Origin of the sequence: Streptococcus infantis (assembly GCF_047464155.1) — a bacterium.
GTDB lineage: Bacteria > Bacillota > Bacilli > Lactobacillales > Streptococcaceae > Streptococcus > Streptococcus infantis_U.
The window spans coordinates 173015-230685 of sequence record NZ_JASHCL010000001.1 but is presented as its reverse complement, the minus strand read 5'-3'; the positions used below and the strand labels follow the sequence as shown (position 1 = coordinate 230685).

56 protein-coding genes and 1 other annotated feature (2 of these 57 running past the window's edge) are annotated in these 57671 nt (G+C 39.3%); of the genes, 14 read left to right on the top strand and 42 right to left on the bottom strand.

What is annotated here, in order from left to right; genetic code table 11:
* On the bottom strand, nt 1–657 hold the beginning of the coding sequence (gene nox, locus QM810_RS01060; RefSeq protein ID WP_036754694.1) for a H2O-forming NADH oxidase. It extends 723 nt beyond the left edge of the window; only the first 657 of its 1380 coding nucleotides appear in the window; it begins with the start codon at nt 655–657; the stop codon falls past the left edge of the window.
* Nucleotides 658–975: 318 nt separating this feature from the next.
* On the opposite strand from nox, the gene QM810_RS01055 reads away from it, so the two are divergent.
* From QM810_RS01055 to QM810_RS01045, 3 genes are read left to right on the top strand one after another with little or no spacing between them, the layout of a single operon-like run.
* Nucleotides 976–1896, top strand: a complete 921-nt coding sequence (locus QM810_RS01055; RefSeq protein WP_414253536.1) for an FAD:protein FMN transferase — start codon at nt 976–978, stop codon at nt 1894–1896.
* 34 nt (nt 1897–1930) lie between these two features.
* Nucleotides 1931–2536 carry an NADPH-dependent FMN reductase gene (locus tag QM810_RS01050; RefSeq protein ID WP_004252640.1) on the top strand — a complete coding sequence of 202 codons (606 nt, stop codon included), beginning with the start codon at nt 1931–1933 and terminating at the stop codon, nt 2534–2536.
* A gap of 17 nt (nt 2537–2553) precedes the next feature.
* Entirely contained in the window at nt 2554–3792 is a 1239-nt protein-coding gene (locus tag QM810_RS01045) for an NAD(P)H-dependent oxidoreductase (protein ID WP_414253535.1), read from the top strand.
* 91 nt (nt 3793–3883) lie between these two features.
* Here QM810_RS01045 and QM810_RS01040 read toward each other — a convergent pair whose 3' ends face one another.
* The 5 genes from QM810_RS01040 to rplJ all read right to left on the bottom strand — a co-directional run bounded on the left by QM810_RS01040 (nt 3884) and on the right by rplJ (nt 8677).
* Nucleotides 3884–4141, bottom strand: coding sequence for a DUF896 family protein (locus QM810_RS01040; protein ID WP_235084062.1), 258 nt, complete (start codon nt 4139–4141; stop codon nt 3884–3886).
* Between the two features lie 21 nt (nt 4142–4162).
* Complete coding sequence (glyS, locus tag QM810_RS01035) at nt 4163–6199, bottom strand: glycine--tRNA ligase subunit beta (protein WP_414253534.1); 2037 nt, start codon at nt 6197–6199, stop codon at nt 4163–4165.
* Between the two features lie 206 nt (nt 6200–6405).
* A complete protein-coding gene (glyQ, locus tag QM810_RS01030) occupies nt 6406–7323 on the bottom strand; it encodes a glycine--tRNA ligase subunit alpha (RefSeq protein ID WP_000038760.1) in 918 nt (305 codons plus the stop codon).
* A gap of 410 nt (nt 7324–7733) precedes the next feature.
* A complete protein-coding gene (gene rplL / locus QM810_RS01025; protein ID WP_001196964.1) occupies nt 7734–8102 on the bottom strand; it encodes a 50S ribosomal protein L7/L12 in 369 nt (122 codons plus the stop codon).
* A gap of 74 nt (nt 8103–8176) precedes the next feature.
* Nucleotides 8177–8677, bottom strand: a complete 501-nt coding sequence (gene rplJ, locus QM810_RS01020) for a 50S ribosomal protein L10 (protein WP_049530475.1) — start codon at nt 8675–8677, stop codon at nt 8177–8179.
* A gap of 38 nt (nt 8678–8715) precedes the next feature.
* Nucleotides 8716–8851: a sequence feature (ribosomal protein L10 leader region), on the bottom strand.
* Between the two features lie 637 nt (nt 8852–9488).
* Between rplJ and QM810_RS01015 the strand changes: the two genes are divergently transcribed.
* Nucleotides 9489–10016, top strand: coding sequence for a hypothetical protein (locus QM810_RS01015; protein ID WP_263393711.1), 528 nt, complete (start codon nt 9489–9491; stop codon nt 10014–10016).
* A gap of 10 nt (nt 10017–10026) precedes the next feature.
* Nucleotides 10027–10542, top strand: a complete 516-nt coding sequence (locus QM810_RS01010) for a transcription repressor NadR (RefSeq protein ID WP_414253533.1) — start codon at nt 10027–10029, stop codon at nt 10540–10542.
* Here the strand turns inward: QM810_RS01010 and QM810_RS01005 are convergent.
* The 5 genes from QM810_RS01005 to uvrB all read right to left on the bottom strand — a co-directional run bounded on the left by QM810_RS01005 (nt 10539) and on the right by uvrB (nt 15137).
* Nucleotides 10539–11006: an 8-oxo-dGTP diphosphatase gene (locus tag QM810_RS01005; protein ID WP_414253532.1), complete on the bottom strand. Its 468-nt coding sequence runs from the start codon at nt 11004–11006 to the stop codon at nt 10539–10541. The genes QM810_RS01010 and QM810_RS01005 overlap by 4 nt on opposite strands.
* A gap of 19 nt (nt 11007–11025) precedes the next feature.
* Entirely contained in the window at nt 11026–11460 is a 435-nt protein-coding gene (locus tag QM810_RS01000) for a hypothetical protein (RefSeq protein WP_414253531.1), read from the bottom strand.
* Between the two features lie 2 nt (nt 11461–11462).
* Nucleotides 11463–11963, bottom strand: coding sequence for a hypothetical protein (locus QM810_RS00995; protein ID WP_414253530.1), 501 nt, complete (start codon nt 11961–11963; stop codon nt 11463–11465).
* A 544-nt stretch (nt 11964–12507) separates the two neighbouring features.
* Nucleotides 12508–13134 carry an NAD(P)H-dependent oxidoreductase gene (locus tag QM810_RS00990; protein ID WP_414253529.1) on the bottom strand — a complete coding sequence of 209 codons (627 nt, stop codon included), beginning with the start codon at nt 13132–13134 and terminating at the stop codon, nt 12508–12510.
* A 14-nt stretch (nt 13135–13148) separates the two neighbouring features.
* On the bottom strand, nt 13149–15137 hold the full coding sequence (gene uvrB / locus QM810_RS00985; protein WP_414253528.1) for an excinuclease ABC subunit UvrB: 1989 nt from the start codon (nt 15135–15137) through the stop codon (nt 13149–13151).
* A gap of 179 nt (nt 15138–15316) precedes the next feature.
* Between uvrB and QM810_RS00980 the strand changes: the two genes are divergently transcribed.
* The 3 genes from QM810_RS00980 (at nt 15317) to zwf (ending at nt 19139) form a co-directional block, all read left to right on the top strand.
* Nucleotides 15317–16762, top strand: coding sequence for an amino acid ABC transporter substrate-binding protein/permease (locus QM810_RS00980; protein WP_414253527.1), 1446 nt, complete (start codon nt 15317–15319; stop codon nt 16760–16762).
* Nucleotides 16762–17502: an amino acid ABC transporter ATP-binding protein gene (locus QM810_RS00975; protein WP_006150592.1), complete on the top strand. Its 741-nt coding sequence runs from the start codon at nt 16762–16764 to the stop codon at nt 17500–17502. Before QM810_RS00980 ends, QM810_RS00975 begins: the two co-directional genes overlap by 1 nt.
* 149 nt (nt 17503–17651) lie before the next feature.
* Entirely contained in the window at nt 17652–19139 is a 1488-nt protein-coding gene (zwf, locus tag QM810_RS00970; RefSeq protein ID WP_414253526.1) for a glucose-6-phosphate dehydrogenase, read from the top strand.
* A gap of 39 nt (nt 19140–19178) precedes the next feature.
* Here the strand turns inward: zwf and ftsY are convergent, their stop codons facing one another.
* From ftsY to QM810_RS00955, 3 genes are read right to left on the bottom strand one after another with little or no spacing between them, the layout of a single operon-like run.
* Entirely contained in the window at nt 19179–20537 is a 1359-nt protein-coding gene (gene ftsY, locus QM810_RS00965; RefSeq protein WP_414253525.1) for a signal recognition particle-docking protein FtsY, read from the bottom strand.
* Nucleotides 20538–20540: 3 nt separating this feature from the next.
* Nucleotides 20541–21359, bottom strand: a complete 819-nt coding sequence (locus QM810_RS00960) for a Cof-type HAD-IIB family hydrolase (protein ID WP_414253524.1) — start codon at nt 21357–21359, stop codon at nt 20541–20543.
* Entirely contained in the window at nt 21359–22150 is a 792-nt protein-coding gene (locus QM810_RS00955) for a Cof-type HAD-IIB family hydrolase (RefSeq protein WP_414253523.1), read from the bottom strand. The genes QM810_RS00960 and QM810_RS00955 overlap by 1 nt, the downstream gene beginning before the upstream one ends.
* Before the next feature lie 332 nt (nt 22151–22482).
* Between QM810_RS00955 and QM810_RS00950 the strand changes: the two genes are divergently transcribed.
* On the top strand, nt 22483–22950 hold the full coding sequence (locus tag QM810_RS00950; RefSeq protein ID WP_414253522.1) for an 8-oxo-dGTP diphosphatase: 468 nt from the start codon (nt 22483–22485) through the stop codon (nt 22948–22950).
* A gap of 249 nt (nt 22951–23199) precedes the next feature.
* On the opposite strand, the gene QM810_RS00945 is transcribed toward QM810_RS00950, so the two are convergent.
* The 4 genes from QM810_RS00945 to rnc form a co-directional block, all read right to left on the bottom strand.
* A complete protein-coding gene (locus QM810_RS00945) occupies nt 23200–23778 on the bottom strand; it encodes an HD domain-containing protein (protein WP_414253976.1) in 579 nt (192 codons plus the stop codon).
* 183 nt (nt 23779–23961) lie between these two features.
* Nucleotides 23962–24621 carry a trimeric intracellular cation channel family protein gene (locus tag QM810_RS00940; protein WP_414253521.1) on the bottom strand — a complete coding sequence of 220 codons (660 nt, stop codon included), beginning with the start codon at nt 24619–24621 and terminating at the stop codon, nt 23962–23964.
* Between the two features lie 88 nt (nt 24622–24709).
* The gene (smc, locus tag QM810_RS00935; RefSeq protein WP_414253520.1) at nt 24710–28249 is read right to left on the bottom strand and encodes a chromosome segregation protein SMC; all 3540 of its coding nucleotides are present in this window, start codon (nt 28247–28249) and stop codon (nt 24710–24712) included.
* Nucleotides 28240–28938 carry a ribonuclease III gene (rnc, locus tag QM810_RS00930; RefSeq protein ID WP_414253519.1) on the bottom strand — a complete coding sequence of 233 codons (699 nt, stop codon included), beginning with the start codon at nt 28936–28938 and terminating at the stop codon, nt 28240–28242. Before rnc ends, smc begins: the two co-directional genes overlap by 10 nt.
* A gap of 153 nt (nt 28939–29091) precedes the next feature.
* On the opposite strand from rnc, the gene QM810_RS00925 reads away from it, so the two are divergent.
* Genes QM810_RS00925 through ffh form a run of 3 tightly spaced genes read left to right on the top strand, consistent with a single transcriptional unit; the run spans nt 29092 to nt 31225 of the window.
* Complete coding sequence (locus QM810_RS00925) at nt 29092–29424, top strand: putative DNA-binding protein (protein ID WP_414253518.1); 333 nt, start codon at nt 29092–29094, stop codon at nt 29422–29424.
* Between the two features lie 2 nt (nt 29425–29426).
* On the top strand, nt 29427–29642 hold the full coding sequence (locus QM810_RS00920) for a 2-oxoglutarate:acceptor oxidoreductase (RefSeq protein WP_414253517.1): 216 nt from the start codon (nt 29427–29429) through the stop codon (nt 29640–29642).
* 17 nt (nt 29643–29659) lie between these two features.
* Nucleotides 29660–31225, top strand: a complete 1566-nt coding sequence (ffh, locus tag QM810_RS00915) for a signal recognition particle protein (protein ID WP_414253516.1) — start codon at nt 29660–29662, stop codon at nt 31223–31225.
* Between the two features lie 27 nt (nt 31226–31252).
* Here the strand turns inward: ffh and QM810_RS00910 are convergent, their stop codons facing one another.
* The 6 genes from QM810_RS00910 to QM810_RS00885 all read right to left on the bottom strand — a co-directional run bounded on the left by QM810_RS00910 (nt 31253) and on the right by QM810_RS00885 (nt 36330).
* On the bottom strand, nt 31253–32143 hold the full coding sequence (locus tag QM810_RS00910; protein WP_414253515.1) for an RluA family pseudouridine synthase: 891 nt from the start codon (nt 32141–32143) through the stop codon (nt 31253–31255).
* A complete protein-coding gene (gene lspA / locus QM810_RS00905; RefSeq protein ID WP_414253514.1) occupies nt 32133–32594 on the bottom strand; it encodes a signal peptidase II in 462 nt (153 codons plus the stop codon). Before lspA ends, QM810_RS00910 begins: the two co-directional genes overlap by 11 nt.
* Entirely contained in the window at nt 32591–33499 is a 909-nt protein-coding gene (locus tag QM810_RS00900; protein ID WP_414253513.1) for a LysR family transcriptional regulator, read from the bottom strand. The genes lspA and QM810_RS00900 overlap by 4 nt, the downstream gene beginning before the upstream one ends.
* A 150-nt stretch (nt 33500–33649) precedes the next feature.
* Complete coding sequence (gene sodA, locus QM810_RS00895) at nt 33650–34255, bottom strand: superoxide dismutase SodA (RefSeq protein WP_414253512.1); 606 nt, start codon at nt 34253–34255, stop codon at nt 33650–33652.
* Nucleotides 34256–34324: 69 nt separating this feature from the next.
* Nucleotides 34325–35362, bottom strand: coding sequence for a DNA polymerase III subunit delta (gene holA, locus QM810_RS00890; protein ID WP_414253511.1), 1038 nt, complete (start codon nt 35360–35362; stop codon nt 34325–34327).
* A gap of 32 nt (nt 35363–35394) precedes the next feature.
* Entirely contained in the window at nt 35395–36330 is a 936-nt protein-coding gene (locus tag QM810_RS00885; protein WP_414253510.1) for a dihydroorotate oxidase, read from the bottom strand.
* Between the two features lie 228 nt (nt 36331–36558).
* Here QM810_RS00885 and gdhA point away from each other — a divergent pair, with 228 nt between their 5' ends.
* Nucleotides 36559–37905, top strand: coding sequence for an NADP-specific glutamate dehydrogenase (gene gdhA, locus QM810_RS00880; RefSeq protein WP_414253509.1), 1347 nt, complete (start codon nt 36559–36561; stop codon nt 37903–37905).
* Between the two features lie 83 nt (nt 37906–37988).
* On the opposite strand, the gene alaS is transcribed toward gdhA, so the two are convergent.
* The 10 genes from alaS to budA form a co-directional block, all read right to left on the bottom strand.
* On the bottom strand, nt 37989–40607 hold the full coding sequence (alaS, locus tag QM810_RS00875; protein WP_414253508.1) for an alanine--tRNA ligase: 2619 nt from the start codon (nt 40605–40607) through the stop codon (nt 37989–37991).
* Between the two features lie 16 nt (nt 40608–40623).
* Complete coding sequence (locus tag QM810_RS00870; protein WP_075226931.1) at nt 40624–41109, bottom strand: LURP-one-related/scramblase family protein; 486 nt, start codon at nt 41107–41109, stop codon at nt 40624–40626.
* 274 nt (nt 41110–41383) lie between these two features.
* Complete coding sequence (locus QM810_RS00865) at nt 41384–42133, bottom strand: MBL fold metallo-hydrolase (protein ID WP_414253507.1); 750 nt, start codon at nt 42131–42133, stop codon at nt 41384–41386.
* A gap of 204 nt (nt 42134–42337) precedes the next feature.
* The gene (locus QM810_RS00860) at nt 42338–43408 is read right to left on the bottom strand and encodes an ABC transporter substrate-binding protein (RefSeq protein WP_006153433.1); all 1071 of its coding nucleotides are present in this window, start codon (nt 43406–43408) and stop codon (nt 42338–42340) included.
* Complete coding sequence (locus QM810_RS00855) at nt 43405–44178, bottom strand: ABC transporter permease (RefSeq protein ID WP_006150756.1); 774 nt, start codon at nt 44176–44178, stop codon at nt 43405–43407. Before QM810_RS00855 ends, QM810_RS00860 begins: the two co-directional genes overlap by 4 nt.
* Nucleotides 44175–44981, bottom strand: coding sequence for an ABC transporter permease (locus QM810_RS00850; RefSeq protein WP_000754116.1), 807 nt, complete (start codon nt 44979–44981; stop codon nt 44175–44177). The genes QM810_RS00855 and QM810_RS00850 overlap by 4 nt, the downstream gene beginning before the upstream one ends.
* Entirely contained in the window at nt 44962–46119 is a 1158-nt protein-coding gene (locus QM810_RS00845; RefSeq protein WP_178895150.1) for an ABC transporter ATP-binding protein, read from the bottom strand. The genes QM810_RS00850 and QM810_RS00845 overlap by 20 nt, the downstream gene beginning before the upstream one ends.
* A gap of 134 nt (nt 46120–46253) precedes the next feature.
* Complete coding sequence (murB, locus tag QM810_RS00840) at nt 46254–47159, bottom strand: UDP-N-acetylmuramate dehydrogenase (RefSeq protein ID WP_414253506.1); 906 nt, start codon at nt 47157–47159, stop codon at nt 46254–46256.
* Between the two features lie 118 nt (nt 47160–47277).
* Nucleotides 47278–48027: a YhfC family intramembrane metalloprotease gene (locus QM810_RS00835; protein WP_414253505.1), complete on the bottom strand. Its 750-nt coding sequence runs from the start codon at nt 48025–48027 to the stop codon at nt 47278–47280.
* Between the two features lie 12 nt (nt 48028–48039).
* Nucleotides 48040–48768, bottom strand: a complete 729-nt coding sequence (gene budA, locus QM810_RS00830; protein ID WP_006155660.1) for an acetolactate decarboxylase — start codon at nt 48766–48768, stop codon at nt 48040–48042.
* A 329-nt stretch (nt 48769–49097) separates the two neighbouring features.
* Between budA and QM810_RS00825 the strand changes: the two genes are divergently transcribed.
* Nucleotides 49098–50372 (top strand): PLP-dependent aminotransferase family protein, encoded by a 1275-nt coding sequence (locus tag QM810_RS00825; RefSeq protein ID WP_414253504.1) that lies wholly within the window; start codon nt 49098–49100, stop codon nt 50370–50372.
* Nucleotides 50373–50391: 19 nt separating this feature from the next.
* Here the strand turns inward: QM810_RS00825 and QM810_RS00820 are convergent, their stop codons facing one another.
* The 8 genes from QM810_RS00820 to QM810_RS00785 all read right to left on the bottom strand — a co-directional run.
* On the bottom strand, nt 50392–51207 hold the full coding sequence (locus tag QM810_RS00820) for an ABC transporter substrate-binding protein (RefSeq protein WP_414253503.1): 816 nt from the start codon (nt 51205–51207) through the stop codon (nt 50392–50394).
* A 156-nt stretch (nt 51208–51363) separates the two neighbouring features.
* Entirely contained in the window at nt 51364–52017 is a 654-nt protein-coding gene (gene phoU / locus QM810_RS00815; protein WP_303405063.1) for a phosphate signaling complex protein PhoU, read from the bottom strand.
* An 11-nt stretch (nt 52018–52028) separates the two neighbouring features.
* The gene (gene pstB / locus QM810_RS00810; protein ID WP_263393743.1) at nt 52029–52787 is read right to left on the bottom strand and encodes a phosphate ABC transporter ATP-binding protein PstB; all 759 of its coding nucleotides are present in this window, start codon (nt 52785–52787) and stop codon (nt 52029–52031) included.
* 12 nt (nt 52788–52799) lie between these two features.
* Complete coding sequence (gene pstB / locus QM810_RS00805) at nt 52800–53603, bottom strand: phosphate ABC transporter ATP-binding protein PstB (protein ID WP_045763361.1); 804 nt, start codon at nt 53601–53603, stop codon at nt 52800–52802.
* Nucleotides 53604–53613: 10 nt separating this feature from the next.
* A complete protein-coding gene (gene pstA, locus QM810_RS00800; RefSeq protein WP_045763362.1) occupies nt 53614–54498 on the bottom strand; it encodes a phosphate ABC transporter permease PstA in 885 nt (294 codons plus the stop codon).
* Entirely contained in the window at nt 54488–55405 is a 918-nt protein-coding gene (gene pstC, locus QM810_RS00795; RefSeq protein WP_414253502.1) for a phosphate ABC transporter permease subunit PstC, read from the bottom strand. The genes pstA and pstC overlap by 11 nt, the downstream gene beginning before the upstream one ends.
* Nucleotides 55405–56283 carry a phosphate ABC transporter substrate-binding protein PstS gene (locus QM810_RS00790; RefSeq protein WP_414253501.1) on the bottom strand — a complete coding sequence of 293 codons (879 nt, stop codon included), beginning with the start codon at nt 56281–56283 and terminating at the stop codon, nt 55405–55407. Before QM810_RS00790 ends, pstC begins: the two co-directional genes overlap by 1 nt.
* Before the next feature lie 110 nt (nt 56284–56393).
* A protein-coding gene (locus QM810_RS00785; RefSeq protein WP_414253500.1) for an RsmF rRNA methyltransferase first C-terminal domain-containing protein crosses the window boundary here: on the bottom strand, nt 56394–57671 show its 3' portion. It continues 36 nt past the right edge of the window; 1278 of the gene's 1314 nt are visible here — the last part of the coding sequence; its start codon lies off the right edge, out of view — the gene reads right to left on this strand; the stop codon is at nt 56394–56396.

Genomic DNA, 57671 nt, shown 5'->3' with positions numbered 1-57671 from the left:
GATGTTGTGGTCTTCCAAGTTTTTAGCCATCATTTGCGTGAAGTCTTTGTCATAGTATCCGTTCAATACAGTGTCAACGATATCAACAAGTACAACTTCTTTTCCAAGACGTTCGAAAGCTTCAGCAAGCTCAACACCGATGTAACCACCACCTACAACAGCGATACGCTCAAGGTGTTTGCTCTTGTCAGCAAGTTTGTTGATAACTTCTTCTGCGTTTTGGTACAACTTAACAAATTGAACATTTTCAAGAGTTGCTTTGAACTCACGGTTACCTTTAACGATTTCAACGCCTTCGATTGGTGGCAAGATTGGAGTTGAACCAGTAGCAAAAATCAATTTATCATAAGATTCTTTGTGTTCTTTACCTTCTACTTCTGCAGTTACAACTTTGTTGTCGTAGTCAATTGAAAGAACTGGTGAGTTCATGTAAACTTTAGCACCTTTCGCTTCCAATTTTTCTTTGTCAGAGTAGAACAAACCTTCAGGTCCGTCAATTTGTTCACCAATCCAAAGTGCCATTCCGCATCCAAGGAATGAAATGTTTGAGTTTTGGTCAAATACAACGATTTCGTTTTCGTTTCCAAAGTTGTCCAACATAGTGTTGATACATGCAGTTCCAGCGTGGTTAGCACCCACGACTACGATTTTACTCATAAGATAAATCCTACCTTTATTTTTTTATTTACCTCTCAAGTATACCATTATCTGTTAACGTTTTCAAGACTTTTGACTAGTTTGATGTTATTTAAGAAAGTTTTTGAAAGATATATCAACTTGTTTTCAAAGAGTTCTTATTGATTTGGAGCTGTTTTTATTTTTTTAAGCATATTTCTTGACTTTTTGTAAAAAATAATTTGTGAAAACGCTGACTTTATGATATTCTATTTATATGGAAATAAATTATAAATTTTAAATTTCTTATTCATTCAAGATTTGTAGCTATTTCCGAGTGATTTGAAGGGAGTTGATTCTTTGCCTCTTAGTTCATCATCTGAGCGATTAATGGGAACTACGATTACTATTTCCTTAGTACATGAACAAGCCGATAATCTTCTCCGTCAAGCTTTTGATTTGCTCAAGGAACTTGAATTCCGCTTCAATGCTAACAGTACTGAATCTGAATTAATGGAAATTAACTATCAGGCAGGTATTGCCCCAGTCAAAGTCCACCCTGATTTATTTGAACTGATTTCATTAGGTCTAAAACACAGTCTAGCACCTAATAGTCATCTCAATATTAGTATAGGACCTTTGGTTCAAACCTGGCGTATCGGTTTTTCCGATGCAAAGATTGCAAGCCCTGAAGAAATTGCTTCAGCCTTACCACTAATAGACCCTCATTTTATTAAACTCGATTCAGTCAATTCTACAGTTTTCCTAGAAAAAAAGGGAATGAAAATTGACTTAGGGTGTTTAGCAAAGGGGTACAGTGCAGATAAGGTTGCAGCTTTCTTAAAAGAAAACGGCGTCACTTCTGCTCTTATCAATCTTGGAGGAAACATCCTCACAATTGGGAACAACCAATCAAAAGATGGACGTCCGTGGCAAATCGGCATTCAAGATCCAAATAATCCACGCGGTAATCACCTGATGACCTTATCTATTACTGGAAAATCAGTGGTTACATCTGGGATTTATGAACGGCATCTTGAAATCAATGGCAAGGATTATCATCACATTTTCGATAGTGAAACAGGCTATCCTATTGAAACGGATCTAGCTAGTTTAACCATTATATCTGACCGCTCTGTTAACGGCGAGATATGGACCACACGATTATTTGGCGAACGTAGCGCCTCTATTATGTGGCAAGTCGAAAATATTGATGGTATCGAAGCCATCCTCATTGACAAAGATGGACATGTCGCCTGTTCATCTGGTATCCAACGATAAATAATTAATAATGCAAAAAGAGAAAGGAAAGCCCATGCTTAAACTTATTGCTATTGTAGGAACAAACTCAAAACGTTCCACAAACCGCCAACTGCTTCAATATATGCAGAAACACTTTGCTGACAAAGCAGAAATCGAATTGGTAGAAATTAAAGATCTGCCTGTATTTAACAAACCAGCTGACAAACAAATCCCAGCTGAAGCTACGGAAATCGCTGCTAAAATCGAAGCTGCTGATGGAGTTATTATCGGTACACCTGAATACGATCACTCAATCCCAGCTGTTCTTATGAGCGCTCTTGCTTGGATTTCATATGGTGTATTCCCGCTTTTGAACAAACCTGTCATGATTACAGGTGCTTCATATGGTACACTCGGTTCTTCACGTGCTCAATTGCAACTTCGTCAAATTCTTAATGCTCCTGAAATCAAAGCAAATGTTCTTCCAGATGAATTCTTGCTTTCACATTCTCTTCAAGCATTTGATCAAAATGGTGACTTGGTAGATCTTGATGTCATCAAGAAATTGGATGCCATCTTTGATGACTTCCGTATCTTTGTTAAAGTTACTGAGAAATTGCGTAACGCACAAGAGCTTCTTCGCAAAGATGCTGAAGATTTTGATTGGGAAAATTTGTAAGATAGGAGATCGAAAGAATGAAATTTGTTGGACTTGTTGGATCAAACTATGATCAATCATATAACCGCAAACTCTTGGAGTTCATCCGCCGTCAGTTTAAATTTAAATTTGAACTAGAAGTTTTGGAAATCGATGAAGTTCCAATGTTTAACCAAGACGAAAAATGGGACGACAGCTTCCAGTTGCGCCTTCTTTACAACAAAATTACTCGAGCTGATGGTGTGATTATTGCTACTCCAGAGCACAACCACACTATTTCTGCTTCACTTAAGTCAGTCCTTGAATGGCTTTCATACGAAGTTCATCCATTTGAAAACAAACCAGTTATGATTGTGGGTGCTTCATATTATGACCAAGGTACTTCACGTGCTCAAGTTCACCTTCGTAAAATTCTTGATGCACCAGGAGTAAATGCCTACACATTACCAGGTAATGAATTCCTTCTTGGAAAAGCTAAAGAAGCTTTTGATGCAAACGGAAATATTATTAACGAAGGAACTGTTAAATTCCTTGAAACTTGCTTAGATAACTTTGTCAAATACGTAGGAGTCGTATCTAATTTGAAAAAACCAAAACCAATTGAACCAGAAGACTTGGATTGTGGAAAACCAATTGCCACAACTATTACTGAAGTTGACCCTGATGATCCAGAATGGGTAGAAAAAGTTGCAGAAATTACAGGTGCTGTTTCAGGTGATACATACGTTAAACTTGACCATGGTATCCTTACAGTTAATCAAATCGATATGTTCTTGAAAGCTATGCCTTTTGAATTGACATATGCTGATGATAATAACCAATTCCTATACTACAACAACGCTCATCAAGATCCAGAAACAATGTTTGCGAAACGTGTACCACCTCAATCTGGCAGCCGTATGTCAACAGTTCACGGATCACTTCCACCTGCACGTATGAAGAACGTTGAGTGGGTTATTGGTACGCTTCGCAATGGAAACCAAGAATACGTACGTACAATTGTTCCTGGTTCTCCAGCAGGTGTTATCAATACTCACAACTACCAAGCTATGTACTATCCTGATGGATCATATGCTGGTATTAATGAAATTGTCTTTAACTTCCAACCATGGCTTGACTGGTACTTGAAAGAAACTGGTCAACGTTTGGTAGGCGGTAGCGGACCTTTCGCTCCTGCTGCAGGTCATGGTGATGCAGATGCTACTTCTGGCGCTTCTGACTCAGCCGATGGCGGCCACGGTGGTAGCGCAGATGCTACTTCTGGTGCTAGTAACTAATAACTAACAAAAAGGAACCATTTTGGGTTCCTTTTTTAAGAGACAACAAAACTCGGTTAGTGTATGCTAGCCGAGTTTTGTTTTATTTAACTTAGGAATTTGGATCGTCAAGACTTCTACCATGCAAGCCTTTTTCACGTTGTACCTGACGAAGCTTTTCCGGTGTCACGTCGTTTCCTTCCTCATCCACGATTTTAATTCCTTCAACATGGTGACGAACTGCTCGACGATATCCCTCAATGTATTCTTCACGAAGTTGGGCTTGTTCTACTTTTTCTTCCGCAGTCAAACCTTCTGTTTTTTTCTTTTTAGCAAGCTCATTAATACGAGCGATTTTTTCTGGTGTCATATTTGGACCTCCAATTTATTTTTATTTTGTATTGAGAAGATTGAAAGCAGCTACTGTTTTTGCTTTATTAACAAGTTCAGCAAGGATAGCTAAACGGTTGTTCTTCACATCAACATCTTCTGCCATAACCATGGTATTGTCAAAGAATGCATCAATTACTGGACTAAGAGCAAATAGTTGCGTTAATTTATCACTAGCTGAACCTTGCAATTCTAATCTTTCTACAGCTTGAGCTAGTTCTCTTTCTTGTTCATTTTCAAAGAGACTTGAATCAACTTTGACTGAACCATCTGCCTTTTCTGCTAAGTTAAAGGCACGAGAGAGAGATTCAACTGATGATTTGTAATCTTCAGTATTTGCAGCTTTGGTTAAAGCTTCTGCAGCTTCAATCATATCAGAAACAACAAAATTCGAACTTGCGAGAACAGCTTCTTTGATATCTTTTGCAGTAGAACCCATCATCTTATCAACACGAGCTTTAATGAAGTTAAGCACTTCTTCTTGATTATCATAAGTTATACTTTCAAATGATAAGGCATAAAGGCTCGCAATCAATTCGTCCATTGGAATCTTCCAACCAAAGTCTTCCAAGATTCGAACAATTCCTTGTGTTGCACGTCGAAGAGCATACGGGTCGTTTGAACCTGATGGAATCAAGCCAACCGAGAAGAAAGATAAGAGAGTATCTAATTTATCAGCTAGTGCAAGGATAGCACCAACTTTAGACTCAGGAAGGGCTCCATCAGCTGAGTCCGGTAGATAGTGTTCACGGATAGCTTTTGCCACTGCAGCATTTTCACCTGCGAGAAGAGCATATTTCTCACCCATGATCCCTTGAAGCTCATCAAATTCACCAACCATACCGGTTAAGAGGTCAAATTTATAAATGGCTGCAGCACGAGCAAGATCAATAGATTCATCAACTGATAGACCAGCTTTTTCAGCTAGCTGGATAGCAATTTGCCCTGTACGAATCATGTGTTCACGAAGAGAACCAATCTTTTCATGGAAGGTAACGTGTGAAAGTTTAGCAACTAAATCTTCAATCTTGAGTTTTTGGTCTTCACGCCAGAAGAATTCTCCATCTTCCAAACGAGCAACCAAAACTTTCTCATTTCCTCGAATGACATTTTCCAAGTGTTCAGCATTTCCGTTACGAACTGAAATGAAGTTTGGTTTTAGATTTCCTTCAAGATCACGGACTACAAAGTAGCGTTGATGAGTTTCCATTGAAGTAACCAAAACTTCTTCTGGAACCTCTAGGTATTTAGGGTCAAAATTACCAATAAAAGCAGTTGGATATTCAACCAGATTCAAAACTTCATTCAAAAGTCCCTCATCAACCTGAACTTGAACACCTTCTGATGCTTCAATAGCCTTGATTTGTTCACGAATCATATTTTCGCGTTCAATACTGTCAGCAATGACATAGACTTTTCGTAAATCCTCTTCGTAACTATCAGCATGACGAATTTCCACTTCATGTCCAAGGAAACGATGTCCACGGCTCACTCTGCCTGAATGAATATCTAAGAAGTCCATATCAAGAGCTTCATCATCCAAAAGGACTATCAAAGTATGGACAGGACGAATGTATTCAAAGGTATTATTTGCCCAGTGCATACTTACTGGGAAGCTAAGGCTAGCCAATACTTCTGGAATCCCTGTCAACACCTCCTCAGCAGGTTTTCCAGCTTCATGCTTGGTTACATAGACATATTCTTCACCTTTAATTTCACGGAATTCAATATCATCAACTGTCAAGCCTTTTCCACGGACGAATCCTTGAGCTGCTTTAGAAAAGTTCCCTTCTGCATCCAAGGCGATTTTCTTAGAAGGTCCTTTAAAATCTTCAGTCAAATCCGTTTGTTGGTCTGCTAAACCAAGTACACGAACAGCCAAACGACGTGGAGTTGAGAAAGTTTGAATGCCTTCATATGAAAGGCGGTTTTCATTCAAGAACGTTGCCATTTTTTCACCTAGTTGTTTTTCACTTGGTGTGACAACGTAGGCTGGTAACTCTTCGAGCCCTAATTCTACTAATAAGTTTTTTGTCATGTTTTTTCTCCGAAAAATATCTTTTTTTCCAGTTTGCCTTATGTGATTGGCACGCAAGCAACCGACTTCGTCGTTTCATTGCTAAAATTGGAGCCTAAGGTCTCCAATTTTGCCTGGTATCGTTAGTTTCTCTAACGATACCTTTATCACTGCGGCAACTGGTTCTGTAGGATTGCTCTATCAACCAATCCTATCTAATACACTCTTTATTCTTCCTCTTCTGCTAGGAGTTTTGCGCGTGTGGCTTCATCTAGAAGTGGGTAACCGAGTTTCTTGCGTTCTGCGACGAAGGTTTTGGCTACGACACGAGCCAAGTTACGGATACGGGCAATGTAGCCGGCACGTTCTGTAACAGATACGGCTCCACGCGCATCTAGCAAGTTGAAGGTATGTGAACATTTCAAAACGTAATCATAGGCTGGGTGAACAAGACCCAATTCCAGAGCACGTCCTGCTTCTTTTTCAAATTTCTCAAAGTTTTCAAGCAACATATCTTGGTCTGAAACTTCAAAGCTGTATTTTGAGTGCTCATATTCTGGTTGAAGGAAGATTTCTCCGTATTTAACACCTGGAGCCCACTCAATATCATAAACAGAATCTACTTCTTGGATGTAAGAAGCTAAACGCTCTAAACCATAAGTAACCTCAGCTGTAACAGGACCAGTTGCCAAGCCGCCGACTTGTTGGAAATAAGTGAACTGAGTGATTTCCATACCGTCCAACCATACTTCCCAACCAAGACCAGCTGATCCAGTTGATGGATTTTCCCAGTTATCTTCAACGAAGCGGATATCGTGTTCCAATGGATTAATTCCCAATTTTTCCAATGACTCGAGGTAGAGTTCCTGAATATTTGATGGTGATGGTTTCATAACCACTTGGAATTGATGGTGTTGGTAAAGACGATTTGGATTTTCCCCGTAACGACCATCTGCTGGACGACGAGATGGCTCTACATAAGCTGCGTTCCATGGTTCAGGACCAATAGCACGGAGGAAGGTATAAGGACTCATTGTTCCCGCACCTTTTTCGTTATCATAAGCCTGCATGAGCATACAACCCTGGTCATTCCAGTATTGCTGCAAGGTCAAAATAATTTCTTGGAAGGTTAATTTTTTGGACATGTTTTACTCCTTTTTTTAATTCTTGTGACTTTGGATACAAAAAAACCGTGTCTTTGCTCCTAAGTCAAGTGACCTAGGGGCGTCAAAAACGCGGTTCCACCCTAATTTATTACTTCATTATCTTTATTAAAATACCAAAAGCGCCACACTTATCTCTTAACCACCTGACTCCCACTGCCACAGGCTCGCTTAGGATCTCCTGATAAGATATTCTTTCTTGCCATCTATTATAACAAAAAGGATTTAAAAAGTAAATTTTTTTCATAAGGAATCTCTACCAATTCGTCTAAAATAGAAATACCAATTTAACGTCGTTCCCTTTCTTGCCCCTTTTTGAACAAAAAGAAAAACCGCTACTCCTAAGAATAGCGGTTTAATCATGTTTTTAAGCTACAAATGTAGTCGCTCTATTATTTAAGAGTAACTGAAGCTCCAGCTTCTTCCAATTTAGCTTTGATTTCTTCAGCTTCTGCAGTTGGAACGCCTTCTTTGATGACACCTGGTGCACCATCAACAAGTTCTTTAGCTTCTTTAAGTCCAAGACCAGTGATTTCACGTACAACTTTGATAACGCCAACTTTTTTGTCACCAGCAGCTGTCAATTCAACGTCAAATGAGTCTTTAGCAGCACCAGCGTCAGCAGCACCAGCTGCAGCAACAGCTACAGGAGCAGCTGCAGTTACACCAAATTCTTCTTCGATAGCTTTTACAAGGTCGTTCAATTCAAGGATTGAAGCTTCTTTAATTTCAGCAATAATGTTTTCAATGTTCAATGCCATTGTTATTTCCTCCAAATATGTTTAAATTTAATTTTGTTATCTTTTGTAGCTAGGCTACGCTGCGTAGCTTAAGATTAAGCTGCGTCTTCTTTGTTGTCTGCAACCGCTTTGACTGCAAGAGCAACGTTGCGCACTGGCGCTTGAAGTACAGAAAGGAGCATAGAAAGAAGTCCTTCGCGGTTTGGAAGAGTTGCAAGAGCAACGATTTCTTCTTTAGATGCGACAGCGCCTTCGATTGCACCACCTTTGATTTCAAGTGCGTCAGCGTTTTTAGCAAAGTCGTTCAAGATTTTCGCTGGTGCGATAACATCTTCGTTAGAAAATGCTACTGCAGATGGTCCAACAAAAACAGATGCAAGATCTTCAAGACCAGCTTTTTCAGCTGCACGACGTAAGATTGAGTTTTTAATAACTTTATACTCAACTTCGCTTCCACGAAGCTCACGACGAAGAACTGTATCTTGTTCAACTGTCAAACCACGAGCGTCAACAACGACGATTGATGCAGCAGCTTTCATTTTCTCAGCTACTACGTCAACTAGTTCCGCTTTCTTAGCAATAATTGCTTCACTCATTAGTGTGTTCACCTCCGTAATTATTTTGCTTGGGGAATTTTTCCAAAAGAAAAACGCGCCCAAACCTAGACACGAAAGTACAATACGCTTCTTTTTACATGATACGTTTTGTCCTCGGTAGGATATTTATGAGTCTTGCTCCCCTACTGTCTTAGGCAGTTTTTTCAAACCTTTTATAAGTATATCACAAGAATTCTATCAAAGCAAGTATTTTTTAAAAAAAATTGAGTTTTTTTCTCAATCTTACTGCCACTTAGAGAAGAATATTTAAATATTTTCTCAGTAAATGGAAAAGATTGGTACCAAGGTATTATAGATTAAGAGCGCATGAAAGATCAACATTAACACATGAAATATGAATGGAGTATTTTCCGTGATTTGAATGTCCTGATTAGATTTTTGACTGTCTAAGAAAAAAGTTAATGACAAGAAAAGTAGGATTATGCCATAAATAATGCTAATATGATAAAGAATGAGCCCTATGATACTGAAATAGAGGAAACCGAATATGGGTATCGAGAAAACAATCAGAGCTAAGGAACCAAATGCGATTCTTATTATCGAAATCATTAAGAAACTATAGGCTGTAAATGTAGTAAATTTAGATACTTGGAATCCTAATTTTTTCTGCTTAGATATGTAATGAATGATAAAAATTGGATAAAGAATATCTACCATCTTGACTCTCTATTCTTACTAAGATACTTTACTTTATTTTAACTATTTTTCCTTCAAAATTCAATTTCTATCTTGACGAATAATATTATTTAGTGTACTATACAACTGTATATACACATAAAAAGGAGTTATTATGAATACACAAAAGAAAACCCAATTCATGACCGTAACCGCATTATTGACAGCTATCGCTATCCTCATCCCCATAATCATGCCCTTTAAACTAGTTATCCCCCCGGCTTCTTACACACTAGGAAGTCACGTAGCCATTTTTATTGCTATGTTTCTCTCGCCATGGATGGCTATCTTTGTAATCGTAGCTTCAAGTATTGGCTTCCTTTTAGCGGGTTACCCAATTGTCATCGTCCTTCGAGCTCTCTCTCATATCTTCTTTGGTACTCTTGGAGCTTTCTATCTTCAAAAACATCCTCAAACCTTAGATAATCCTAAATCTTCTTTGATTTTTAACTTTGTACTCGGTTTAGTTCACGCTGTTGCTGAAGTGTTGGCTTGTATCATCTTTTACGCTAGTACAGGAACAGACCTAAAAAATATGTTCTATGTCTTGTTTGTATTAGTTGGCTTTGGTACAATTATTCATAGTATGATAGACTATTACCTAGCATTAGCTGTTTATAAAGCACTAAAAAAACGCCATTAAGAAAGAGACTATGACAAACAATAGGAAAGAAACCCTTTTACATCTTTTAAAAGAATCACAAAAACCTCTAAACGGCCAAAGTTTAGCAGAACATTTTCATGTCACTCGCCAGATTATTGTTCAGGACATTGCTGTTCTTCGTGCAGATGGTGCTCCTATCTTATCAACCAATCGTGGATATATCTATAAGGAAAGTAAATCAAATCCTTATGTACATAAACTTTTTAAAGTTAAACACAAAGAAGAAGATATGGAACAAGAACTCCTTGCCATTGTTGATAATGGTGGACGAGTTCAAAATATCCAGATAGATCATCCTGTTTACGGAGAAATCGAAACCCTCCTCAAACTAAGTTGCCGTAGGGATGTCGAGCATTTTTTAAACCAAGTCAAGACTTCAGATTTTCGACCTTTATCTGAATTAACAGATGGCGTCCATTATCATTTGATTGAAGCAGAAAATAAACAAGACCTCCTCTATATTGAGAAGGCCTTGGACCAGCTTGGTTATTTAGTAAAAGATTAGAATATTTTCTTTTCCCATCCATCTTCTGTACGATGACGATAGAAAAATTCTGACTTATCTGGAGCTTCCATCATCTCCATCAAAGATAACATATCATAGGCCAGATCCAAATTTGGAATCTGGTCTTTTTGTACCCAGGACACTTCTCCTTCTTCAGAAGATTGGAGAGTGCCCGTAAATTCAGTCGCCTTGTAACAAAAGACAATGTAGCGCTCACCTGTATCTAGCGGCCAATTTTTTATGCCGACAAGTTGAGGATTTTGAATTGTCAGACCTGTTTCCTCGTATATCTCACGAATAACAGATTCAGCAAAAGCCTCTCCGTCTTCGACATGTCCTCCTGGAAAGGCATAGCCAGACCAGTAGTTGGTTTCAGGTGATCGATACTGCATAACCACGCGCTGATTTTCAAGGTCTTCAACCAGGCAAATATTAGTTAAAATGGTTAATTGTGCTCTAGACATAGGACTCACTTTCTAATGTTTAATTTTTTTCTACATACTTAACTTTAGATTTCATAATCAAAGGATTAATCCAGTCATGATATTCATGAATTTCATTGAGTAAGAATCCTCTGTTGATTCTGATTTCATTTTTTTCCTTAATCACATAGTAGTCTAAATTGATAGGCATAGATGAATCTGGAACCGTGGAGAAAAATAAAAATATCATAAACCAGATTATGAGAGCAACGAATCCACTGAGAGCTTGAAAAATCAGATGATGCCATTGAAAGATTCTAGATTTATAAAAGATAGTCCACGGATGGATAAATAAGGTCAAGCAAAGACCAAAGAACCAGAGATTCCACAAGACTGGTGTAAAGGCTAAACCAAAGAGGCCTAAGATAAAATGAATCAGTACAAATACCAGGCACAAAAGATAAATAAACCTAAATACAGTTAGATGTTTCGTCATGATTAACTCCTTTTCTTTTCAATATATTTCATTACTAGAGTTATAATAAATGCCAAACTGAAAAAGATCAGATAGGTTGCTATAGGAAACCAAATATAGCGGCGATCTAGGGATAAGAGAGATGGTAAAATTCCTTTACTATTTTTCCCACCAATCCCAATAAAGAGATGAACTATTAAACCGATACTATTAAGATAAATAAATAAATCTACAAATCTTTTTATTGTCATCCTTGCCCCAGATAAGTCTAGGAACCAATAGTCAAATAACTGATATACCAGACAAAAAAGATTTATATATAGTGGAAAACTATAGTTGATATCTCTGTATGGCGAAGGAATAGGAAGACTTTCAAAAATTAGATTCAAACTTAGTCCTATTGCTAGGATAAGACCGAGGATCAAGAAGAATCCTAAAAATTTATGAGAATCTAGCCAAAGATGAAAACTTTCTCTCCTCGAGAGATTCTTTTTTGTATTTGAATTTCTTTTATTCTTTTTCATTTGAGTGAATTTTCCTTATTTTCTTTTTTCCCTTTTTTCTTTTCAATATACTTGGAAATTAAAATAATCAACATAGCTACAAAAAAGAAGATTACATAGGTAAGAATAGGAAACCAGATGTAGCGGGGATCTAACGTTAGCAGAGGAGAAATACTCTTTCTATTTCGACCCATTATTCCAAAAATAAGTGAAACAACAAACCTACTCCATTTAGGTACAAGAATGGATTTGCAAAATCTTGAACTCTAGTCATTCCATCGAAATTATCTCTAAAAATACCCTGATAAAGTATATTCACTAAGAATACTAGATTCATAATAAGTGGAAAGACATAATTGAGGTTTTGATATGGTTTTGGAACAAAAGTTGTCCCAAGCAACAAATAAAGTAACCCGATAGCTGAGAACCAAAATACACTACTATCTAATAGAAAAGCTATTTTTGAATGCTGTAACAACCACAATTTTACTTTATCCAGCCAGCTTATTTTTTGATTCGGCTTATAGTGTTTTTTTGATTTTTTTCTCTTTTTTACTATCTTGTTTCATGATAGTTTTTTAACTTCTCCTGCTACTTTTTGGAGATACTCTTCACGCATACTTGCTGTATTCACATCCCGTCCAACTTCACCTAGTACGCACACGCGCTTAGTTTTAATTCCACAATGATTCAAGACCGCATTTTTCAAAACAGAGATGCCATAGCTATCTGGAATGTTGATAGGACCTGAAAAGATTTTATACCACCAAGTAGGCGCCATGGAGGTAGCATAGATACTTGCTGTTTTCCCTTTTAATAACTTTTTAAACTGCCTGCCTCTGAGGTAATTCCAGATAAAACTCCCCTGATCATTAGCAGAGTAGGCAATTCCTGGTGTAAAGACACGATCAATCCAACCTTTCATAAGGCTCGGCATACTACTCCACCAGATGGGATAAACAAAGATCAGGTGATCCGCCCACTGGATTAATTCTTGGGAACGAAGGATAAAAGAATCTTCTTCCATACGTTTTCGATAGCCATAACGTAAAACAGGATCAAAGTCCTCTTCATTAAGGTTGATGACTTCAAGCTCATGGCGACCTGAGTCAATATTTTCTACAATGGTTTGAAAAATAGCCTGACAGTAACTTTCCCTATCAGGGTGCCCATTAATGACTAAAATTTTCATGAGTTTTCTCCTATCTAATCCAACGCTTTGACTTCCAACATCATATCACGAATCTGAGCTGCGAGTTCAAAGTCAAGCACTTCGACGGCTTCTTGCATTTGTTTTTCCAGTTTCTTGACTAGTTCTTTGCGCTCCTGCTTGTTGAGGCTATTGATATCAACTTCCTTGTCCTCTTCTTTAGCCACAGTTTTTGTGACAGAGATAAGGTCTCGGATTTCCTTCTTAATAGTTTGTGGGACAATGCCGTGTTCTTCATTATAGGCCATCTGAATTTTACGACGACGAGCTGTTTCATCGATGGCTTTTTGCATAGATTGAGTCATAGTATCAGCATACATAATGACATGACCTTCACTATTACGGGCAGCACGACCAATGGTCTGAATTAATCCGCGTTCGTTTCGGAGGAAGCCTTCCTTGTCGGCATCAAGAATAGCAACTAGACTGACTTCAGGTACGTCAATCCCTTCACGAAGGAGGTTAATCCCGACTAAGACATCAAAGACACCTAATCGTAAATCTCGGATAATCTCTGTCCGCTCTAAAGTCTTAATATCCGAGTGCATGTATTTGACTTTGATCCCCATTTCCTTGAAGTAATCGGTCAAGTCTTCTGCCATTTTCTTGGTCAAGGTTGTAATAAAGGTACGCTCGTTCTTTTCAACACGAGCATTAATTTCACCAAGCAAGTCATCAATCTGTCCCATGGTTGGGCGCACTTCCACTTCTGGATCCAAAAGACCTGTTGGACGGATGATTTGCTCAATCACGGTGTCCGTTTGTTCCATCTCATAATCTCCAGGTGTCGCTGATACATAGACAATCTGGTGAACATGACTTTCAAACTCTTCCCGACGAAGAGGACGGTTGTCTAGAGCAGAAGGTAAACGGAAACCATAATTAACCAACATTTCCTTACGAGAACGGTCTCCATTATACATCCCCTTGATTTGTCCCATGGTCATGTGGCTCTCATCTATCATAATCAAAAAATCATCAGGGAAGAAATCAAGAAGCGTATACGGAGGCTCTCCTTCGCTTCGTCCATCCATGTGACGGGAGTAGTTTTCGACACCATTTGTATAACCCATTTCACGGAGCATCTCAATATCATACTCAGTACGCTGTTTCAAACGCTGGGCTTCAAGGAGCTTACCTTCCTTCTCAAAGAGAGCTAACTGCTCCTCCAACTCAGCCTGGATCTTAGCAATCGCTACTTCCATGTGGTCATCATTGGTCACAAAGTGAGTGGCCGGGAAAATTGCTAAATGGTCCACTTCACCAAGAACTTGCCCTGTCAAAGCTTCGACTTCACGAATACGGTCAATCTCATCCCCGAAAAACTCTACACGAAAGGCATGCTCGTCACGAGAGGCTGGGAAAATCTCCACCACATCCCCACGGACTCGGAATCTCCCCCGTTGAAAGTCGATGTCATTGCGCTCAAACTGGATATCTACTAAGTCGTTCAGCAGTTTATCTCGAGAAATCTCAAGACCCGGACGCAAACTTACCACACTATCAGCATATTCCTTTGGAGAACCCAAACCATAGATACAAGAAACTGATGCCACAATGATAACATCATTACGCTCCAACAAAGCTGATGTTGCTGAGTGGCGTAATTTATCAATCTCGTCATTGACCGAGCTATCTTTTTCGATGTAGGTATCACTCGATGGGACATAGGCTTCTGGTTGGTAATAATCATAATAAGAAACGAAATACTCAACCGCATTCTCTGGGAAAAATTCCTTGAACTCCCCATAGAGCTGGCCTGCTAGTGTCTTATTGTGGGCAATGACCAAGGTTGGCTTATTAACTTGCGCAATCACTTGACTCATGGTATAGGTTTTCCCTGTACCAGTCGCCCCCATTAAAATTTGAGCCTTTTCTCCACCCTCGATATTATCCACCAACTGCTCAATGGCCTGTGGTTGATCCCCTGACGGTTGGTATTTGGATACAAGTTTAAATTTGTTGTCTGTAATTCTATTTATCATAATAGCCTCATACACATTTTCTATCCTTCTATTTTACCATAAAAAGGGAAGAGTTTCTGTTTCTCAACAGACTACCTCATCTTATTATATGTTATATCTTCTGACATAGAAATATAAAATATTTGCCGGATACAATTTTTTCTGCTATAATTTGAAAATACCCTGAAAGGAGACATCACATGAAGAAAAAAATTCTAGCTTGTTTGCTTATTTTATTTCCTATTGTTTCATTAGGACTAGTAAAAGCTGATACTGAGAAAACAAAGTATATCATTGCCAGTGACTCGTCATTTGCACCATTTGTTTTCCAAGACTCAAGCAACCAATACACTGGTATCGATATGGATCTAATCAAGGCAATCGCTGAAGACCAAGGCTTTGAAATTGAAATTACCAACCCTGGTTTTGATGCTGCTATCAATGCGGTTCAATCTGGACAAGCAGACGGTATCATTGCAGGTATGTCAGTGACGGATGCTCGTAAAGAAACATTTGATTTCTCTGACTCTTACTATACAGCAAACACCATTCTCGGTGTGAAAGAATCAAGTACCATTTCTTCTTATGAAGATTTGAACGGTAAAACTGTAGGTGTGAAAAACGGTACTGCTTCACAAACCTTCCTAACAGAGAATCAAAGCAAATATGGTTATAAAATCAAAACTTTTTCCGATGCTGCTTCTATGTATGATAGTTTAAATGCCGGTTCAATAGATGCCGTTATGGACGACGAACCTGTTATTAAATACTCTATCAGTCAAGGACAAAAACTAAAAACACCAATCGCAGGTACACCAATTGGCGAAACTGCCTTTGCTGTTAAAAAAGGAAGTAATCCAGAATTGCTAGAGAAGTTCAATAAAGGACTTGCAAATCTTAAGGCAAATGGAGAATTCCAAAAGATTCTTAATAAATATTTAGCTAGCGATTCTACTACCACAACTTCAACTGCTGATGAAACAACTATTTGGGGCTTGTTGAAAAATAACTACAAACAACTCCTTAGCGGCCTTGGAATTACTCTTGCCTTAGCCCTTGTTTCATTTGCCATCGCTATTTTCATCGGAATTATCTTTGGTATGTTTAGCGTCAGCCCATATAAATCACTTCGTTTGATTTCAGAGATTTTTGTTGACGTGATCCGTGGTATTCCATTGATGATTCTTGCAGCATTTATTTTCTGGGGAATTCCTAACTTTATCGAATCTCTTACAGGTCAACAAAGTCCAATCAACGACTTTGTCGCTGGTACAATTGCCCTCTCCCTAAACTCAGCAGCTTACATCGCTGAAATTGTTCGTGGTGGTATTAAGGCCGTTCCTGTTGGACAAATGGAAGCTAGTCGAAGTCTTGGTATTTCATATGGAAAAACCATGCGTAAGATTGTCTTGCCTCAAGCAACCAAACTCATGCTTCCAAACTTCGTTAACCAATTTGTTATCGCATTGAAAGATACAACGATCGTATCTGCAATCGGTCTTGTAGAACTCTTCCAAACTGGTAAAATTATCATTGCTCGTAATTACCAAAGTTTCAAAATGTATGCAATTCTCGCAGTCTTTTACCTTGTGATTATCACTCTTCTAACTAGACTAGCAAAACGCTTAGAAAAGAGGATTCAATAATGGCAAAATTAAAAATTGATGTCGATAATTTACATAAACAATATGGAAAAAACAAGGTTCTAAAAGGAATCTCTGTAAAATTCTACGAAGGTGATGTTGTTTGTATCATCGGTCCTTCTGGTTCAGGTAAGTCAACTTTCTTGCGTAGCTTGAATCTCCTTGAGGAAGGTACAAAAGGTCATATTACTGTTAATGGTTATGATTTGACGGATAAAGCAACCAATGTAGACCATGTTCGTGAAAATGTAGGAATGGTGTTCCAGCACTTCAATCTCTTTCCACATATGACTGTCTTGGAAAATATCACTTTTGCACCTATCGAGCATAAGTTATTAACCAAACCAGAAGCTGAAAAATTAGGCATGGAACTTCTTGAAAAGGTTGGACTTGCTGACAAGGCCAATGCTAATCCTGATAGTTTGTCTGGCGGACAAAAACAACGTGTGGCTATCGCTCGAGGTTTGGCTATGAATCCAGATATCATGCTCTTTGACGAACCAACTTCTGCCCTTGACCCTGAGATGGTAGGAGACGTTCTTAACGTTATGAAGGAATTGGCTGAACAAGGTATGACCATGATTATCGTAACTCACGAGATGGGATTTGCTCGTAAGGTTGCCAATCGTGTTATCTTTACTGCAGACGGTGAATTCCTAGAAGACGGTACCCCTGATCAAATCTTTGACAACCCACAACACCCTCGTCTAAAAGAATTTTTGGACAAGGTTCTCAACGCTTAAAAAAACTGCAAGTTTTCCCTTGCAGTTTTTTTCTTACTTGAATTGGAATTTTGGATTTTTTAGAAAATTATGATAAAATAAAGGGTATGAAAATGGGGTTTTCCCATGCCTAGCTAGACTAGGAAACAAAATAGAAATTAGGTAGCTGGATGTCATCTAAAGTTATTGTTACAATTTTCGGTGCTAGTGGAGATTTAGCTAAACGCAAGCTCTACCCTTCACTCTTTAGACTTTATAAATCAGGTAATCTTTCTGATCATTTTGCTGTTATTGGAACTGCTCGTAGACCTTGGAGTAAAGAGTATTTCGAATCTGTTGTTGTCGAATCTATTTTGGACTTGGCAGATTGCGCAGAAGAAGCTCAAGCATTTGCTAGTCATTTTTACTATCAAAGTCACGATGTTAATGATACTGAGCACTACATCGAACTACGCAAGCTTCAGGCTGAATTAAACGAAAAATATCAGACTGAGCACAACAAACTCTTCTTCCTCTCAATGGCACCTCAGTTCTTTGGTACCATTGCTAAACACCTCAAGTCTGAGCAAATCGTTGACGGTAAAGGCTTTGAACGTTTGATTGTTGAGAAACCTTTCGGTACGGATTATGAAACTGCAAGCAAACTAAACGAAGAGCTTCTAGCTACTTTTAACGAAGAGCAAATCTATCGTATCGATCACTATCTTGGTAAGGAAATGATTCAAAGCATTTTTGCTATTCGATTTGCCAACATGATTTTTGAAAATGTTTGGAATCGTGAGCACATCGATAATGTCCAAATTACCTTTGCAGAACGTCTAGGTGTTGAAGAGCGTGGTGGCTACTATGATGAGTCTGGTGCCCTTCGAGACATGGTTCAAAACCACACACTTCAGCTTCTGTCACTCCTTGCTATGGATAAGCCTGCAAGCTTTACAAAGGATGACATTCGCGCAGAGAAAATCAAGGTCTTCAAGAACCTTTACCACCCTACAGATGAGGAACTTAAAGAGCACTTCATCCGTGGGCAATACCGTTCTGGTAAAGTTGATGGCATGAAATACATTTCTTACCGCAGCGAACCAAATGTCAACCCAGAATCAATGACAGAAACCTTCGCTTCAGGTGCCTTCTTTGTAGATACCAATCGCTTCCGAGATGTACCTTTCTTCTTCCGTACAGGTAAACGCCTAACTGAAAAAGGAACACACGTAAACATCGTCTTCAAACAAATGGATTCAATCTTTGGAGAACCACTAGCACCGAATGTGCTTACCATCTACATCCAACCGACGGAAGGATTCTCTCTTAGCCTTAACGGTAAGAAGGTAGGGGAAGAGTTTAGCCTCGCACCAAATTCGCTTGACTATCGAACAGATGCGACTGCAACAGGTGCTTCACCTGACCCATATGAAAAACTAATCTATGATGTTTTGAACAATAACTCAACAAACTTTAGCCACTGGGATGAAGTGAGTGCATCATGGAAATTGATTGACCGTATCGAGAAGCTTTGGGCTGAAAACGGTGCTCCACTTCATGACTACAAGGCTGGTACAATGGGACCTCAGGCTAGTTTTGATCTCCTTGAAAAATACGGAGCCAAATGGACATGGCAACCAGATATCGCCTATCGTAAAGATGGTCGTTTAGAATAATCAAAAACAATCCTGCAAGAATTCTTGCAGGATTTTCTTTTATATCAAACCTTCTAGAAGGCCCTTCATAAAGTTTTCAGAGTTAAACTCACCGATATCATCAATTTTTTCACCAAAACCAATTAGCTTAACAGGGATATTGAGTTCCTCACGGATAGCAAGAACAACCCCACCTCGAGCAGTTCCATCAATCTTGGTTAAGACAATCCCTGTAACAGGAGTAATTTTTGAGAATTCTTTAGCTTGTACAAGAGCATTTTGACCAGTTGAGGCATCAAGAGCTAGGAAGGTTTCATGAGGTGCTTCTGGCACTACGCGTTTGATGATACGACCAATCTTTTCCAATTCTGCCATTAAGTTTTCTTTGTTTTGCAGACGGCCTGCTGTATCAATCATGAGAATATCAATGCCTTCTGCTACTGCTCGTTCCATCCCATCAAAGACAACGCTGGCTGGATCTGCCTTCTCAGGGCCAGTAACGACAGGAACATCTACACGACGTCCCCATTCTGCTAACTGAGCAACCGCACCCGCACGGAAGGTATCAGCAGCAACAAGCATAACCTTTTTACCAGCTTTTTTGTATCGATTAGCTAATTTACCAATTGAAGTTGTTTTCCCGACTCCATTAACTCCAACAAAAAGCATAACCGTTAATCCATCTTGGAAGTTAATATTTTCATTATAAATGCCGTCCTTTTCGTATAGCTCCACCAATTTTTCGATGATAACACGACGAAGGGCATCAGGTTTCTTAGCATTCTCAAGCTTGGCTTCATAACGCAATTCTTCCGTAAGATTTGAAGCCACCTGCACACCAACGTCACTCATGATGAGTAGCTCTTCTAGTTCCTCAAAGAAATCTTCATCGACTGAGCGGAAATTTGCAAAGAAAGCATTCAAACGGGCACCGAATCCAGTACGCGTTTTCTTAAGACTGCGGTCATATTTTTCTTGTTCAGTCTCTTGGACTTGAGAAGTTTCTTCGATTGCTTGGTTTGCTTCCTCTTCTTCAAAAAACTCTGTTTCTGCTTCGTCAGATTGAGGCTGAACAATTTCTGCCTCGCCACTATCTTTTGAAGTTGCTTCTTCAACATGAGTCAATTCCTCTTGAGGACTATCTGCCTCTTGGACTTGATTTAACCCTTCTTGAGAAACCTTCGCTTCGTCAACTGGTTCGACAATAGTTTCTTCGTCAACCTCTGCTTCAATTAATCCTTCATCATTTTCTTCGACTACGACAGTCCCATCTTGCTCTTTGACTTCGATATTTTCAGATTCCAGCGTCTCAGTTTGCTCGCTATTATCCGATAAATCAATGTTTTCTAGAGCTTCTTTGACAATATCTTCGATTTTAGGTTCTTCTATTTTTCCAAATAAACGGTCAAATAATCCCATTCTTTAGTTCTCCTTCAATACATATTTTTCAATTGCCCAGGCGACAGCTTCTTCGTCATTAGTCATTGGTGTTACCACATTTGCCACAGCCTTAACTGCTGGCACAGCATTTTGCATAGCGACACCGAGACCGGCCCACTCAATCATCGAAAGGTCATTAGCCTCATCTCCACAAGCCATAACCTGACTTCGGTCAATTCCCAGGTGTTCAATCAGTTTAGATAATCCTGTCGCCTTATGAACATTCTTTGGTGACCATTCTAGCAAGAGTTCACGTGATTTAAAAATCTCATACTGGTCGTATAATTCTGGTGAAATCTTTTGAATAGCCGCATCCAAAGGTTCCTGAGGAAAGGCAGTCACACATTTATTGTATGTTACCTGACTAGACAAATCTTCAAAAGCAGTTGGAACAAAAGTTAGAGCCGGGTTAAACTGAGCGTATAAACTTTCTTGGTCAGACTGAATCTGGTAAACTGTTCCTTCTGAAATTGCATCTAAGGGGATTCCTAATTTTTCAGTTTCTTCATAAATACGTGTCACATCATCAATTGAAAAGACTGTCTTATCAAGAATCTCACCTGTATTTTTCTGAACCAATCCACCGTTGAATGTGATAGTATATTCATCCTCATGGCCGTCTGTTCCAAGCTCTTTAAGAAAGAAATCCATGGCCTTGAGAGGACGTCCAGTTGTTAGGACTACCTTGACCCCTTGTTCACGCGCAGCCTTTAAAGTTGCCTTGGTACGATCAGTCAATTTCTTGTCTGTCGTCAGCAAGGTTCCATCCAAGTCTAGGGCAATTAATTTAATATCTGCCATTATAACCCCTCCATATAAGCGATAACTGATTGGTCCTTATGGTGACCGATAACTGTTTCGGCAAGTTCCAAAATCTCTGGACGAGCATTTTCAGGTGCGACTGGGTGCCCTACAACCTGCATCATATGAAGGTCATTGAGGTTATCTCCAAAAGCCATCACTTGGTCCATATCCAGATTTAACTTTTTAGCTAATTCGACAATCGCAACTCCCTTGTCCACATAATCAAGAACAATATCAATGGATTCAAAACCTGTCGTCATTGCCTTAACACCAGGAACATGTTCATTAACCCAAGCTTCGCCAGCTTCTACTGTTTGTTCTGTAAAATTAGTTGTGAATTTGAAAATCTCATCGGTAATATCTTCTAGACTAGCTACTTTTTGAATATTCTCATTGTAATGATGACTAAACATGAGATAGGTTTCATCTACAGTATCTAAAACATAGCAAGCTTTCTTACCAGTCAAGAGCATCTTCTTTTCATCAAAATAAGGTGAAGCCTTTAGCTTTTCAAAAGTTGATAGGTAAAAATCTCTAGGCATGGTTGCTTCATAGAGGTCTTGTCCATGAAAACGAACGAGACTCCCATTTTCGGCGATAAAAATAATCTCATCTTTGACATCCGCAAAATGTTTCTCTAAAGACAAAAGACCACGTCCTGATGCTACAGCAAAGTAAATTCCTTTTTCTTTATAAGAATGGAGGAGCTTTTTTAAGCGCTCCATATCAAATTGGCCAGCTTCATCCAAAAAAGTCCCGTCCATATCAGTTGCGACTAGTTTAATCATAAATACTTCTATTCTCCAGTTGTAAATCTATCTTCTATTATACCATAGAAAAAGTAAAAAAAGACGCGCTGAATTGACACGTCTTTGTCTTCTATAAATAATCCCGTAGGGCCAATTTAAAGGCCAGGCTGATTTGCTTACTTTCTTTTATATCCAACCTCTCAACTCTTTTCTTCCAAAGTTCTTGATTGAAGTCTATTCTGAGAGTTCATCAGCTATTGCGTAAAAATTATCAATCTTTGGCTGAGATACATTTGTCACAATCATAAATAGCATATAGTTCTTGACATATAATCTTGCATATGAAAAAATACTTGTTGGAGGTTAATAATATGACTGAAAAAATCAAAAACTGGGTTAATATTTGCGTTTTGAAAAATCAAGAAATTTTATTACTTAATAGACAACACGATAATTTTCCTGGCTGGATTCCACCGGGGGGAAAAGTTGAATTCCCTGAAAGTTTTTTTGAAGCTGCATTACGGGAACTTAAGGAAGAGACTGGACTCACTGCATTAAATCTTGAATTAAAAGGAATTTCAGGCTTTACTAATTCAATTGGTAATGAGAGATTTGTCTTCTATGACTTTTTATGTACTCAGTTTACTGGTGAACTAAGTACATCTTCTGAAGGTGAGCCAAAATGGTGGAATCTAAAAGATATTGATAAAATACCAATGCAAGATGAAATAAGAAAAAGGCTACCACTTTATTTAAGAAAAGGAAGCTTTGAAAGTATTAACTATTGGGATGATAATAAGAAATGCATTAGTGAAAACAAAACAATTTTATTTGACTAATATTCTCTACGGTATAATCAAATGCAAAATTCTCAATCCATTAGTAATTTTTGTATAATTCAGTACTCAATACAATCTGTCTTTAATAACATATAGTTTAGAGTTTTACAAAATAATGGTATCTAATAAAAATCATCTAATCTGACAATTTTTTCTTGTATCTATTGATAGCTAAAAAGCCTTGGAAACAGTTTATTCCAAGGCTTTCTCTATATTCTATTGTATCTATAGAGCCAATTATTATTTTTATTATAAATATAATCCCCTTTCCACACTTTCCTGAATCAAATCTTCCGTCAGTTTCCATAATTCTTCTGATTCACTTTTTATGAACTTTTTCTTTTCTAATACCATGTCTGCACTGATATTATCAGGGTTATAATTTAATTCTGACACTTCTAAGTGATTTATCAGTGGTACCAATGCATCAATCACTCTTGCATATCTTGCTTCAGCGCTCTGCCCTTTTTCAAATTCCAACCACAAATTTTTCATATTCAAATATTTCTCTTCTTGAAGGAGGCTCATTGTTTTTTCTATAGATTCTAACTCTCTATCATGAGAATGAACCTTTTTTTCATCATCAAAAACCCAAGTATCTCCGGCATAAATCTCACCTAAATCATGAATCAATAACATAGAAATAACTTTTTCCATTTTTAACTTTTCAGGATAATAATCTTGAAGAACTATAGCAGCTATAGCACCTTGCCAAGAATGCTCGGCACTATTTTCAAATCTTCCATCAAGAGTTCTATTAAATCTTGTTACTGACTTTAACTTCTCTATTTCTTTAATAAAATCGACTGAATTCTTTAAATTACTCATTGTAGCTCCTATCTTATTTAAAATTTTAGATATAATACCAAAAAATATTAATTTCATCAAATATTTCCCGTATTTGCAAAAAAAAATAAAATAGCGCCTAATCCATACGAGATTAGACGCTTGATTAAACTTGTAATTTATAAAATATTTATCAATCGAGTGATTGAACTTTCCTACCATCAATCAATTCCAAGTCTTTTTATCCATATTTGGCAAAGAGAGCTTAAACTTAATAATACAGAGTCGAATTACAAAACCGACAATTGAGAGAATGATAAAAGCAGTGATTCTTGGAAAGTGAAGGACAAAGGCCAACCAGTAATAAATAACGCCAATTACAAAAGATAAAAGGGCATAGATGTCCTCTTTTAGAACACTTGGGACTTCATTAATCAAGAGGTCTCGGATAATACCACCGCCAGCACCTGTTAAACAGGCCAAAATCCCTGCAGACATCAAGTTCAATTTACTATCAGCTAAGGCGGTAGCTCCAATCAAGGAAAAGATGATTAAGCCAATCGAATCAAAGATGAGATAGGCTTCTCTCAGCCACTTATAGAATTTTTTTTCTTGACTAGCATTGGCTTGTTTTGATGTCACAAAGGCATACATAATAACAGCTACAAGAATAGAGACATAAATCGGTCCAGGATCTGCGAGAGCGGAAGGAAAACGGCTGATAATAGAATCTCTTAAAATCCCTCCACCTACTGCGGTTACAATAGCCAATAAACTAATCCCAAAAATATCTAAACGTTTACCAAATCCTTTGATGGCTCCTGACGCTGCAAAAGCTATTGTCCCAATATAATTACAAACCATTAGGAATAGATCAAAATCCATATAAGCTCCTCAAATTATTTTTGTAACCCTTCTGACTTCTTAAAGGTCATTCTAAATGCTTAGCTTGAAAGTTTGTAACGAGCACTGACTAAGCATCCATATTCTCTAAATCTTTTAGTTTGACAGAGACAATCTTAGATACACCAGATTCTTGCATGGTTACTCCATAGATAGAATCTGCAGCTGCCATTGTACCCTTACGGTGGGTAACAACGATAAACTGGCTATCCTTATCAAATCGGTTGAGATAATCCCCAAAGCGTTTAACGTTAGCTTCGTCGAGTGCAGCCTCTACTTCATCCAAGATAACAAATGGAATGGTCTTGACACGAATGATTGAGAAAAGTAGAGCTAGAGCTGACAAGGCCTTCTCTCCACCACTCATGAGATTGAGAGATTGGATTTTCTTACCTGGCGGTTGAACAGAGATTTCAACACCTGCTGTCAATAAATCTCCTTCGGTTAAGATTAGGTCTGCTTGCCCACCACCAAACATCTGCTTAAAGGTCACTTTAAAGGACTCACGAATAGCTTCAAAGGTTGATTTAAATCGTTCCTTCACTTCATCGTTCATCTCTGTAATGGTTTCAAGAAGCAAATTCTTAGCAGAAAGAATATCATCTCGTTGAGTATTCAAGAATTCCAAGCGTTCGTGTACTTCGTCAAACTGTTCAATGGCATCCAAATTAACCGTACCAAGTGAACGAATGGATTTTTCCAAATCCTTAACCTTTTGTTCAGCGATTGCCAAATCTTCCAACGGATTGGCTTGCTCCAAAGCTTCTGTATAACTAATCTGGTATTCTTCAGTCAGTTGACCTTGAAGATAGCGAAGACGATCTGTAATCTTCTCTTTAGTCGCTTCCGCTCGTGTTTGCTTACGAATCAATTCTTCATTTTGCTGACGAGCTTGTTCTAAATGACTTGCAATATCATCCAATTGTCCCTCAATGTCGTCTAGTTCAAACTGCTTACGAATGAGTCCTTGTTGAATTTCTTCTTTTTGACTCTTAGCTTCTGCTTCCTGCTTGGCTAAAAGTTCTGTATCAACTTTTTCAAGATTGTCTACCTTTTCTTGGAGAAGGCGTTCGATTTCATCTTGCTCCATATCAAGGTATTCAAGCTCTTTGTTAATCCGTTCAATATCTGCAACTTCGTAACGTTTTCGCCCTATCATTTCTGTTTTGAGAAGACGTTCTTGAGAAAGTTTATCCTGCAAGATTTGGTAACGTTCCTGAATAGCATTTTTATTGGACTTGATTTCTTCGATTTCAGATTCCAGCTTTTGCTTTTCAGTTGCAATAACTGCGAGACGTTCCTGGCATTTTTCTTTTTCAGCTTGCCAATCTCCACCTCTGAGATTGTTTAATTCTTTTTCCTGAAGTTCTAAAAGTGTTTCGAGTTCTTCGACCTGCTGGCTAGTTTGTTGATAAGCTAGGTACAAGCCTTGTTCCTGGATACGAGCTTGCTCTCCTTGGGACTTAATGGTCTCCAAAGTTTGACTAAGAGTATCCAAAGCTTCTTGAACTGACTTCAGATTTTCTTCTTCCTGACGAAGGAGCTTTTCTTCTTGAGCAATCTCTTTTTGCAACTGCTCTAATTCAGGCTTGATGAAGATGCTGTTATTTTGACGATTGGCACCACCAGCATAAGAACCACCTGTTCGCAATTCTGTACCATCTAGCGTAACCATACGAACTTGATAGCGTACCTTACGAGCAGCATCACGCGCATGCTCAACTGTATCAAAGATAGCTGTGGTAGCTAGCAGATTTTTAAAGATAGCTTCAAGCTTGGCATCAAAGGTAACCAGTTCATCTGCCATACCAAGAAAACCTGGACTTGAGGCAATCACATCTTGGTTTTGACCTGAAATGCTACGAGCCTTAATGGTTGTCAAAGGTAGGAAAGTCGCACGACCAGCTCGGTTTCGCTTAAGGAAATCGATAGCTTTAGTCGCTGCCTGTTCATCTTCAACGATGATGTGTTGGCTACTTGCACCAAGTGCAATTTCAAGAGCTGTCTGATAACGAACATCAAAGGTTAAATGTTCACTAACTGCTCCAATAATACCACCCAAGTGATTTTTTTCTTGGAGAACACTCTTGACACCCGCATAAAAATTACTGTGGTTTTTAAGAATATTTTCCAAACTTTGTGCCTTGGCCTGTTTGTTTTTCAGACTATCCAAACGGTCAAAGAGTTGATTTTGATGACTTTGATAAGCCTGCTTTTGTTCTTCTTCTTGCTTGGCATTGGTCTGGTATTCAGCAAGTAAGTTTTGTACTTCTTCTTTAGCTGATTTAAGGGCAAGCTCTTGCTCACTAGCCTTGGACTTGGCAGAAGCCAATTGTTCCTTCAAGGATTCTAATTGTTCTTCTTGCTTTTGAGTCTGTTGGCGACTATTTTCAAGGTCATTTTCAATCCTTGTTAATTGGTTAGAGACATCCGCTTCTTCCTGTAAGAATGCCACGAAACGTTCACGCAATTGCTCAATCATTTGATCTGGATCATCAGAAAAAGCTAATAATTCTGCTTCTAAACGATTGAGTTCCTTAGTATTGACCGCTAAATTTTCTTCTAACTGACTGAGATTTGCTTCTTTTTCTTCCTTCTCCTGAATGAGAGCATTTCTCTTTTCGTCCAAACTAGCCAATCGTGCTTGAGCTTCTTGTTGATTGAGAGCGACTTGCTCTGTTTCCAGTTTTGACAAGGCTAACTTACGCTCTAATTCACTGATTAGACCAGTCAAATCCATCAGTGTGGACTGGTCTTTTGACATTTCAGCTTGCAAATCATGACGTTTCTTTTTTAGTGTTTGATTTTCTTCTTCTAACTCTTCACGTTTCTGATAGTAGCTCGTCAAAAGTTCTTGAACTTGGTTTAATTCTTCTTCTGTTAGATCCAATTCAGCTTTACTTGCTTGAATTTGTGCAACCAAAACGTCCAAGTAGATAGCTTTACGTTGACTATCTAATTCTATAAATTTACGAGCTGTTGTTGCTTGCTTTTCTAAGGGCTTGATTTGATTGTCTAACTCATAGATGATATCTTCCAAGCGGTCTAAATTGTCTTGAGTTTGTTGCAGTTTACTTTCCGTCTCTTTACGACGAGTTTTATATTTTAAAACTCCAGCCGCTTCTTCAAAGATAGCACGACGCTCCTCAGGTTTAGAGTTGAAGATTTCTTCGACCTTCCCTTGGGAAATGATGGAGAAGGAATCGCGCCCAAGTCCAGTATCTAAGAAAAGATCATGAATATCACGAAGACGGACTTTTTTCCCATCAATCTTGTATTCACTATCCCCAGTACGATAGATATGACGCTCCACCTTGATTTCCTGTCCTGCATCCTTGATGAAACCGTCCTGATTATCTAGAGTAACAACTACAGAAGCATAGTTTAATGGTTTTCTACTTTCTGTTCCTGCAAAGATAACATCAGGCATCTTCCCACCACGAAGACTTTTGACACTGGATTCCCCAAGAGCCCAGCGTAAACTTTCTGTGATGTTAGATTTTCCAGAACCATTGGGTCCTACAACTGCTGTTACTCCTTGGTCAAAAACAACCTTGGTCTTATCAGCGAAGGACTTAAACCCCTGAATCTCAATTTCTTTTAAATACATGAATCCAGTCCTTCCTCAACTGCATTTTTAGCGGCTTCTTGTTCGGCCAATTTTTTTGAGCGTCCTTGACCAGTTCCAAGACTTTTCCCTTCAACAAGGACTTCCACTTGGAACATCTTATCATGGGCAGGTCCAATCTCTGATATCACTTGATAACGAATATCAACGTCCCCATTTACTTGAAGCAATTCCTGGAGGTGAGTCTTGTAGTCTTTAATCATCTCAAAATCACCAGCCTCAACCTTCGGTATCATGACCTGGTAGATAAACTCTTTTACCGTAAGTAGATCCTTATCTAAAAGCAGGGCACCCAAAAAGGCTTCGAAGGCATCTCCCAAGATGGTATCACGATTGCGACCACCTGATTTTTCTTCTCCTTTGCCTAGCTTGATAAACTGATCAAACTGGCAATCACGCGCAAAACCAGCTAAACTCTCCTCGCGAACAATCATGGCACGAAGTTTAGATAAATCACCTTCTGGTTTTTTAGGATATTTCTTGTACAGGTATTCTGAAATCAATAATTGCAGAACAGCGTCTCCTAAAAATTCCAAGCGTTCATTGTGTGAAATTTTTAAGAGGCGGTGCTCGTTTGCATAACTAGTGTGAGTAAAAGCTGTTTCAAGTAATTGTTTATTTGAAAAAACAAGCTCAAAACGTTGCTCTAACACGGTTTCTAATTCTTTCATAAGAACCTCTTTCTAAAACATTATAATACATTCCATTATACCAAAAAAAGGATTCATAGTCAGAAAATAACCGTTAAAACGACTTTTTCTCACTTATCTCTAAAATCAATCCATTACTAGCAGTTCAGGCTATTTTTTGGTATAATAAATCTTATGGAAATTGAAAAAACCAATCGAATGAATGCTCTGTTTGAATTTTATGCAGCTCTTTTGACTGATAAGCAGATGAACTATATCGAACTCTACTATGCAGATGACTATAGTTTGGCTGAAATCGCTGAAGAGTTCGGCGTTAGTCGCCAGGCTGTTTATGACAATATCAAACGTACAGAAAAGATACTGGAAGATTATGAAATGAAGCTTCATATGTACTCTGACTACATTGTCCGCAGTCAGATTTTTGATCAGATTTTGGAGCGTTATCCAGAAGATACTTTTCTACAAGAGCAACTTGAGATTTTAACAAGTATTGACAATCGGGAGTAATTATGGGCAATCTCGTCATTTATCAAGGAATACCTTGCAAACTATTAGCCGCAGAGGAACCATTTCCTAGTCGACTACAGATTATCTCGCCCAATGATATCTCCAAAGCTATGCAAATAGGTTTTAGCTGTTGGGGATATCCAAATGAAATCATGAAAGAAGCCACACCCGAAGAACTAGAGTGTTTGCAACATTTCGGACGATTTCCACTGAATTGAGTAAATAGGAGAAAAATATGGCATTTGAAAATTTAACAGAACGTTTGCAGAACGTCTTTAAAAATCTACGTAAAAAAGGAAAAATCACAGAGAGTGATATTCAAGAAGCAACCAAGGAAATTCGTCTGGCTCTTTTAGAAGCCGACGTTGCTTTGCCAGTGGTTAAGGACTTTATCAAAAAAATTCGTGAACGCGCGATTGGGCACGAAGTCATTGATACCCTTAATCCTGCTCAACAAATCATCAAGATTGTTAATGAAGAGTTGACGGAAGTTCTTGGTTCTGATACAGCTGAGATTATTAAGTCTCCAAAAATCCCAACCATTATCATGATGGTCGGTTTGCAGGGTGCTGGTAAAACAACCTTCGCAGGAAAGCTCGCTAACAAACTCAAAAAGGAAGAGGATGCTCGTCCTTTAATGATTGCGGCCGACATCTATCGTCCTGCTGCTATTGACCAGCTCAAAACACTGGGACAACAAATTGATGTTCCTGTCTTTGCTCTTGGGACTGAAGTGCCTGCAGTTGAGATTGTTCGCCAAGGTTTGGAGCAAGCTAAAGCCAACCATAACGACTATGTCTTGATTGATACAGCCGGTCGTTTACAGATCGACGAGCTTCTCATGAATGAGCTTCGTGATGTTAAAGCCTTGGCTCAACCAAATGAAATTCTCTTGGTCATCGATGCCATGATTGGTCAGGAAGCTGCCAACGTTGCACGTGAATTCAACGCACAATTAGAAGTTACTGGGGTTATCCTTACTAAGATTGATGGGGATACTCGTGGTGGTGCTGCCCTTTCTGTTCGCCATATCACTGGTAAACCAATCAAGTTCACTGGTACTGGTGAAAAGATTACCGATATTGAAACTTTCCACCCAGACCGTATGGCTAGCCGTATTCTCGGTATGGGAGATATGCTGACTCTGATCGAGAAAGCTTCCCAAGAATACGATGAGCAAAAAGCCCTTGAAATGGCTGAGAAGATGCGAGAAAACACCTTTGATTTCAACGATTTCATTGATCAGTTAGATCAGGTACAAAATATGGGGCCAATGGAAGATTTGCTCAAGATGATTCCTGGTATGGCCAATAACCCTGCCGTACAAAATATGAAGGTGGATGAAAAACAAATTGCTCGCAAACGTGCTATCGTGTCTTCTATGACTCCGGAAGAACGTGAAAATCCAGATTTGCTCACACCAAGCCGTCGTCGTCGTATCGCTGCTGGTTCTGGTAATACCTTCATCGAAGTCAACAAGTTCATTAAGGACTTTAACCAAGCCAAGCAACTCATGCAAGGTGTCATGTCTGGTGATATGAACAAGATGATGAAACAAATGGGCATCAACCCTAATAATCTTCCTAAGAATATGCCTAGCGGCATGGATATGTCAGCCCTTGAAGGTATGATGGGACAAGGTGGTATGCCTGATATGTCCGCTCTTGGAGGAGCCGGAATGCCGGATATGAGCCAGATGCTTGGTGGAGGTCTCAAGGGTAAAATCGGAGAATTTGCCATGAAACAATCCATGAAACGCATGGCCAACAAAATGAAAAAAGCCAAGAAAAAACGTAAATAAAAAGGACTCAGCTGAGTCCTTTTTTGTTTAGTTATTTCGAAGTTTTTCCAAAGTATCTTTAAAGATAGCTGGGATATCGGAAGTAAATTCCATGGTTTCACCAGTTCTTGGATGGGTAAAACCAAGTGTCTTAGCATGGAGAAATTGTCCATGCCCCTTCAGAGTTTTACGAGGACCATAAACCTCATCCCCCGCGACAGGATGACCGATATAAGCCATGTGTACACGAATTTGATGAGTCCGCCCTGTTTCCAGTTGCAATTCCAGCAATGTATAATCACCAAAGCGTTCCAAGACTTGGAAACGTGTCACTGCTGGTTTACCTTTTGCAGTCACAGCTTGTTTCTTACGATCTTTTTCGCTACGTCCGATCGGCGCTTCAATGACTCCACGGTCATTTGGAAGATTACCGTGAACAATAGCCCAATACTTACGAAGAGATTTCTTGTCCTTCAATTCTTGAGCCAGTGCCATATGCGCTTCATCATTTTTAGCAATCATCAAGAGACCAGACGTATCCTTATCAATACGATGAACAATCCCAGGGCGCAGCACACCATTAATGCCTGATAGGTCCTTGATATGGTACATGAGGGCATTCACTAAGGTACCACTGGTATGACCAGCGCTTGGATGAACAACCATCCCCTGAGGTTTGTTAACTACTGCTACATCCTCATCTTGATAAATGATTTCTAAAGGAATATCTTCAGCTACATACTCTAAAACTTCTGGTTCTGGAACTTGATAAGTGATAACATCCCCTTCTTGAACCGAGTACTTAGCTTTTTTTACCTGACCATTGACCAAGACCTGACCAGACTTGATTTGTTCATTGGCAAGACTACGGGACAGTTCTGTCAAATCTGACAAAGCCTTATCTAAGCGTAGTCCGCCTGTTTCAATTTTAATTTCCATTCATTTCCTCTTTTAGCATTGCAAGCAATAACACAACTACTCCTACAGTCAGATAACTATCGGCTACATTGAAAATTGCGAAATTAATAAAGTCTAAGTGGAACATATCCACGACAAATCCTTGACTGATGCGATCGATAAAGTTCCCAAGACCACCTGCAATAATCAAGACCAATCCAAAGACTGTCCAGAAGGAATCCTCTATATGCTTATGAAGATACCAGATAGCCCCTGCCATTACTACTAGAGTAATCACCGCAAAAAACCACTGTTGATCTTGAAGCATAGAAAAAGCTGCCCCCCTATTTTGCAGATAGGTTAAACTAACTAGATTTGGGACCCATGATTTGATTTCACCAAGAGCAATATTCTGAACGACATAAGCCTTTACCAATTGATCTAAGACAATCAAGGCTACTATAATCCCTGCTACTATTCCTCTTTTTTTCATGCTTTCCTCTTCTGATCAAAATACTCTTGCATAACCGCTACAAATAAGGTTCCCGCTTGACTCAAGTCTACTTCTTCACGTTTCACATAAACCATGCGATTATTGAGATTATCATTTAATGGAATAACCGTAATTCCGTTCACACTATCGCTATCTAAGAATCCAGAACCAGTCGCATAAGCATCTGTTCTTTCAAGAATCCCATTTAAGGTAGCACGGTCAGTTACGTTAAACATTTGAGAGCTAGCACTGGTATCCACAAAGTTCTCTGAATAATAAAGATACTCATCCTTTTCCTGTGTGAATCGAACTGTTGGTAAATCAGCCAAATCATCCATAACCAACTCTTTTTTCTTGGCTAAGGGATGTCCTTCACGTAGATAGATATGAGTTTGGAAAGGAATTAATTCAATCACTTCAAGTCCTAGCTTTTCAACCCGTTGCATGATTCCCTTTTGGTTTTGATTGTTGAGATAGATAATCCCAATCTCACTATGTCCTTGGGCTACTTCATCCAAAATTTGAACAGTTGTAGATTCAAAAATACGGAAATTCTTATATTCAGGGTATTGTTGCGAAAAAGCTGTAATGGTTGGTGGCAAGAAATCATAGTGCTGGCTGGCTATTGAAAACTCATCCTTTTCCTCTTCAGGATTGGCATACTGGTTCTGGAAAACATCAAATCCTTTGACCAATTCTTGTGCCTTTTCATAAAATTCCATACCGCGACGAGTAAGGAAAGTTCCAGAACTGGTTCTGCGAAAAATCTTGAAACCGAGCTCTTTTTCCAAGTCTCTTACAGAAATAGATAGACTCGGTTGGCTAACGTACATCTTCTCAGCTGCTTCACGAAAAGTACCACTATTAGCAATAGCCACAACGTAGCGTAATTGTTGAATATTCATGTTTTCTCCTTCGATTTCTATCTTATCATTATACCATAAATCAAGCCTATCCAACAAAGGAAAATCATGAGACAGGTACTTCTTATCAGAGCAAACAAAAAACACCTTTTAAGGTAGATAGAATTCTAACCAAAGGTGTTATTGTCAAATTTATTTCGCTGCTGCGTATAGTTCGTTTACTTTGTTCCAGTTGATAACTGAGAAGAAAGCTTTGATGTAGTCAGGACGAACGTTGCGGTATTTCACGTAGTAGGCATGTTCCCAAACGTCCAAGCCCAAGATTGGTTTTTTTCCTTCTGAGATTGGTGTGTCTTGGTTTGCTGTTGAAGTCACTTCAAGCTTACCTTCTTTATTAACAACCAACCATGCCCATCCAGAACCAAAACGTGTTGTTGCTGCTGCAGTGAAGGCTGCTTGGAATTCTTCGAATGAACCGAAAGTTTCATCGATGGCTGCTGCAAGTTCTGCTGAAGGAGCAGTCTTTTCAGGAGACATCAATTCCCAGAAAAGAGCATGGTTCAAGTGTCCACCACCATTGTTGATAAGCGCTTGACGGATATCAGCTGGGATTGATTCTACGTCAGCAAGCAAAGCTTCGAGGTCTTCACCAATTTCAGGGTGTTTTTCAAGAGCTGCGTTTGCGTTGTTTACGTATGTTTGGTGGTGTTTGTCATGGTGCAAGTGCATTGTTTCAGCATCAATGTATGGTTCCAATGCATCGTAAGCGTATGGAAGATCTGGTAAGATAATAGCCATCTGTAATACCTCTTTTTCTTTTTATATAAAAATGATAACGCAAACAACCTATTTTTTCAAGTTATTTGCTCAATTTGACTGGCTTGCAATTTGCAACAAAGCCTTCTCAAACAGGTAGCCTTTTTCGTAAACACCAGTCTTAATTTGATAATCTGCTTGGATGAGATAACGGATAGAATCCTGTAAGAAATTCAAGGACAAAGCTCGTGTGTCACGAAGGGCAAATTTGATTTGGTAAGGATTAGGATTGCGACCAAGATAGCGACCTAAACTGCTGACCATCTGAGATTCTGTCTGACCAGACTCTTGCAAAATTTTAACTTGTGTGTAGAGTCTGAACTGCCCCAGCATTATGGCAATCAGTTTAATCTCATCTTCTCCCTGCAAGGTCAAATCCTTCACTAAATCACGTGCCTGATCGATTTTCTTCCCTAAAATCAATTGAGTTAAATCAAAGATATTATCCTGCAAAGTCTTTGGTATGGCTTCAACAATGTCTTCTTCTGTAATGACACCATTATCCTTGTAGGCCTGTAGGAAGAGTAGATTTTTTTGAATTTCACTGAATTGAAAACCTGATTTGATAAGCAACTGTTCGAAGGATTTTCCAGCAAAGGTAAGTCCTAATTCCTGAGCCCACTTTTGAAAATAAGCTCGTATTTCTTGCTCTTTTGGCTCGATGGCTTCAAAAACTGTCGCATCCCGCTTGAGCAATTTGACCAAACGTCTCTTACTATCCAACTTCCCTTCAGCAAAAATGACTAGTTTACTAGAAGGTAAAGGATTTTCTAGATAGTCTTCAAAAGACTTAAGTTCATCATCAGTTAGATAACGTTTTTTAGCTGTCGTTATATCGACAAAATGATCTAAAATAACAATTTTTTCATCCGCAAAGAAAGGAAGACTGACCAACTCTAGCTCCAAGTTTTTGTAGTCTACTTCTTTCATATCAAAATAAGCAAAGTTCAAATCTGCAGGATCGTATCCGATTTGCTTTAGAACCTGAGTTTTCATGATGTCGTACTGGCCTTGATCAGCCCCTGTAAACAGGGTCAAACTAGGAAGGTTCGCTAAGGATAGCTTTCGACTTTCTTCTATGGCTAGCATTTATTCTCCTTTCTTTTTAATTTAGTTTCTTTTTAATCCATATAATTCAATTTTCCGCGGAAATCCTCTAGGCTTTGGTATCCTTTTTCCTTCATAATTTCTTTTAGTTCCTTTGTAATACGCTCAAAAGCACCTACACCTTCTTTATGAAGAGTAGTTCCTACTTGTACCATGCTGGCACCACATAGGATATGTTCAAAGGCATCACGACCCGTTAAAACTCCACCAGTTCCGATGATTTGAATTTGAGGATTTAAGCGTTGATAAAAGGCATGGACGTTGGCAAGGGCAGTTGGTTTGATGTATTCTCCACCAATTCCACCAAAGCCGTTCTTAGGACGAATCACGACAGACTCATCTTCTATATAAAGACCATTTCCAATAGAGTTGACACAGTTGACGAATTTGAGTGGGTATTTGTTAAAAATAGTTGCCGCTTGGTCAAAGTGAACAATATCAAAATAAGGTGGAAGCTTAATTCCAAGAGGTTTTGTAAAGTAGGCAAAGACTTCTGACAAGATACGGTCTGTTGTTTCAAAATCATAGGCAATCTGAGGCTTACCTGGAACATTTGGGCATGAGAGATTGAGTTCGGTTAAACCACGGAAATCACTTTCTTGCACTTTTTTTAAGATGGTATGAGTTTCCTCTGGAGACATTCCAACTAAAGATAGAAAGAAGGTACAATTTGGTTCCTTTTCTTGCAATTCCAATAGATAGTTCAAATAATAGTCTAAACCATTATTTGGCAGCCCCATAGAGTTAATAGAACCAAGTGGAACATCTTGATAGCGTGGTTCAGGATTTCCCTGACGAAATTCCAAGGTTGCAGTCTTAGTGACAAAGGTTCCTGCTGCTGAATTTTTGACACCTTCCAATTCCTCAACTGTCATACAGGCTACTCCTGCTGCATTCATCAAGCAATTATCAAATTCAAAACCAGCAATCTGTGTTTTAGTTGATACCATGATTCTATTCCTCCAGATTCCTTTATATCTCTACTATTATACCATACTTTGATAGGACCCTTTTAATAAAACTAACCTCATAAAAATATTGGCTTTTTTAGCTGAAAAATAGAGCTGTTGCTAAATTGAAAGAATTTTTAGAAAATTTGTGTTTTTTCCTTTACAGTAAAAAATTTTTCTGCTATAATGTCTCATGTAATAAAATATGACAACAAAAAGGAGAACGATATGACATCTGCTAAAGAATATATCCAAAGCGTGTTTGAAACTGTAAAAGCTCGTAACGGGCATGAGGCTGAATTTCTCCAGGCGGTTGAAGAATTCTTCAGCACTTTGGAGCCTGTCTTTGAAAAACACCCTGAGTATATTGAAGAAAATATCTTGGCACGTATCACTGAACCTGAGCGCGTAATTTCTTTCCGTGTTCCTTGGGTTGACCGTGATGGAAAAGTTCAAGTTAACCGTGGTTACCGTGTTCAATTCAACTCAGCTGTTGGACCATATAAAGGCGGACTTCGTTTCCACCCAACTGTTAACCAAGGGATCTTGAAATTCCTCGGATTCGAACAAATCTTTAAAAACGTTTTGACTGGACTTCCAATCGGTGGAGGTAAAGGTGGATCAGACTTTGATCCTAAAGGTAAAACTGATGCTGAAGTGATGCGTTTCTGCCAAAGCTTCATGACTGAATTGCAAAAATACATCGGACCATCTCTTGACGTACCTGCTGGTGATATCGGTGTTGGTGGGCGTGAAATTGGTTACCTTTATGGACAATACAAACGCCTTAACCAATTTGATGCTGGTGTCTTGACTGGTAAACCTCTTGGATTTGGTGGTAGCTTGATTCGTCCAGAAGCGACTGGTTACGGTTTGGTTTACTACACTGAAGAAATGCTCAAAGCAAACGGAAACAGTTTTGCAGGTAAGAAAGTGGTTATTTCTGGTTCTGGTAACGTTGCTCAGTTTGCCCTTCAAAAAGCAACTGAACTTGGTGCTACAGTTATTTCTGTATCTGACTCAAATGGTTATGTCATTGATGAAAATGGTATCGACTTCGACCTTTTGTCAGATGTTAAAAACAACCGTCGTGCTCGTTTAACTGAGTACGCTGCAGAAAAAGCTACTGCTACTTACTATGAAGGTTCTGTATGGACTTACACTGGTAACTACGATATCGCTCTTCCATGTGCGACTCAAAACGAGATTAACGGTGAAGCTGCGAAACGCTTGGTTGCTCAAGGTGTCAAAGTTGTTTCCGAAGGTGCCAACATGCCTAGTGACCTTGATGCTATCAAAGTCTACAAGGAAAACGGAATCCTTTATGGACCTGCCAAAGCTGCTAATGCTGGTGGTGTAGCTGTATCAGCGCTTGAAATGAGCCAAAATAGCCTTCGCCTCTCATGGACACGTGAAGAAGTTGACGGACGTCTCAAAGACATCATGACTAACATCTTCAACACAGCTAAAACAACTGCAGAAACATACGGTCTTGGTACTGACTACCTTGCAGGTGCAAATATTGCAGCCTTTGAAAACGTAGCAAATGCTATGATTGCCCAAGGGATTGTTTAATTCTAAAAAATGAACTCCTCACTATTCGTGGGGAGTTTTTCTAATGCCAAAAAAACCTATCCAAATGGATAGGTATTTTTTGATTACAATTTACCTGCTACTGCATCCAATAATTCTTGGATCTTGGCTTGGTTGCTTCCTCCTGCCATGGCCATGTCTAGTTTACCACCACCACGTCCATCAACGATTGGAGCTAATTCTTTAACCAAGTTACCTGCGTGTATGTCTTTTGTCTTGCTGGCTACAAGAAGGTTGACCTTGTCATCGATGGCTGCGACAAGAACAAGCACATCCGAATAGTCTTTTTGCTTCCAGTTATCTGCAAAGGTACGAAGAGCACCTGCATCTGATACAGAAACTTGACTAGCAATGTAACGGTGGCCGTTTGCTTCTTGAACATTCTTGAAGACATCGCCGGCTGCCGCTGCTGCCGCTTTTTCCTTCAATTCTGCATTTTCTTTTTGCAATTGACGGAGTTGCTCTTGAAGTCCTTCAACCTTGTGAGGTACTTCTTTGAGTTGAGGAGCTTTCAAGGTTGCTGCGACTGCTTTCAGTGCATCTTCTTGTTCACGATAAGCTTCAAAGGCTTCCTTACCAGTCACTGCCAAGATACGACGAGTTCCTGATCCGATCCCTTCTTCCTTGACAATCTTGAAGAGACCGATTTCAGAAGTGTTACCTACGTGAGTACCACCACAAAGTTCAACTGAGTAGTCACCAATCGTTACAACACGGACTTCCTTACCGTATTTCTCACCAAAGAGGGCCATCGCTCCCATTTCTTTAGCTGTATCAATATCAGTCTCAACAGTTTCCACTGCGATGGCTTCCCAGATTTTTTCATTGACTTGCTGTTCAATGGCACGCAATTCTTCTGGAGTCACGGCTTGGAAATGGGTGAAGTCAAAGCGAAGGAATTCTACTTCGTTGAGTGAACCTGCTTGAGTTGCATGGTGGCCAAGGATATTGTGAAGAGCCGCATGGAGCAAGTGAGTCGCTGTGTGGTTCTTCATGACACGGTGACGACGATTGCTATCGATGGCCAAAGTGTATTCTTGGTTCAAAGCAAGCGGTGCAAGGACTTCAACGGTGTGCAATGCTTGTCCATTTGGTGCTTTTTGAACATCCGTTACAGTCGCTACAAGATTTCCTGCAGCATCCAAGATTTGACCGTGGTCAGCTACTTGTCCACCCATTTCAGCATAGAATGGTGTTTCTGCAAAGATCAGTGATGCAGTTCCTTCTGCTACAGTTTCTACTTCTGCATTATCCGCTACGATAGCCACCAATTTAGAAGGCAATTGGCTAGCATTGTAGTTGAAGACACTCTCAACTGTAATGTTTTGAAGGGTTTCATTTTGCATACCCATAGATCCGCCTTTGACAGCAGATGCACGCGCACGTTCTTGCTGCTCTTTCATGGCTGCTTCGAAACCTTCACGGTCTACAGTCATTCCTGCTTCTTCAGCAATTTCTTCTGTCAATTCTACTGGGAATCCGTATGTATCATAGAGTTTAAATACATCCTGACCAGCAATAACAGATTGTCCTTTTTCTTTCAAGTCTGCTACGATGCCTTGGGCAAAGTGTTGACCTGAGTGAAGAGTACGAGCAAATGACTCTTCTTCGCTCTTAACGATTTTTTCGATAAAGTCACGTTTTTCAAGCACTTCTGGGTAGTAGCTTTCCATGATTTTTCCAACAGTTGGAACGAGTTTGTAAAGGAAAGGCTCATTGATACCCAATTTTTGACCATGCATAGAGGCACGACGAAGAAGACGACGGAGGACATAACCACGACCTTCATTTCCAGGAAGCGCACCATCACCAATCGCAAATGAAAGAGAACGGATGTGGTCTGCAATAACCTTGAAGCTCATGTTGTCGCCATCTTGGTCGTAAACCTTACCAGATAATTTCTCAACTTCACGGATAATTGGCATGAAGAGGTCTGTTTCAAAGTTAGTCTTAGCCCCTTGAATCACCGCTACCAAACGCTCTAAACCAGCGCCCGTATCAATGTTTTTGTGTGGCAATTCTTTGTACTCGCTACGAGGAACAGCAGGGTCTGCGTTAAATTGTGACAATACAATGTTCCAGATTTCAATATAACGGTCGTTTTCGATATCTTCTGCAAGAAGACGAAGACCGATGTTTTCTGGGTCAAAGGCTTCTCCACGGTCGAAGAAGATTTCTGTATCAGGTCCAGAAGGTCCCGCACCGATTTCCCAGAAGTTGTCTTCGATTGGGATCAAATGACTTGGATCTACTCCCACTTCAATCCAGCGGTTGTATGAATCCTTGTCATCTGGATAATAAGTCATGTAAAGTTTGTCTTTCGGGAAGTCAAACCATTCAGGGCTTGTCAAAAGCTCATAAGCCCAAGTGATAGCCTCATCACGGAAGTAATCACCGATAGAGAAGTTCCCCAACATTTCAAACATAGTATGGTGACGTGCAGTCTTCCCTACGTTTTCGATATCGTTGGTACGGATGGCTTTTTGGGCATTGGTAATACGTGGATTTTCAGGAATGATGGTTCCATCAAAGTATTTTTTAAGAGTGGCAACCCCTGAGTTGATCCACAAAAGTGTTGGGTCATTTACTGGAACCAAGCTCACTGATGGTTCTACAGAGTGGCCTTTTGTAGCCCAGAAATCAAGCCACATTTGGCGGACTTGTGCACTAGATAATTGTTTCATATGTATCTCCTTTTTACTAATTTGATTGGCTTTCTAGCATTTCCACATAGTCGATAGCGACACAGAGGGAAATGACTAGGTCTGCATAAGATTCGTCGTAGACTGTTACGGTATAGGTAGAGGTTAAATGGAAAAGTTCCTTGGTAATCTCCGCAATCACTTGGTCACGATCGTCTAGCAATTTAAAATTCAAATCCCAGACATTTCCTTCGATACGAAGACCGAGATTGTCAAACTCATACTTATCCTTCCAGAAAGTCAACTTCTTCCGAATATAAAAATGATCGCCATTACTCAGTTGAATTTCAAAACGAGGTAGGAAAGTTAAGACTTCCTTACTAATCTCACTGACCTGTTCACCAGCAACATCATAGATGGTAAAGGTTTTAGGAATCTTAAAAAATGAACCTTCAACCTGATAGGCGACATTGCCCAACTCATCCTTGATATCAAAGCGTTCTCCACCTAGGCGAAATTTTTGTTTAACAAGAAATGTTCTCATAAACACCTCCAAAAATAAAAGACAAATCCATATCACGAAGGGCGAAAAACCGCGGTACCACCTTCATTCAATGAACTTGTCATTCTTTGATTCTTATGCAATTGTTGGATTGAGTAGCATGATTTTCTATCTTAGATGGCTCGCAGCACCGCCAATTCTCTGAACTAAGATGGAGAGAAAATCAATTCTCAACTCTAATATTATATCGTTTTGATAGAAATTAGTCAAGGTTTATAATTTTACTAATACTACATCAAGTAATAAATTCTGAAAATTAAATACTAATCGTTTCTCCTACAGATAGGACTGTATAATTGGAAGCTTCAACTTCTGTTTTTGTCGTCTGGTAATGACTATAATCATCAATATGAATTGGATAGATATTTTGGGGCTGAAGTGTAGATTCCAATTGCTGTAACATCTTTAAATTCATTGTAAATGGACCACCAAATGAATCAGATTTAACAGCTCCAAGATTTGCAAAAATAGCATCAATTTTTTGGGGAACAAAATCTGTTACCCTTGGATATAAAATCGTGTCACCTGTAAAGTAGATTATTTTAGTTTGCAAAGGACTTGTGATAGTTATTTGATATCCATTAACCCTTCCAACTATTTTTTGCATTATATAATTACTAGCATGATAAGCCGGTACAGCTTTAATAGCAATTTGATATTCATCAACTGAAAACAACTGCTCTTCTCCCCAATTTAAAACTATACTATTTAAACATGACAAACCTTTTGTGATTTTTCTGTTAGGAGAAATTACAGTTTTATACTTCAGGTATCCTTTGCCAACTTCATCTAAATGATCTTGGTGACCATGAGTTATTAACCATAAATCAACTTTGTTAAAAAGAGTCATATCATGATAAACATCGGTTTTTTTCTCAGATAGAAAACCTTTGAACTGGACCAAAGTACCTTTTGGCGATAAATCTGGATCGATTCCGATATAAAATTTATCATCTAAAGAAATGACTCCGCAAGCAACTCCACAATAAGTAAACGAAATAGACATAATACTCCTACAAATACTTTCCAAATCACTTTTTTATGAAAAGATAAATTCCTTATGATTAGAAAAATTATAACACGATTCACAAATTATTACTACTTAGCACTTGGAACAATAATAAAACCTAGCTATAGAAACTTTACTAGTTACTCATAGCTAGGTTTTGTTTTGTTTTAATTGAAATTATTTACGACAGTTGGAAAGCCACTACTTCCGATACATCTTAAATTGTAGGAAGAGGTCACTGTAGATTCCTGTCCATTTATGGTCAAATTTTTCATAAACTTCTAGGTGTTTCATAGTGTCTGCATCTGGATAGAAGGACTTGTCCTCTTTTGTCTCCTCTGGGAGCATTTCCTTAGCAGCATTGTTTGGTGTTGAATAGCCCACATACTCTGCATTCTTAAGAGCATTTTCAGGCTTCAACATGAAGTTGATAAAGGCATAAGCTGCATCTTGGTTCTTGACAGTTTTAGGAATAACCATGTTATCAAACCAGAGGTTACTTGCTTCTGTCGGCACGACATATTTGAGGTTAGGATTCTTTTCCAACATCTGGCTAGCTTCCCCTGAGAAGGTCACACCGATAGCAGCATTGTTCTGAATCATGTAACCCTTCATCTCATCCGCCACAATTGCCTTAATATTAGGAGTTAGCTCATACAGTTTATCAACCGTTTGTGATAGTTGTTGAGGATCTTTTGAGTTGAGGCTATAGCCTAGTGAGTTAAGACCTAAACCAAGCACTTCACGCGCCCCATCAAAGAGCATGATCGAATCCTTGTATTCTGGTTTCCAGAGGTCGTCCCAATGTTCAGGCGCTTCTTCCACCATGGTTTCATTGTAGACAATTCCCAAAGTTCCCCAGAAGTATGGGATAGAGTACTGGTTATTTGGATCAAAAGACTGATTGAGAAATTCTGGACCAATATTCTCAATTCCCTCAATTTTACTATAATCCAGTGGAACTAAGAGGTCTTCATCCTTCATTTTGTTAATCATGTACTCACTTGGGATAGCAATATCATAGGTTGTCCCACCCTGCTTGATTTTCGTGTACATGGCTTCGTTAGAGTCAAAGGTTTCGTACTGGACTTGGATTCCTGTTTCTTCTGTAAATTTCTCCAAAAGTTCAGGATCGATATAATCTCCCCAGTTGTAGATAACTAGTTTTTGGCTATCTCGACTATTGATTTTACTATCAAGATGATAGGAAATTCCCCACAAGACGAGGATAATGGCTAAAATTCCTGCTAAAAATGAATAGAGTCGTTTCATGCTTTCTCCTCCTTCTCACGTGAAATGAAGTAATACCCTACAACTAGGATAATACTAAAGAGAAAGACCAAGGCTGAAAGAGCATTGATTTCCAGCGAAATTCCCTTACGAGCTCGAGAGTAGATCTCGACTGAGAGGGTTGAAAATCCATTCCCTGTTACAAAGAAGGTCACGGCAAAGTCATCTAAGGAATAGGTGAAAGCCATAAAGTAACCTGCGATGATAGACGGCGTTAAGTAAGGAAGCATAATTTCCTTAAACATCTGGAACTGGCTAGCTCCAAGGTCATAGGCCGCATGGATCATATCCCCATTCATCTCTTTCAATCGTGGCAAGACCATGAGCACTACGATTGGAATCGAGAAGGCCACGTGACTGGACAATACTGTCAGAAAACCAAGTGAAAACTTGAGTTGGGTAAAGAGAATCAAGAAGCTGGCACCAATCATAACGTCTGGCGCAACCATCAAAATGTTATTGAGAGATAGAAAGGCTTCTTGGTACTTTTTACGTGATTGATAGATGTAGATAGCACCAAAGGTACCAATCACTGTCGCAATCAGGGCTGATAGGAAGGCAAGTAAAAAGGTCTGAACCAAAATCAGCATGAGCCTTCCATCACCAAACATGGTTTCAAAGTGAGACAAACTAAAGCCTGTAAAGCTATTCATATCATCCCCAGCATTGAAGGCATATCCGATCAGGTAAAAGATTGGCAAATAAAGGACGATAAAGACAAAGGCTAGGTAAAGATTTGATAATTTTTTCATCGTTCTCTCCTTTCCTTAGTCACCCACATAGTGATAAACATAGTCAGGATAAGAACAACACCGATAGTTGAGCCCATACCATAGTTGTCATTGGTCAAGAAGTTTTGCTCAATAGCAGTCCCCAAAGTAATCACTCGGTTCCCCCCAATCAAACGGGTCAACATGAAGAGACTCAAACTTGGGATAAAGACAGATTGAACTCCGCTTCTCACCCCGTTCATAGACAGAGGGAAGATGACATGACGGAAGGTTTCCCACTTGGTTGCACCGAGGTCGTAGCTGGCATTGATGAGATTATTATCCATATCATCCAAGACATTGAAGATGGGCAAAATCATAAATGGAAGCTCGATGTAGCTTGCAACAAAGATAAAGGAGAAATCTGTAAATAGCAACTGCTGAGAACCAATTCCGATAAATTCTAGGAATTGGTTAATAGAGCCATTTTGACCAAAAATCCCGATAAAGGCATAAGCCTTAAGCAGTAGGTTGATCCAGGTTGGTAAAATGATTAGCATGAGCCAGAGTTGACGGTGTTTGAGACGAGTCAAAAAGAGGGCTGTTGGATAGCTAATCAAGAGCGTCACTAGAGTCACAATCCCTGCATAGAGAACAGAGTTGAAGCTCATTTTGAGATAGGTTAAGTTTTGCGACGCAAAATAGGATTTATAGTTTTCTAAACTGAACTGACCTTCGATGTTGAAAAATGATTGTCCAAAAATCAAGACCAAGGGTGCCAATACAAAGAGTGCAATCCAAAGCATGTAGGGCACTACAAAGAGTTTAGAGGTTGTTTTCTTCATCTCTTTCCTCCTCGATAGCGTTAATTAAACCTGCTTCATGCTCTTCGATTTCTACGTACTCTTCGATACGAGCATCGAACTCTTCTTCTGTTTCATTGAGACGCATGATATGGATATCTTCTGGTTCAAAGTCCAAACCAATTTCCTCACCAACGATGGCCTTACGAGTTGAGTGGATCATCCATTCATTACCAAGTTCATCATAAGCAATAATCTCATAGTGCACTCCACGGAATAGCTGCGTATCGACCTTCACTTGAAGTTTTCCTTCTTCTGGCAGAGTAATGCGCAAGTCCTCTGGACGAATGACGACTTCGACTGGTTCATTTGGCTTCATCCCACCGTCGACCGCTTCAAATCGTTTGCCATTGAACTCGACCAAGTAGTCCTCAATCATGGTCCCTGACAAGATATTTGATTCACCGATAAAGGTGGCTACAAAGTGGTTGATAGGCTCATCATAGATATCAACTGGTGTCCCAGACTGAACAATCTCACCGTCATTCATGACAAAAATCCAGTCACTCATGGCCAAGGCTTCTTCCTGATCGTGAGTAACAAAGACAAAGGTGATACCCAAGCGTTGTTGCAGCTCACGCAGTTCGTACTGCATGTCTGTCCGCAACTTCAAGTCAAGGGCTGACAAGGGTTCATCCAAGAGCACCACACGAGGCTGGTTGATAATCGCACGCGCAATAGCTACACGCTGACGTTGTCCTCCAGATAACCTACGGATAGAACGTTTTTCATATCCTTCAAGCTGTACCATCTTGAGAACTTCTAATACACGTTTTTCGATTTCTTTTTTATCGACCTTTCGCAATCGCAATGGAAAGGCAACATTTTCAAAGACATTCATGTGCGGGAACAAGGCGTAAGATTGGAAGACCGTGTGAACATCGCGCTTATTTGTAGGGATATCATTGATTCTTACGCCATCCAGTAAAATATCACCCGTCGTTGCATCCAACAAGCCCGCGATAATATTGAGAATGGTTGATTTTCCTGAACCAGAAGCTCCTAAAAGCGTGTAGAACTTTCCTTCTTCCAACTCAAAGTTAATATCCTTGAGAACCTTAGTGTCACTATCTTCAAAAACTTTAGAAACGTTTCTGAATTCGATAATTGGTTTTTTCAATTCCTCTAAATTCCTTTTTCTTCGTAAATTAACAGATTGGGACCTTGTTAAATGCTAGCAATAACTGTAAGGAATTGACCCAAACCATATCTAGCGATAAAATCCCAATCTTTGTATAATGTTTAATAATAATGTTATTCGTGTTCACCCAAGATACGAACTTCTCGCTCTAAGGTAACACCTGAATGTTCTTTAACTTTTTCGATAACAGACTCAATTAAGTCTTCATAATCTCTTGCAGTCCCATCAGCTACATTAATCATAAAGCCTGCATGTTTTTCTGAGACTTCTACACCACCGATACGGTAGCCCTTCAAACCAGCTTCTGAGATTAATTGCCCTGCAAAATGTCCAACCGGACGTTTAAAGACAGAACCACATGATGGATATTCCAAAGGTTGTTTGAGTTCTCGAAGGTGGGTCAAACGTTCCATTTCTTGATTAATAGTCTCATAATTCCCTGGAGATAGTGCAAATTTAGCTGATAAGACTACTGCTCCAGAATCTTGAATAGCTGAATGACGGTAACCAAAGGCTAAGTCCTTGGCTGATAAAGTCTCGATTTCTCCATCCTTGGTCAATACTTTGCAAGACTGCAAAATATGAGCAATCTCACCTCCATAAGCACCAGCGTTCATAAAGACAGCTCCACCGACGCTTCCTGGAATTCCACAGGCAAACTCAAATCCTGTCAAACTATGGCGTAGAGCAATACGAGTGGTCTCAATCAAGTTAGCTCCCGCTTCTGCTTCAATCGTATAACCATCGACTGAAACATTGTTGAGCTTGTCACACATAATGACAAAGCCACGAATTCCGCCTTCTCGGACGATAATATTACTGGCATTTCCAAGAACCATCCATGGGATATTTTCTTGATTAGCGAACTTAACCACACGGGCCATCTCATAATGATTGCGAGGAAAAGCTAAGTAATCTGCCTTCCCTCCGACTTTGGTATAGGTATAAGTTTTCAATGGCTCATCGAATCGAATATCAATTCCTTCTAAGGTTTCTTTTAATTTATCTAGTACAGTCATATCGCTCATCCTTTTATAAAATCCATTCCATTATACCATTTTTAGCGATTTTTTTCGACGATTTGAAAAGCTTTTTTATTCAGACAAGTAAAAAAGAGGTCAGACCTCTTTTGCATGATTATTTTTTATACAAGATAGTTTTTGTAAAGTATACAAATAGAATAACTTCCACTGCTAACAATCCTTCAACAAGAAGCGGATTTGAAATCCAACCAACCTGAGATAGACTCGGAGCCAGATCAAAGAAGGCATGTAAACCATAAGCAGTTACTAGATAAATCCAATTCTTTTGACGGACTGCTTGATAAACCCAGAAAGAGAGACCAATTTGCATAACAAGAGCAAGCACACGCTCAACACCGAGTAAATAAACCTGCCATCCAGATAGAGATTGTACTGTTTCAAGTGTATTTTTGGGAAGGAGATTTGCCAAATCTGGATTTGAAGACTCTAATAACGAAAAGAGGATCAAAAGACTAATCAAGCTTCCCATTCCGAGGTAGAGCAATTCCAAGCCACCATGACCAAGTCCATAGGCGAGGGCATCCGAATCTTCCAAAGCTCTCTTCTTCTCTAACCATTTAAAGAAGACAAGTCGGGCCGTTTCTTCAAACAAAGCAGCCATACAGATCCCGTAAATCACATAGAGAAGGGGATTTTCCGTCATGAGTGGAACTGTCCCATCCTTTTGTGGATGAAGAACTATAAGGTGAACAATTTTCTCTAAGACTTGAGATGATACAAAAAATGCAACTGCCCCAAGTCCTAAAACTGAAAGGTTAATCTTGTACTTCTTTTTTGAGAACCAAATGGCAGCTATGAGAATTACAAATAAAGCTATCATTGTGATTATTACATGAATTTTCATACTTTTCTCCTTCTATTCAGCCTGATCGATATCTTTTTTCATCTCATCAACATTGAACTTAGCAAAGAGGTACTGACGATCCTGGACAGGGAAACGTTGATCTAACTGATCAACAGCTCCAACCTCTACGATTCCTTCCTTGATGACAAAGTCCATGACATGACCTCCAAAGGTTAGGTCATCTGAAATAAAGTGTAAATGATAGCCTGCGACACTGACACCATGGAAAATTTCAGGTGTCCAGAATCCAACGATAGTCCCAGAGACATTTTCGCAACTATATTCAGGCTGATGAGTCGCAACCTCAGCAAATTTCGTTTCGCTTGTCGATTTTGGAATCATGCGAACATGCATGTGTTTAAAATCACCATGAATCTTAATCGAACGGAAAAGATTTTCTCCATCATAGTAGGACTCAATACGTTTTTCTAGTTCCTGATCAGTCATTTCAAAACGCTGGCGGAAAATAACTTCTGCCTGGTGAGGTACAACTGCTGCATAGGGAATCAGCGCGTCTGGTGAAACTTCAACGATTTCAGGCTTCTCACCTGAACCCTTAGCTTGATAGGCTTTACCATCTAAGACAATTAACTCCCCATCAATAGAGTCCAGGGTTCCTAGCCCTAAATCTCCATGTTCAAGTAACTCACCAACTGTCATGGTCCCGCCGTAAAGTCCTGCCATCAAGGCTCCCAAAGTATTATATTGGAATAATTTAACTGGTTCTTGCACCTTTATCATCTCACTCTTCTTTGAAAATTTTACCTACTAAGTATATCACATTTCTGATTAGAATTGAATGCTAGACTGCCTTTTAATACTCAATGAAAATCAAAGAGCAAACCAGGAAACTAGCCGCAGGTTGCTCAAAACACCGTTTTGAGGTTGTAGATGGAACTGACGTAGTCAGCTCAAAACACTGTTTTGAGGTTGTGGATAGAACTGACGAAGTCAGTAACATATATACGGCAAGGCGACGTTGATGCGGTTTGAAGAGATTTTCGAAGAGTATAACATTGTCAAACGTCTAAAAAAAAGGTACAATGTAACAAAATCAAGAGAGGTCTGGAATGAAACAAGAAAGTAAGTATGAACAAGTTGTTCACTATCTAAAAGAAGAGATTGAATCAGGAAAACTTCAAACAGGAAGCCGTCTACCTTCTATCCGAAAACTCAGTCAAGACTTCCACTGCAGTAAAGATACTGTGCAGCGTGCACTTTTGGAACTCCGATACGAGAAATACATATACTCCAAACCTCAAAGTGGCTATTATGTTTTAGAACAACAAGCTAGCCACGAAGACCTCGTTATCTCGGTCAATGACGAACATGCTGCTGCCTATGATGATTTTCGTCTTTGTGTCAATGAAAGCTTGATTGGTCGAGAAAATTATCTCTACAACTACTATGAACACCAAGAGGGTTTAGAAGAATTACGAAAGTCTGTTCAGAAACTACTGTTTGACCAAGCTATCTATAGTAAACCCGACCAATTAGTCATGACAACTGGAACCCAGCAAGCACTGTTTATTCTTTCTCAAATTGATTTTCCAGGTAAGGGACAAGAAATACTGGTCGAACAACCAACCTATCACCGAATGAACCAACTTCTGCTGGCTCAAAATATTTCCTATCAAACCATTGAACGTCGCGTGGATGGCATTGACCTGAAAGAACTTGAGAAACATTTTAAAAGTGGTAACATTAAATTTTTCTACACCATTCCTCGATTCCACTATCCTCTGGGTCATTCATATTCTGAAGAGGAGAAACGTGCTATCCTTGATCTAGCAGCCAAATATCAAATTTATATCGTTGAAGATGATTATCTGGGAGATCTAGATCCTAAAATGGGACAAACCTTTCATTATTTGGACCAAAATGATTTGGTCATTTATATCAAATCTTTTTCTACGAGTCTGTTTCCAGCTCTCCGGATAACTGCACTTCTTCTTCCAAATGCTATCAAGGATGCTTTTATAACTTATAAAAATATTCTGGACTATGATAACAACCTCATTATGCAAAAGGCTCTATCACTCTATATTGATAGTCAACTCTTTGAGAAAAACAGACTAGCAAGATTAACACTTCAGGAAAAAAGTCAAGAGCACATCCAACAACTTTTAAATAACTATCCCATTTCCTTGCCTATCTATCCTCTCCATGATGGAGTCTTACTTGATCTTAGAGACTATCCTAAGATTGCAAGTCTCAAACACAGTCCTTTAAATCTCGACTTTTTCGAATCATCCTACATAGGGACTTGTCCCTATCACTTTGCAAAAGTTCCTTTTGAAAATCTTGAAGCAACACTAAAATACTTAAAAACAGAGCTGGACTAAAGTCCAACTCTGTTATTTTTTATTGTTCTACTTCTGTTAGCTTCGCAGCTTTTTCAAGATAAGTTTGGTAAGTTCCGTCATCTTTCAATTTTTGGATGACCTTATCAACTACTTCTTTCAAATCTGAATTGCCTTTTTTGATAGCTACAGCATTTGCTTCGCCTTCTTTCATGGTCAAGCTTACTGTAGCAACAGCCAAGTCAGAATTCTTCGTTGCATAGCTTAGAGCAACTGGTTCATCCATATGAACAGCATCAACCTTACCTGATTGGAGTTCATTAACAGCTTCCCCCATATTTGTCAATGAAGTCAACTGCGCTTTAGGAAGTTGTTCTTTAACCATAGATTCAGGGACAGTTCCTTTTTGAGCAGCAATATTTGCACTTGCTAGAGAATCCAAATCTTTGTATTTTTCAAGATCAGTTTTTCTGATTAGGAAGCTAATTTTGTTTTCATAGTAAGGAATTGAGAAATCAAATACTTCTTTTCTTTCTTCAGTTGCACTGATTCCCGCAATTGCCAAATCTGCTTTTCCTGTCTGAAGACTAGTCAAGACATTATCAAAACTCATGCTTGAAACTTCCAATTTCACTCCAAGTTCATCAGCGATTGCTTGGGCCATGTCAATATCAGCACCTACGACTTGGTTCTTACCATCTACAAGTGCTTGAAACTCAAATGGTGCATAGTCTGGGCTAGTTGCAACCACCAATTTCCCTTTTTGTTTGATTGCCTCTACTGCAGACTGTGAACTTGAGCTAGATGATTGGCAAGCTACTAAAAAGAAACTTGCAAGAAAACTACATAATACAAATATCCATTTTTTAAATTTCATAAATAAACAACCTTTCTGTCAATTTTGTATAATTATAAACCTATTAAACTACTTTGTCAAGTATAAAATTAATATTTATTTATCTTCTTCGTTTTCTTTATCAAAAAAGGAGCTTTTATTCATTTTTCAGCTCCTTTTCTGTATATTTAATCAATTTTACAATTCGACAATCTTACCTGTTTCAAAGTAAACAACCCATTCACAGATATTCTTTGCATAGTCACCAATGCGCTCCAAGTATGAAATGACTTGGAAGTAATCACGTCCTGTGACAATAGCATCTGGATTTTTTCTGATTTCTTCAGTTGCAAGGTCACGAATATTTTCGAAATAATGGTTAATTTTTTCATCCATGGTTGCAACTTCGTATGCCTTATCAACTGATCCGTTAAGGTAAAGTTCGAGAGTTGTTTCCACGAAGGCTTTAACATCACGTCCCATGTTTTTGATTTCTTCCTCAACTGCTGGGATACGTTGTTCACCCTTCATACGAATGGTAGCTTCAGCAATGGATACTGCGTGGTCCCCCATACGTTCCAAGTCTGAAACAGCCTTTAGAACAGTTAGAACTGTACGTAAGTCTTGTGAAACTGGCTGTTGAAGGGCAATGATTTCAAATGATTTCTTTTCAAGTTTCAATTCGTATTCATTTACTTCTGCGTCTTGTTCGATGACTTCTTTTGCCAAGTCACGGTCGTGTGTCACAAAAGCGCGCACTGTACGATTGATTTGGGAAAGAACTTCTTGCCCCATCGCGTAAAATTGGTTGTGCAATTTATCTAAATCTTCTTCAAATTGAGATCGTAACATCTTTTCACTCCTTATCCAAATTTACCTGAAATGTAATCTTCTGTTTCCTTATGTTGTGGATAGAGGAACATTTCCTTGGTATCGTTAAATTCAATCAAATCTCCATTAAGGAAAAAGCCTGTTTTATCAGAGATTCGAGATGCTTGCTGCATGGAACGAGTAACCAAAAGCATGGTGTACTTGTCCTTGAGACCATAAAGGGTTTCTTCGATTTTCCCAGCTGAGATAGGGTCCAAGGCTGAGGTCGGCTCATCCAAGAGGATAATTTTTGGACTAGTCGCCAATACACGGGCTACACAAACACGTTGCTGTTGACCGCCAGATAAACCAATTGCTGAATCATGCAAGCGATCCTTGACCTCATCCCAGATTGAAGCACGCTGTAAAGCTTTCTCCACAGCTTCATCCAAAACGTTCTTATCTTTCTCCCCATTAATACGGAGACCATAAACAACATTTTCGTAGATAGACATGGGGAATGGATTAGGTTGTTGGAAAACCATCCCAATTTCCTTACGCAATTCAACTGTATCGGTACGCGGACTATAGATATTGTGCCCATTATAAACCACTGATCCAGTTGTCGTCACTTCAGGATTAAGGTCACCCATGCGGTTAATAGCCTTTAGAAGTGTTGATTTCCCAGATCCAGAGGGACCGATAAGGGCGGTAATTTCCTTAGGTTGGAATGATAAGGAAACACTATTCAAAGCCTTCTTTTTATTGTAATAGACTGACAGGTCTGAAACCTGCAAAATCGGTTCTGTCATACTGTTCCCTTTCTAACCAAAGTGTCCTGTTACATAGTCATTGGTTGACTGTAGCTTAGCATTTTGGAAAATATTAGCAGTCTTATCATATTCAATCAAGTCACCCAAGTAGAAAAATCCTGTGTAGTCACTAGCACGCGCAGCCTGTTGCATACTGTGGGTTACGATGATAATGGTAAAGTCCTTCTTCAACTCCAACATAGTTTCCTCAAGTTGAGCTGTCGCAATCGGGTCCAAGGCTGATGCAGGTTCATCCATCAAGAGAATATCTGGTTTAACAGAGATGGCACGAGCGATACAAAGACGTTGCTGTTGACCACCTGATAGGGTTAAGGCAGACTTATGAAGGTCGTCTTTTACCTGATCCCAGAGGGCAGCCTGACGAAGAGAGGTTTCTACAATTTCATCTAGGACTTTCTTGTCCTTAACTCCTGCACGTTCATGTGCAAAAGTAATATTACGATAGATTGATTTTGCAAATGGATTTGGACGTTGGAACACCATTCCGATATGTTTACGCATTTCATAAACATTGATTTCAGGACGGTTAACGTCAATACCTCGATAGAGAATCTGTCCTGTCACCTTTGCAATATCAATAGTATCATTCATACGGTTAAGACTGCGAAGGTAGGTTGATTTCCCTGATCCAGACGGACCAATCAAGGCTGTGATTTTATTTTTTTCGAATTGCATATCAACGCCCTTAATGGATTCGTTTTTACCGTAGTAAACATGTAAATCCTTAGTAGAGAGGGCCACTTTTTCTTCTGGAAAGGTAATGATATGCTTTTCATCCCAATTATATTTTGACATGGCATCTCCTTTAGGCAGCGGTTAATTTCTTATGTAGATAGCTTCCAAGTTTGCGAGCTCCAAAGTTAAAGATCAAGATAAAGATTAGGAGCACCGCAGCAGAACCTGCTGAAACAAGTGTTCCATCAGGAATAGTTCCTTCACTGTTGACTTTCCAGATATGGACGGCCAAGGTTTCTGCTTGACGGAAGATTGAGATTGGACTGGTTACACTGAGAACATTCCAGTTAGACCAGTCAAGTGCTGGTGCTGACTGTCCTGCCGTATAGATTAGAGCCGCAGCTTCACCAAAGATACGACCTGATGCAAGTACTACCCCAGTAACAATACCAGGTAAGGCTTCGGGGATAACGACATGAAGAACTGTTTCCCAACGTGAAAGTCCAAGTGCTAAACCTGCTTCACGTTGCGTATGGTGAACGTGCTTCAAACTGTCTTCAACATTACGTGTCATCTGTGGAAGGTTAAAGACGGTTAAAGCCAAGGCACCTGAAATAATTGAAAATCCATATTCAAACTGAACGACAAAGATAAGGTAACCAAAGAGACCGACTACAACGGATGGTAGAGAAGACAAGATCTCAATACAGGTACGTACGAAGTTGGTAACACGACCTTTTTTGGCATACTCAGCCAAGTAAATTCCAGCCCCCATGGATAACGGTACAGAAATGAATAAGGTAATGACCAAAAGGAAGAAGGAATTATAAAGCTGAATTCCAATACCTCCACCTGCTTGGTAAGAAGATGATTTTCCAGTCAAGAAGGACCAAGAAACATGAGGTAAGCCTCGAACCAAGATATAGAGAATCAAGGAAGCTAGAATGGTCACAATGATTCCTGCGATGGTATAGAGGACAGCTGTTGCAAGTTTATCTAATTTCTTAGCGTGCATAGTTTTTCTTTCCTCTTTCTTTCGTAATCAATTTAATGACACTGTTAAAGGCCAAACTCATCAAGAGCAACACTAGAGCCAGTGACCAAAGAACATTATTATCAACAGTTCCCATAACTGTATTTCCGATTCCCATGGTCAAAACAGATGTCAAAGTCGCTGCTGGTGTCGTCAATGAAGTTGGGATAACTGCTGAGTTTCCGACAACCATCTGAATCGCAAGGGCTTCACCAAAGGCACGCGCCATTCCGAAGACTACTGCTGTGAAAATACCTGAACGAGCAGCCTTCAAGGTTACACGCCAGATGGTTTGCCAACGAGTCGCTCCCATGGCTAAACTTGCCTCACGGTAGTGACGAGGAACCGCACGTAGGCTATCTGTTGTCATAAAGGTTACAGTCGGCAGAATCATAACAAAGAGAACGAAGATACCGGATAAAATACCGAAACCTGTTCCACCAAAGACATTACGTACAAAAGGTACTACGACCTGCAAACCGATAAATCCATAAACTACTGAAGGAATCCCAACTAGAAGTTCGATAGCAGGTTGCAAAATCTTAGCTCCTTTTGGCGACACCTCTGTCATAAAGACTGCTGCCCCAATGGCAAATGGTGTAGCAATCAAAGCTGATAGGATGGTAACAATAAAGGAACCTAAAATCATTGGAAGAGCACCAAATTGCTTACCTGATGGATTCCAAGTTGCACCAAAGAGAAAATCAAAGATATTCACACCATTGACAAAGAAGGTCGACAAACCTTTTTGGGCTACAAAGATTAAAATCATAGCCACAATGATAACAATCAAAGATAGACAGGCAAAGGTTAGCCCTTTTCCTAATTTCTCAAGTCGAGAGTTTTTTGAAGGAGAGAGCAATTTTTTAGATAATTCTTCTTGTTTCATTATTGACTCCCTTCTATCGCTGTCACAGTACCTGCAGCATCTTTTTCAACCTTCATTTCTTTGATAGAAATATAGCCCATTCCTTTAACGATTCCATTCTGAACTTCGTCTGAAAGGACAAAGTTTAAGAATTCAGCAACCAATTCATTTGGCTCACCAAGTGTATACATGTGTTCATAAGACCACAAAGGCCAATTATTAGTAGTTACATTCTCTGAAGTCGGTTCATAGCCATTGAGTTTGATTGTTCCAACTGAATCATCAACATATGCAAATGCTAGGTAGGAAATAGCCCCAGGTGTTTGAGAAACGATTGATTTGACCATACCGTTTGAATCTTGTTCCTGACTTTGCACCGCTGACTGACCATTCATAATCACACTGTCAAAGGTCGCACGAGAACCTGAACTCGCCGCACGGTTGATAATTGAAATAGCTAGATCTTTCCCACCAACTTCTTTCCAGTTGGTAATTTCTCCTGTAAAGATTTGTCGGAGCTGGTCTGTCGTTAGATTATCGACATCTACTTCTTTATTGATAATGACAGCTAGGCCTGCAACAGCAACCTTATGATCCACCAAGGCAGAAGCATCAATCCCGTCTTTCTCCTCAGCAAATACATCAGAGTTCCCAACATCTACTGCTCCTGATTGAACCTGAGACAGACCTGTACCAGATCCACCACCTTGAACATTGACTGTTTTACCGATGTGAGCAGACGAAAATTCATCAGCAGCTGCCTCAACTAAAGGTTGAAGGGCAGTTGACCCGACAGCCGTCATAGACTCCCCACGGTCAATCCAACTTGCACACCCTGCTAGCGAACCAGCAAGTAAAAGAGTTGCAAGAGAGATGGTGAGTTTTTTAAATTTTTTCACTATTTGTCTCCTTGAAAATAATGATGAATAACCCGGATTTTCGCCCTTATTTTCTAATGTTTTTCACGAAAAATCCATACTTCCACTATAACATAGAATACTGATTTTGACTAGTTTTTTACCTTAAACCTCAAGCCCTTGGGGAAATAATTCTTTAGAGTATTTCCGGTCACTTTAGCAAAGCCCAGACCATTCCCTCCAACCAAAACTTGGTACCAACCATTTGGCAGAGTTTCAGACAATTGAACTGTCTCACCGGACACGTATTTAACGAAGTCTTCTTGATGAATTTCAATTGATTGTTTGACTTGGCTTGGTTTTAAAGCTAGGCCCAGAGCAAAGCTGGGTTCAAAACGTTTTTTCTTAAAGGTTCCAAGATGTAGTCCGTTTCGAGCAATTCTAAGTTTTCCTAAATCTGGTAGGATTTCTGGCAAGAGATAAAGCTGGTCTCCAAAAACTTGTAGGACACCAGTCAGTTTTTCTTTTAGATGTTTTTTCTCAAAATCCTGCCATAAAGAAAGCTGCTCTCTAGATAGATTAGACCTAGATGGTTTGAATTTAGAGGTCTTATTTTCCCCTCTAAATTGTAAATGAGCGACAAACTGTCCTTCTCCCTTAAAGTGATGAGGGTACATTCTAGCTGTTTCAGGTAACTCAATCCCAGGTACCATTCCATTGATGTGTTGGATTGGAATCAATTCAAAATTATAGCTATCTAGTAACCATTGGACGATTTCTTCGTTTTCTTCTGGCGCCCAGGTACAGGTTGAATAGACTAGTCTACCACCATCAGCCAACATAGTAACTGCATCTGCTAAAATCTCACGTTGTAAACTAGCGCACTGACTAGGATAATCGACACTCCAATAGTCCATGGCATCTGGCTGTTTTCGGAACATTCCTTCTCCAGAGCATGGTGCATCTAGAACAATTAGGTCAAAATAGCCTTTAAAAACCTTGGCTAAACGGTCTGCTGATTCATTGGTCACAACGACATTAGTCGCACCAAAGCGTTCCGTATTTTCAACCAAAATCTTTGACCGTTTGCTTGAAATCTCATTTGAAACAAGAAGACCTTCTCCTGCAAGATAGGAGGCCAGTTGAGTGGATTTCCCACCGGGAGCCGCTGCCAAGTCCAAGACCTTCATACCTGGCTTTGGCTGGGCTACTTGAGCTACCATTTGTGCAGCCGGTTCTTGGGAATAGACCAAGCCAGTTACATGTTCTGGTGATTTCCCTGAAACCTTCCCATAGTAGCCCCAAGGTGTATTTGGAATAGCATCTGAAAAAGAAACTTGACTTTCTTTTAAAGGGTTGATACGAAAAGCAGAAACAGCCTCATCATCAAAAGAGGCAAGAAAAGCTCTTGCCTCATCTCCCAATATAGT

What these genes read in the sequence shown, in the direction of transcription:
- phoU (WP_303405063.1), bottom strand. Translation starts at nt 52,017, where the DNA reads ATGTTACGATCTCAATTTGAAGAAGATTTAGATAAATTGCACAACCAA.
- QM810_RS01000 (WP_414253531.1), bottom strand. Translation starts at nt 11,460, where the DNA reads ATGACGAAACATCTAACTGTATTTAGGTTTATTTATCTTTTGTGCCTG.
- QM810_RS00860 (WP_006153433.1), bottom strand. Translation starts at nt 43,408, where the DNA reads ATGAAACGACTCTATTCATTTTTAGCAGGAATTTTAGCCATTATCCTC.
- pstC (WP_414253502.1), bottom strand. Translation starts at nt 55,405, where the DNA reads ATGAAACAAGAAGAATTATCTAAAAAATTGCTCTCTCCTTCAAAAAAC.
- glyQ (WP_000038760.1), bottom strand. Translation starts at nt 7,323, where the DNA reads ATGTCCAAAAAATTAACCTTCCAAGAAATTATTTTGACCTTGCAGCAA.
- lspA (WP_414253514.1), bottom strand. Translation starts at nt 32,594, where the DNA reads ATGAAAAAAAGAGGAATAGTAGCAGGGATTATAGTAGCCTTGATTGTC.
- QM810_RS00945 (WP_414253976.1), bottom strand. Translation starts at nt 23,778, where the DNA reads ATGAGTAATTTAAAGAATTCAGTCGATTTTATTAAAGAAATAGAGAAG.
- QM810_RS01050 (WP_004252640.1), top strand. Translation starts at nt 1,931, where the DNA reads ATGCTTAAACTTATTGCTATTGTAGGAACAAACTCAAAACGTTCCACA.
- QM810_RS00850 (WP_000754116.1), bottom strand. Translation starts at nt 44,981, where the DNA reads ATGAAGAAAACAACCTCTAAACTCTTTGTAGTGCCCTACATGCTTTGG.
- QM810_RS00910 (WP_414253515.1), bottom strand. Translation starts at nt 32,143, where the DNA reads ATGGAAATTAAAATTGAAACAGGCGGACTACGCTTAGATAAGGCTTTG.
- QM810_RS01010 (WP_414253533.1), top strand. Translation starts at nt 10,027, where the DNA reads ATGACAAACAATAGGAAAGAAACCCTTTTACATCTTTTAAAAGAATCA.
- murB (WP_414253506.1), bottom strand. Translation starts at nt 47,159, where the DNA reads ATGACTGTACTAGATAAATTAAAAGAAACCTTAGAAGGAATTGATATT.
- QM810_RS00975 (WP_006150592.1), top strand. Translation starts at nt 16,762, where the DNA reads ATGGCAAAATTAAAAATTGATGTCGATAATTTACATAAACAATATGGA.
- QM810_RS00980 (WP_414253527.1), top strand. Translation starts at nt 15,317, where the DNA reads ATGAAGAAAAAAATTCTAGCTTGTTTGCTTATTTTATTTCCTATTGTT.
- QM810_RS00925 (WP_414253518.1), top strand. Translation starts at nt 29,092, where the DNA reads ATGGAAATTGAAAAAACCAATCGAATGAATGCTCTGTTTGAATTTTAT.
- QM810_RS00855 (WP_006150756.1), bottom strand. Translation starts at nt 44,178, where the DNA reads ATGAAAAAATTATCAAATCTTTACCTAGCCTTTGTCTTTATCGTCCTT.
- ftsY (WP_414253525.1), bottom strand. Translation starts at nt 20,537, where the DNA reads ATGGGATTATTTGACCGTTTATTTGGAAAAATAGAAGAACCTAAAATC.
- QM810_RS01005 (WP_414253532.1), bottom strand. Translation starts at nt 11,006, where the DNA reads ATGTCTAGAGCACAATTAACCATTTTAACTAATATTTGCCTGGTTGAA.
- QM810_RS00900 (WP_414253513.1), bottom strand. Translation starts at nt 33,499, where the DNA reads ATGAATATTCAACAATTACGCTACGTTGTGGCTATTGCTAATAGTGGT.
- QM810_RS00960 (WP_414253524.1), bottom strand. Translation starts at nt 21,359, where the DNA reads ATGGCAGATATTAAATTAATTGCCCTAGACTTGGATGGAACCTTGCTG.
- QM810_RS00825 (WP_414253504.1), top strand. Translation starts at nt 49,098, where the DNA reads ATGAAACAAGAAAGTAAGTATGAACAAGTTGTTCACTATCTAAAAGAA.
- QM810_RS00835 (WP_414253505.1), bottom strand. Translation starts at nt 48,027, where the DNA reads ATGAAAATTCATGTAATAATCACAATGATAGCTTTATTTGTAATTCTC.
- zwf (WP_414253526.1), top strand. Translation starts at nt 17,652, where the DNA reads ATGTCATCTAAAGTTATTGTTACAATTTTCGGTGCTAGTGGAGATTTA.
- rnc (WP_414253519.1), bottom strand. Translation starts at nt 28,938, where the DNA reads ATGAAAGAATTAGAAACCGTGTTAGAGCAACGTTTTGAGCTTGTTTTT.
- glyS (WP_414253534.1), bottom strand. Translation starts at nt 6,199, where the DNA reads ATGACAAAAAACTTATTAGTAGAATTAGGGCTCGAAGAGTTACCAGCC.
- rplJ (WP_049530475.1), bottom strand. Translation starts at nt 8,677, where the DNA reads ATGAGTGAAGCAATTATTGCTAAGAAAGCGGAACTAGTTGACGTAGTA.
- QM810_RS00820 (WP_414253503.1), bottom strand. Translation starts at nt 51,207, where the DNA reads ATGAAATTTAAAAAATGGATATTTGTATTATGTAGTTTTCTTGCAAGT.
- ffh (WP_414253516.1), top strand. Translation starts at nt 29,660, where the DNA reads ATGGCATTTGAAAATTTAACAGAACGTTTGCAGAACGTCTTTAAAAAT.
- pstB (WP_045763361.1), bottom strand. Translation starts at nt 53,603, where the DNA reads ATGTCAAAATATAATTGGGATGAAAAGCATATCATTACCTTTCCAGAA.
- QM810_RS00995 (WP_414253530.1), bottom strand. Translation starts at nt 11,963, where the DNA reads ATGAAAAAGAATAAAAGAAATTCAAATACAAAAAAGAATCTCTCGAGG.
- holA (WP_414253511.1), bottom strand. Translation starts at nt 35,362, where the DNA reads ATGCTAGCCATAGAAGAAAGTCGAAAGCTATCCTTAGCGAACCTTCCT.
- gdhA (WP_414253509.1), top strand. Translation starts at nt 36,559, where the DNA reads ATGACATCTGCTAAAGAATATATCCAAAGCGTGTTTGAAACTGTAAAA.
- QM810_RS00865 (WP_414253507.1), bottom strand. Translation starts at nt 42,133, where the DNA reads ATGTCTATTTCGTTTACTTATTGTGGAGTTGCTTGCGGAGTCATTTCT.
- QM810_RS00885 (WP_414253510.1), bottom strand. Translation starts at nt 36,330, where the DNA reads ATGGTATCAACTAAAACACAGATTGCTGGTTTTGAATTTGATAATTGC.
- QM810_RS00920 (WP_414253517.1), top strand. Translation starts at nt 29,427, where the DNA reads ATGGGCAATCTCGTCATTTATCAAGGAATACCTTGCAAACTATTAGCC.
- QM810_RS00990 (WP_414253529.1), bottom strand. Translation starts at nt 13,134, where the DNA reads ATGAAAATTTTAGTCATTAATGGGCACCCTGATAGGGAAAGTTACTGT.
- QM810_RS00940 (WP_414253521.1), bottom strand. Translation starts at nt 24,621, where the DNA reads ATGGATTTTGATCTATTCCTAATGGTTTGTAATTATATTGGGACAATA.
- QM810_RS00950 (WP_414253522.1), top strand. Translation starts at nt 22,483, where the DNA reads ATGACTGAAAAAATCAAAAACTGGGTTAATATTTGCGTTTTGAAAAAT.
- QM810_RS00870 (WP_075226931.1), bottom strand. Translation starts at nt 41,109, where the DNA reads ATGAGAACATTTCTTGTTAAACAAAAATTTCGCCTAGGTGGAGAACGC.
- sodA (WP_414253512.1), bottom strand. Translation starts at nt 34,255, where the DNA reads ATGGCTATTATCTTACCAGATCTTCCATACGCTTACGATGCATTGGAA.
- QM810_RS00955 (WP_414253523.1), bottom strand. Translation starts at nt 22,150, where the DNA reads ATGATTAAACTAGTCGCAACTGATATGGACGGGACTTTTTTGGATGAA.
- budA (WP_006155660.1), bottom strand. Translation starts at nt 48,768, where the DNA reads ATGATAAAGGTGCAAGAACCAGTTAAATTATTCCAATATAATACTTTG.
- QM810_RS01015 (WP_263393711.1), top strand. Translation starts at nt 9,489, where the DNA reads ATGAATACACAAAAGAAAACCCAATTCATGACCGTAACCGCATTATTG.
- pstB (WP_263393743.1), bottom strand. Translation starts at nt 52,787, where the DNA reads ATGACAGAACCGATTTTGCAGGTTTCAGACCTGTCAGTCTATTACAAT.
- QM810_RS01045 (WP_414253535.1), top strand. Translation starts at nt 2,554, where the DNA reads ATGAAATTTGTTGGACTTGTTGGATCAAACTATGATCAATCATATAAC.
- uvrB (WP_414253528.1), bottom strand. Translation starts at nt 15,137, where the DNA reads ATGATAAATAGAATTACAGACAACAAATTTAAACTTGTATCCAAATAC.
- pstA (WP_045763362.1), bottom strand. Translation starts at nt 54,498, where the DNA reads ATGCACGCTAAGAAATTAGATAAACTTGCAACAGCTGTCCTCTATACC.
- rplL (WP_001196964.1), bottom strand. Translation starts at nt 8,102, where the DNA reads ATGGCATTGAACATTGAAAACATTATTGCTGAAATTAAAGAAGCTTCA.
- QM810_RS01040 (WP_235084062.1), bottom strand. Translation starts at nt 4,141, where the DNA reads ATGACACCAGAAAAAATCGCTCGTATTAATGAGCTTGCTAAAAAGAAA.
- alaS (WP_414253508.1), bottom strand. Translation starts at nt 40,607, where the DNA reads ATGAAACAATTATCTAGTGCACAAGTCCGCCAAATGTGGCTTGATTTC.
- smc (WP_414253520.1), bottom strand. Translation starts at nt 28,249, where the DNA reads ATGTATTTAAAAGAAATTGAGATTCAGGGGTTTAAGTCCTTCGCTGAT.